Here is a 57671-nt window from a genome sequence, read left to right on the forward strand (position 1 = left end):
ATCTTCAATGGTCTCGTGTGCCATTGCTAATTCTTGTTCAAGCATAAAAAATCCCCATCAACATTGTTGATGAGGATTATCTTCTAACTGCAGGATCGTTCAAGTCTTCTTAAACGATCGGCATTACACTAGATAGTGAGCCTTTTGATATCTGCTTAACGCAAAACCGAGGTTTAACGTTGCTTGTTTTTTAAACAAATGGTTAAAAAAATAGTTTTAGAGCAGCCGTTTAGATCTGTAGTTTAGAAGAATTCGATAGAATTACGGCCGCTTTTATCATCACGTGTTGCCTTTGGCGCATCCGCTTTCTTTTTCGGTTTGTTTTCTTTCTTCTTCTCTTTTTTCTCTTTCTTTGGTTCAGCCGTTGCGCTTAGCATTTCTGCTTTGCTTTTCTTAGATTCTTTCTTCTTAGAATCCTTTTTAGACTGAGCTTTCTTCGCCTTGTTGTCTTTTTTAGGCGCTTCTTTCTTTTTCGTTTTTTCTGATTCTTCTTGTACTGGCTGATCACACACCACTACATAATACTCTTGGTTGAATTCAAAGAAGTCGCCATCGTACATTTTACGACGTTTACGAGTTTCTAATTCACCATTTACCGCAACATAACCTTCAGAAATGATGTGCTTAGCTTCACCGCCACCACTCACTAGGTTAGCAATTTTAAACACTTTGTAGAGCTCGATTGGCTGTGATGAAACATCGATACCAATTGCTTCAATCTCAATCTCTTCGCCTTCTTCTCCAAGCTCTTGGCCTTCGTAGTCAGCGTCTTCGTAATGTTCTTGGTCCATGGTGACCTCTACCTAAGTATGTACTTCTGAAATATTGGGCGCAGTGTAATCTTAAAACAACAAAATGACCATGCCCGATTAATCTATACGATTTTATATTGTAAGTGCTTTCAGTCCACCACTGATACTCAAAAACAAAAAAAGCTCATGCGCAATACCATCGGCGCATGAGCTCAAATCAGATAAAGGTCTTAATGATTCTTTAAACGTAAAACTAAGATAGACTGATAACAGGAGTAAATTTAAACATATCTTGGAAGGTACAAAATTCCACAGGGCCATGCGTCAAAGAGCCAAACGATTGAGCTAGACGCTCACCAATACGCTTCGCAGTTTGTTGTAATTCAATCTTATCTTGCTCTTCCAACTCTATAACGCGATAGCTCAAGGTAATATGAAAGTGATAGTCATCGAAATCAGGCATATTGATACCGGTGGCTGCTTTTAACGCTTCACGACACTGCTTAAGTGCTTGAGTAGAGTGCTCGTTAGCCGGTTTAATACGAATCGCAGTACCGCCAATCGGGCAGTTGTAAACGTAGTCATACATCATTTCAAAACCGCCTTGCGCACCGACTTGGCTTGCTTCAGTCGCGAACAAGTCGGTTGTTTCCGAAAGATCAGCAGCTAGGTCTAGTTTCGATGTCCACTTATGCGCTTCGCGAATTTGATCGCAAACCCCTTCAAATACCGTCATGTGCATACTTGAAATAGGCAAGAAAGAAAATTTGTCACCACAATTCATTGATTTAAGTTGGTCTTGCGCCCAACGTAATTCGTCAATCAAAGGCAACGATTGATCAAGGTGACAAATAAAAGTATTGCCAGGGAATGTTCTTACGCTTCCATCTTCATGGAACTTCACACCCACACTTGGTGCATATTTCATAACAATTATCCGATGTTTTTATTAAATACCTAGCGTGCGAAATACTGGGAACATGCATGCTCCATAGGTATTTAGCGACGATCCAATTTTTGAAGGAGAGAATTGAGCCATTGCATATGAGCGTTCAGCTTCTTCCCAAACCTTATCTAATGCGACTTCATCAATAATGGCTTGGCTGATATGTTGAGGGCAAGAACCACCAATCACTATACAATCTGGGTCGAACCAACCTAAAGTGACAACTAACATGGGCTTAAGCTGTGCTGCGGCAAAACGCACCCATTTTGATACCACAGGGTTATCTAACCCCGGAATATCTTCAGGGCCATCCACTTCCAGTCCTGATGCCGCCAGTTGATCCAATAAGCCACGAATAGTAGGCTTATTTTCTTCGCCAAGCAGGTTGAAGTATGTGCCGATTTCACCCGCATTATGCCGACTGCCTCGGTAAAGTTTGCGGTTGATGATCGCACCGCCCCCCACACCATGACCTAACTCAAACAGCACCATATTTTTTACTTCTGGCCACTGACCAGAATAAAACTCACCTACAACAGCAACATTACAGTCATTATCGATCCAGACTGGCCATTCAAATACGTCACCAAAGATGCTTGCTAAATCGACCCCTCGCCAATGTCCCATCTGAATAATAGTACGAATCGACTTACCATCACCTTCAGAAGGCCCAGGCATAGAAACACCAATCCCCAATATGCGTGCATTTTGGATTTTATGTTTATCAACCAATACGTCTATTTGAGCCTTAATGTTCTTAAGTACATCTATAATTGGCGCATCTTCGGCGTAATCGATGGTTTCAGTATCAATCACTTCACCGCAGAAGTTTGCCAAAGCGACTTCAATTCGGTGAATATGGAAAGCGATACCAAATGAAAATGCTGCGTATGGGTTCAACTGCAACGGAATGATGGGCTGGCCACGACCGACTTTTTCTCTTGGTCCTTCTTTAATCATGTTCATTGCCAGTAACTCTTTAGAAATACTGGTCACAGAGCCACTACGCAAACCTGTTTTTTCAACAATTTTTGCGCGCGATACCGAGCTATGCTGTCGACAAACCGCCAGTAATTTCTTCTGTCCTGGAGTCAATTCTAGTTGTAATGGTTTTATCGGAGTTAACATGTTCAGTTGTTCTCTATTTATGGTTCAATCAATTTATTAGGCGGTGTCGCATGATGGGTTCATCAATAACAAAGTCGGATTTAAATCGCTTCCATACCGGCTTCATGTACTAGCTCTTTCAACATATCAATATCGTCGTGGCTAATCATATCAATGAGGCCTTCGCTCAACCATTGAATAATTTCACTATGTACGTCGTAGCCATAATATTGATTAAACCATTGAGTTGGTTTCATATTTTTGTCTTTGTTTGGCAAATACAGACGTGTGGTTAAACCTGAGCTTTTATAACCTTCGAGTACACTTCGCGTTGTATAAGGGTATTCCACACACACAGCAGAAGCATTCGATTCCAATACGGCATTTAATTGATTTTGGTAGCGAGCAAGCGTCACCACTTGTAGCTGAATGCTTGGTACACACTCTTTCACAAGGTTAACTAACGTATGATCAAATCCCAACAATTGGATGTGATCTAGTGCATTCGGAGTTTGTTCAATTAATACCGTAAGCTTTTCTGCAAAGCGCTGGTGATTGCGCCGTTGCTTTACCTCAACCACCAGCCCGACACCCTGTTTAATTGCCCACTCAAGCACTTCACTAAACTTAGGAATCGAAGTCTTTTCAAATGACGCATGGAACCAACCACCGAAATCCAACACTTCTAATTCTGCTAACGTCATTTGCTCAACATAACCGCACCCATCAGAAGTGCGGTTAACGCTTGGATCATGAATTACCACCAGCTCTTCATCTGCTGTCATCGCGATATCAATTTCAATACAGCTGGTATTTCTCTCAACAGCGCTAATAAAAGCAGGCATAGTATTTTCAGGGCAACGAATGCAATCGCCTCGATGGCTATTTACTAGAACTTGTCCTTTTTTTGCCACATCAAAACTGAACATAAAACACCACCAATTAAACTACTTAAAAAAGTTTAATATAGAATAGCGAGATATTACGCTTACTGTCAATGAAGAAGTACTTACAAAGACTAAAAATAAAAAGCCTTTTGAAACAATTGTTTATTAAACTTTCCGTGATCGATGAATGATTTTTACGCGAAAAAACTCGATCGATAATAAAACTGAAATAAACTACAAATAATCTATCTGGAAATTTAAACTTTTTGAAAAAGGTTAATCATGGCAATTTTGGAACTTCGTTCTGTCACGAAAACTTATGGTGACTTTTACGCATCAAAAGAGATCTCATTCTCTGTAGAACAAGGCGAGTTTGTCACGCTACTTGGCCCAAGTGGTTGTGGTAAAACAACATTGCTGAAAATGATTGGGGGATTTCAAACACCGACATCCGGTGAAATCCTGATGAACGACCGCGTTGTGAATCAAATCCCTCCAGAGAAACGTGAAACAGCAATGTGTTTTCAATCTTATGCTTTGTTCCCACATTTAAGTGTTTCCCACAATATCTGCTTCGGTATGGTTCAGCAGAAGATCGACAAGAACGAACAAAAACGACGTTTAGCAGAGATCTTGTCTCAGGTTGGCCTAATTGAACACAAAGACAAATTGCCAGCTCAATTATCAGGTGGTCAACAACAGCGTGTCGCTCTGGCTCGTGCAATGGTGACTCGCCCTGACATCATTCTATTTGACGAGCCTTTATCCAACCTTGATGCAAAAATGCGTGAAGGTGTACGTTTCGAAATTAAGGAACTGCAACGCCAGCACAACCTAACGTCTATCTATGTCACACACGACCAAGCTGAAGCGTTAGCGATGAGTGACCGAATTGTAGTACTTAACGGCGGCAACATTGAACAAATCGGTACACCAGAAGATATCTATTACCGCCCTGCTAACCGCTTTGTCGCAGACTTCATAGGTGCTGCAAATATCCACCAAGCCTATGTGGAGCGAACTTCGGAAAACAACCAATATCGTGTGAGTTGTAACATGGGTGAATTTGTCATTGAATCATCAGAAAAACCACAAGCCAGTGAAGTTTTTGTTTGCTGGCGCCCTGAAGATGCAGAAATTTGTAAAAAGGGTGAAGCCAATAGCTTTGAAGTTAAAGTCGAATCATCAGCTTTCCAAGGCAATAACCTAGATGTGTTTGGGTGGGTTGGGGCTGAAATTCCGCAAAAAGTCCGTTTACAACTAAATGGTCGTGTTTCCACTCATAAAGGTGAAACCATTCATGTAAAACTTCCTGAATTTGGCATTCGCTTCTTAGAGGGAGTAAGCGCATGAATCTAAAACCCTACTTATTGCTGATTCCCGGAGTTGGCACCATTGCCTTACTCATGGGAAGCGCGCTCTACGTGGTGGTCGCGCAAAGCTTTGGTATGTTCAGTGTCATGGGCGAAACTAATGCAACTCTTGAATACTGGCAAACGACTCTAAGCGATCCAATTTTATGGCGCTCAGTAGCTTACTCGCTAAGAACTTCAGTGCTCGGTACATTAGGCGCTGTCATGCTGGCCTACCCGATTGCACTTTGGTTACACAAACCTATGCCGGGTAAACCTGCCATTATCGGTGTTCTCCGTGCTCCTATGTTTGTCCCGGGGCTTGTTGCTGCGTTCTTATTAATGAACGTGATTGCTTACCACGGTATTTTCAACGAGTCATTATTGGCATTAGGCATTATTGATAAGCCCATGCGTATGTCTAACGACAAATTCGGTTGGAGCATTGTCGTCCTACAAATTTGGAAAAACTTACCTTTCGCTTTGATTCTAATCAGCGGTGCCATTGCTAGCATTCGTGGAGACTTAATGGATGCAGCTTTAGATTTAGGCGCGACGCGTTGGGCAAGATTCAGTCAGGTTATTCTTCCGTTAACTATCCCTGCGTTACAGGCTTCTTCTATTCTGATTTTCATTGGTGCACTGGGCGATTTCTCATTTGCATCTGTCGCTGGCTCACGTAGCAGTTACTCTTTAGCGATGCTGATGAACATCACAGCAACTCAATATTACGAATGGGAAAACTCCGCTGTCATTGCCATGGTTATCATGCTGCTTGCCGGCTTGTCTGCCGTTGTTCTGACTTTACTTACTCAGCCATTTGTTACACGTAAAAGCGTTGTTGTAGATATGGAGAAATCATAATGAAACGCCTTCGTAACCTAACTAACACCCAATGGGTCATGTTGATCTCAATTAGCTTCTTTGTGTTAGTGAATTTGCTTTGGCTCGGTGTGCCATTTGCTATGGCTATCATTTGGTCCCTAGTCGATCCAAACCACCCGTGGAGCTACCCTGACTTATTCCCACAGGTACTGTCTTTTGGTCGTTGGATCGAAGTATGGGAAACCACTTCTCTACCAGAAGCCCTACGTAACAGTTACTCTGTTGCTCCTGCCGTTGCTATTTTAACCATCACTCTTGCGATGCCGACCGCGTACGCGTTTGGACGCATGGAATTTCGTGGTAAAAAACTGGCCGAGATGGTCTCCCTACTCCCTATGGTTATGCCATCAATGATTTTGGCGGTATTTTTTAGTGCAATGCTGTTAGAGCTTGGATTAACCGACCCATACGTCAACATTGTCATTGCACACACGGTGCTCGCACTGCCCTACGCAATCCGTATTTTGTCTGCCGGATTTAAGGCCATCCCACAAGATTTGATCGATGCTTGTGCTGATATGGGCGCGGGTAAGTTTGGTACCTTTAAGCACGCATTCTTGCCTATGCTTAAACCAAGCCTGCTTGCATCATCCATCTTTTGCTTGGTGATCAGTATTGAAGAGTTCAACATGTCTTACGTACTGGGCGCACCTGACTTTATTACCGTTCCAACCATCTTATATTCATTTTTGGGTTACTCATTTATCAGACCTGATGCTGCCGTTGTATCACTGATTCTAGTCATTCCAAATGTACTACTAATGTTACTAATTGAACGTTTATTGAAAGGAAACTACTTGTCTCAATCGACAGGTAAAGCTTAATTTCGTGAGGATACAATGAAAAAAACTCTACTAGCAGCACTACTTAGCACCACAGCATTTTCTAGTTTTGCATACGATGTAAATACAATGACGTGGGATGAAATTGAAGCTCAGGCAAAGGAAGAAGGCTCAGTGACTTTCTCGGTTTGGTACCTACAACCTGGTTGGAGAAAGTTCGTCAAAAGCTTTGAAGCAGAAACTGGCATCAAGGTTCGCATCCCAGAAGGCACTCACGATGGTAACCGCAATAAATTGCAGGCTGAAAGCCGCCGCGACAAAGGCTCTATGGATGTCGTAGCGCTTGGTCCAACAGCCTTGAACACGTTCAAACTGGAAAACACGCTGCTAAGCTTGGATAAGCTTCCAGAAATGGTCAAACTGAACCAGACAGCTGAAGGGATTAATTCTAAAGGCTATGGCGTAACGTTCTGGGGTAACCAAACGGGGCTAGCTTACGACCCTAGCCGTATTAGCGAATCTGACCTACCCCAAACATTCGAAGAGATGGAAAGCTACATCAAAGGCAATCCTATGGCATTTGGTGTCAATGATCCTAACGGTGGCGGCGCAGGTCAGCGTTTTATCGAATCCAGCATCCGTCATGTGTCGGGTGATTTTGATATGACCAACAAACTAGATAAAAAAGTCGTGAAGTCATGGGCTCAAACTTGGGATTGGTTTGAAGCTAACGAAGAAGACATGCTTATCACAGCATCCAACGCAGACAGCCTAACGCGTATTAATGACGGTGAAATAACACTGGCACCAGCATGGGAAGATCACTTAGCCGGTTTACAAAAACGCGGCGCAATCACAGATCGCATTAAGTTCTATATCCCTGAATTTGGTATGTCTGGCGGCGGTAACTTCGTCACGGTAGCGAAAAACAGCCAGCATCAAGCGGCATCACTGGTATTTATCAACTGGTTAACGTCAGCAGAGACACAAACGGCCTTGAACGCAGAGTTTGGCACGGCACCACAACACCCAGATGCAGACTCTTCTAAGGCGCTGATTTCGCAAGATATGCGAAACAACTCAACAGAACCGTTTAACTCTGAATACAGTGCTTACCTGAAGAAGCAATTCACTCGTAATGTACTGATGCGCTAAATTAGATGTTTTGATGCAATGCTTAGCCTTCATCAGTAACTAAAATCAAAAAAGAACGATACGTTAAATATCGTTCTTTTTTTTGTTCGGCATCGTAAAAATATTGAATTAAATCAGCTTATGTTAGATAGCGAAACCAACTGCTGCGTATATTCATGCTTGGGGTCACTAAACAAAGTCTCAGTATCCCCCTTCTCAACCACCTCACCGGCTTTCATGACGATGGTGTAATGACACAAGGATTTCACGACATTCAAATCATGGCTGATGAATAGATAGGTCAGACCGTACTTTTCTTGAAGTGACTTCAGCAAATCCAGAACTTGAGCTTGAACGGTTCTGTCTAGTGAGGACGTAGGTTCATCTAACAAGATAAACTCTGGCTTAAGAATCAAAGCACGAGCAATAGCAATACGTTGCCTTTGACCGCCAGAAAACTCGTTCGGATAACGATGGCGAGTCTCAGGATCGAGGTCGACCTCTTTCATTACTTCACAGATGCGTTGGTCGAGTTCATTCTCATCCAATTGTTGATGCACTAGCAAGCCCTCACCAATCACCTGGGCGACTGACATTCTTGGGTTCAGCGCAGAAAACGGATCTTGAAATACAACTTGCATGCGACTTCGAAATGGCAACATTTGTTGTCGATTTAAACCTTGAATTTGTTCATTCGCGTAAGTTATTGAACCTTCACTCTCCACCAACTTCAATATCGCCATACCGGTTGTTGATTTACCAGAGCCACTCTCTCCAACTAGGCCTATGGAGTGCCCTTTTTTCAAGGTGAACTCCATATCGGTCACTGCCTTTATATGCGAAATTGTGCGCTTAAATAAGCCCCCTGTAATGGGGAACCAAACACGAAGTTGGTCCACATCAAGCAAAGGCTTACTGTCAGGAGAAACAGGTACTGGTAACCCTTTTGGATCAGAGTTAATCAGCTTTTGCGTGTAGGGATGAGTAGGAGCATTGAATAGTGTTTGGCAATCGTTGCTTTCAACTAGCCGCCCATCTTTCATGACCGCGACTCTATCAGCAATTTTACGAACAATACTCAAATCATGGGTGATAAAAAGCATCGCCATACCCAGTTCTTGTTGAAGGTCATTCAGAAGATCGAGAATTTGCGCTTGCACCGACACGTCCAACGCAGTTGTAGGTTCATCTGCGATAAGTAGCTCTGGTTCGTTGATTAATGCCATCGCTATCATTACACGTTGACGTTCACCACCCGATAACTCATGAGGGTAAGCCGATATTTTTTGTTCCGGGTAACGAATCCCAACCTTTGATAGCCATTCTATAGCCAAGGCTTGCGCTTTGTTGGTTCGCATTCCTCGGTGAATAGATAGAGTTTCAACCAATTGCTTTCCGACTCGATGAAGCGGATTCAATGAAACCATTGGCTCCTGGAAAATCATGCCAATGCGGCCACCACGAATCCCGCGCAACTGTCTTTCTGAACAGCTCAGGATATCGGTACCAGAGAAATTGATCTTACCGTTTAAGTAATGCGACGAGCCTTTAGGTAACAGTTTTAAAATCGAGTTAGCCGTGACCGACTTACCTGATCCACTCTCTCCTACTAGTGCTAGCGTTTCACCTTTGTAGATCTCTAGAGAAACATCTTGCGTCACTTGTTCTATCGAATCTTTTCGGCCGAAACCGACAGACAGTTTATCTATGGTCAGAACTGGAGATGCGTTAGAAGCCTCTGCTGTTGACCCTGAAGTAGGAACTGTATTTGAAGTCATAACTTATCCTTACTTCTGTTGATGTGGGTCGAAGGCATCACGTACCGCTTCACCTACGAAGACGAGTAACGTAAGCATCAAAGAAAGTACGACGAAAGCAGAGATGCCAAGCCAAGGCGCTTGTAAGTTCGCTTTACCTTGCGCCAAAAGCTCACCTAACGAAGGAGAACCTGCAGGCAAACCAAAGCCCAAGAAATCTAATGAGGTTAACGTGGTGACCGAGCCAGAAAGGATAAATGGCATCATGGTTAACGACGCCACCATCGCATTTGGCAGCATGTGGCGAAGCATAATGCGTTTATCATCAACGCCCATCGCTTGCGCGGCTCGCACATAATCAAAATTTCGACAGCGTAAGAATTCCGCTCGCACGATGCCCACTAGACTCATCCAACTGAACAACACCATAATCCCGAGCAACCACCAGAAATTAGGCTCGATAAAGCTAGACAAAATAATCAGCAAGAACAAAGTCGGCATACCAGACCAGACTTCGATAAAACGCTGCCCGAGCAAATCGATCCAACCACCGTAATAACCTTGTGTCGCACCGACGACGACACCGACCACGCTAGATACAATCGTCAGAATAAAACCAAATAGAACGGAAATACGGAACCCATAAATGATACGAGCCAATACATCGCGCCCTTTGTCATCGGTTCCTAGCCAGTTCACTGAATCGGGCTCTGATGGCACCGCGCCTGAAATATCGAAGTTTATCGTGTCGTAGCTAAACGGAATGATTGGCCACACGATGTAGCCGCTGTCTTCAATGAGTTCGATAACATATGGGTCTTTGTAGTCGGCTTCGGTTTCAAATTCGCCACCAAACTCTGTTTCGGCATATTCATTGATAACAGGTACAAACCACTGATTATCATAAGAAACCAAAAGTGGTTTATCGTTGGCAATGATCTCAGCGAACAGGCTCAAGCCAAACAAGATGGTAAATATCCAAAGGGAGATAAAACCACGCTTGTTTGCTTTAAAACGTAACCAACGAGCTTCAGCTAAAGGGTTGTTAAACATTTATTATCAATACCTTGTTATTCATTCGCCATTAACGCGCTTCAAAATCAATTCGAGGATCAACCCAGGTATACGTCAGGTCGGAGATAATGCTCAGCACCAAGCCTAATAAGGTCATGATATATAGAGAGCTGAACACCACTGGGTAATCTCGCTGAATGGTCGATTCAAAACCAAGTAGACCAATGCCTTCGAGTGAAAACATCACTTCAATCAACATAGAACCCGTGAAGAAAATACTAATAAACGCGCTTGGAAAACCGGCAATAATGATCAACATAGCGTTACGAAAAACGTGCTTGTAGAGAATACTGCTCTCGTCCAAGCCTTTCGCTCGCGCGGTCACCACATATTGCTTATTGATTTCATCAAGGAAGGAGTTTTTGGTCAGCATGCTGAGTGTGGCAAAGCCGCCGATAACCATCGCAAAAATAGGCAAAGCCAAATGCCAGAAATAGTCGCCAATTTGCTGATACCAGTTGAGCTGGTCGAAGTTACTCGACACGAGTCCACGCAATGGGAACCAACTGAAGTAGTTACCACTCGCGAACAAAATAATCAGGATAATCGCAAACAAGAAGCCCGGTACGGCATAGCCAACAATGACCACAGCACTCGACCAAATATCAAAGCGAGATCCGTGATGTATCGCTTTCATGATGCCTAAGGGTATCGAAATCACATAGATGATTAACGTACTCCACAACCCTAAAGAAATGGAGACTGGCAACCGTTCGATGATTAAATCAATAACGTTGCCGCCTTTAAACAAGCTTTCGCCAAAGTTAAAGGTCGCGTAGTTTTTCAACATGTCGAAGTAGCGAACATGAATCGGCTTATCAAAACCAAACTGCTTTTTGATCTCTTCAACCACTTCAGGATCAAGCCCGCGAGAGCCTTTATAGCCACTGGCAGACGCTTGGTCACTTTCACTTAAATCAACTTCTTGTCCACCACCAGAAAAGCGTTCCATGATTCCAGAGTTATGCCCTTCTAACTGAGCAACGGCTTGTTCTACCGGACCTCCTGGGGCAATCTGGATAATGAAAAAGTTGATGGTGATGATCGCCCACAACGTGGGGATCACCAACAGTAAACGCCGAAATATATACGCGGCCATGCTAACTAACTCCTAGCGACGTTTTTCAGGAAGCAATGCCGCCTTCTCTTCTGAAATCCACCATGTATCAATGCCTAAATCGTATTTAGGTAATACATCTGGACGCTCAAACTTGTCCCACATTGCAACGCGATATTCACCAACGTGCCATTGAGGGATGTTGTAGAAATTCCACTGCAATACACGGTCAAGTGAACGACCTAGTGTAAGAAGCTTTTCAGGATGCTGTTGGTTACGCGCAATTTCTTCTGTTAACGCATCAACCACCGGATCCATCACACCTGCAGTATTGTAAGTAGAATCAATGTAGTTAGAGTTCCAAACAATCATTAAGTTCGGGCTAGGATAAGGGTTTGCAGAAAACGATGAAGACACCATGTCGAAATCACGATCACGAAGACGCTTGATGTACTGAGTCGTATCGATAGTACGAATCTTCATCTCGATGCCCATACGCTTGAGGTTCTTTTGAACCGGCGTTGCAATACGTTCCGTAGTTGGGCTGTAAATCAACAACTCAAATGACATCGGCTTGCCGGTCTTTTCATTGGTCATCACTTTGTCTTTCAGTACCCACCCTGACTCTTTCAATAACTTGAAAGCGGTGCGCATTTGGCTACGAATACGGCCGCTGCCATCGGTTACTGAAGGTTGAAATTCTTCAGTGAAGACTCTCGGTGGGATTTGATCTTTATACTGAGAAAGTAACTCGACTTCAGCTTCGCTTGGTAAGCCCTTCGCTTCATAGTCAGTGTTTTGGAAGTAACTACGAGTACGTTTGTACTGACCGTAGAACATGTTCTTGTTCATCCACTCAAAGTCCATCGCGTAGGTTAACGCTTCTCGAACTTTAGGATCAGAGAACACAGGAGATTGAATATTGAAGACAAAACCTTGAGTCGTCTCTGGCTTCTCGTGGTTGATCTCTTCTTTAATGATGTAGCCTTTGTCGAAGTTTGCGCCCGTGTAAGAGTTGGCCCAGAACTTAGCCGAGTTCTCGGTTCGAAGATCGAACTCCCCTGCTTTGAAGGCTTCCAGCATTACGGTGTCGTCACGGTAGTAATCGTACTGCACTTGCTTGAAGTTATTACGACCAACGTTGACTGGTAGGTCTGCTGCCCAGTAGTTTTCATCTAGGCCGTAGGTAACACTTTGCCCAGATTTATAGCTGATGATCTTATAGGGACCACTACCGACTGGTGGCTCGCTTAGAGGCTCAGACAGTTTTCTGTCTTTCCAGAAATGTTTCGGCAATACACGAGTGCTTTGCGCAAAGCTGAACAGTTTTTCGCGGTTTGGATGGTTCATTTCGATACGAACAACCGAATCAGAAACAGCCGTTACTGACTCGATTTCTTTGTAATACACGCGATATTGAGGCACACCTTCTTTTGAAAACTTATCAAAGGTGAAGGCAACATCGTGCGCGGTAATAGGTTCGCCATCTTGGAATTTAGCATCTGGGTTGATGTCGATTTCCATCCAAGAGAAGTCGCTTGCGTAACGAATTTTGGAAGCGATCAATGAATAGTACGCATCAATCTCGTCGCTCGGAGAAAACATCAAGGTATCGTAGATTTCCCCTGTATAGCTGGCTGCAACGCCGCGGGAACCGAATCGATTAAAGCTATCGTAGGTACCTATGCTGCCATAGGTCACTTTACCTTGCTTTGGCGCATCAGGATTAACGTAATCGAAGTGAGAAAAGTCGGCAGGATATTTTGCTTCACCAAAACCGACCAATCGAGTGGTTTCAATAACGGTAACAGCAGGAGTTGATTGGGTATCAGAAGCGTAAGTAACGGAGGGGTGTAAAACAATAAGCGGCAGCATGACTGCACAGGTCTTCAAATTAGACCTGAAAAACTGAGTGCGCTGCGAGGCTTTGCGTCGAAAAACTGTTCCCATTTGACTCTCCCTTCAAATGTCATGAATTCGATATTAAGTTAATTAATCGGCTTTGAATACATGCCGTTAAATCAAGTATAGGTTCAAATCTAACATCATGTAATAACTAATAAAACCATCAGCACCCTAACTCTTACCGTTTATTTACAATTAACTCGTCACTACTCGAATTTATTTGATGACGCAGGCTAAAACTGCGTCACAATAATCTCACTAACGTAAAGACAGAAACGTCACTGACTTTGATTGGCCTAATTAATCAAACTTAACCCCCAAATAATCAACAAACTATACTTTACTGGAGTATCCTTGCTGCCTAGGTCTAAATGGAATGACACTTTGAACAAACCAAACCACATAACATTCGCATCGTTCAACCTTTTGAACTATCTCGAACCACCGAATGCTTATTATGATTTCGAGAATATCTACAGCTTCGAAGAGTGGCAGAAGAAGCAACATTGGATGGCGGAAGCGATTGGTTCAATAGATTGCGATGTGATTGGCTTCCAGGAGATATTTAGCCCGCAGTCTTTAGAGCAATTGATGAAGGAGCTTGGTTACCCGTACTTTGCTGTCGTCGATAGCGCACATGTTGAAGATGATTACCTGTATACCTCGCCTGTCGTGGGTATCGCCTCTCGCTACCCGATTGAAAAAGTGCAGCCGGTTAAACCCGATTTAGAGTTGCTTTCAGCCTTCAATCTTAGTGACAGTTTTTCATTCAACCGAACGCCAGTACACGCCACAATTACCTTACCCCATTTGGGCTCGACTGATTGTTATGTGGTGCACTTCAAATCTCAGCGACCTACCGAACCAAAAGGGCAAACTCCAGATAACGCTGATAGCTCTAAAGACTCGGGCAAACACAAGCCGAAAAGTGACACGTTGACTAGACTTCACCAAGAGCAACTCGGTTCTTGGTTATCAAGTGTCCAGCGCGGTCTAGAAAGCCAGATGCTCCATCAATACATCACCAATCAGCGTTACCAAACCGATCAGCCTGTGGTGTTAATGGGTGACTTTAACAAACCACTGTTTCACGATGAGTTCAAAGGGCTACTAAGTTATTCAATAAACCGAGACGAAAACAGCAAGCATTGGCTTTCCCACTTTCGCTTGAAAGACAGCTGGGATCTCTATCATCAACTGCACGAAGAAGACTTACTAGAGCAACGCAAACCAACGCACTATTATGGTGCCTCTGGTTCTGTACTGGACTACATTTTGATGTCGAACGAATTTGACTGCCAAAATTCATCGAGCTTAATGGAGGTCTCTGATTACACTGTCTTAGACCATCATCTAATCAATCCAAGTTTTGAACACGACCAATTCAGTACTGACCATGCCATCGTTTCTGTGACCGCTCATATCCGTGAAGCCTAGCTGCCCAATTGATATTCGCTTTAAACAGACGTCTCACCCGCTCTCACTAAAGCAACTCTACTCTACGTAAGGCCTAACAAAACAGATAGAAAAAAGCCGCAGTTCAAAACTGCGGCTGTCCACTTTAGCTAAACGAGTTGAGCCAACCGACGCCCCATTTAGAAGCCGATTTACCATTTAGCAAAGTGTGAAACTTAGAAGTTGTAAGTTGCGCCAACATAAAATGAGTCCAATACAATGTCTCTTTCAACTTTTCTTTTTTGAGCAAACGCACCTTCGTAAGTTTCTATAGTAAAGGCATCAGCTTCGTAACCAAGTCTTAGGCTTAGCTTTGATAACTTTGGTGGTGTAAATTCAATGCCAACACCATAACGTACACCTGTACCTGTATCGTCGAAGTTAGAACTCGTCTGGCTTGAGCCGTCTGCGAATTTCATATCTAAATCTACAGAAGATAAACCAATAGTACCAAATGGACGTAAACCGTTATCAAATGTGTAACCAACGTTCGCTGCTACTGAAGCGATTTGAGGTGTCCACGTAAAGCCATCACTTTTGTCAGCACGGTTCTTTGCTACAACGTCGCCATAATCTGTGTATTGAAGCTCAAGTGATACGATTCGATTAAACTTGTATCCTACAATCAGCCGGTAAGAATTATCTTCGGCTTCAAAGGTCACTGGAGCTGTAGTTGATGAAACTAAACCACCATCATCAATACCAGAGCTACCGATTGCGCCGCCTAGGTAGAAACCACTGTCTGCTGCTATTACATTGTTTGCTGCAAATGCTGACATCATCGCGATGCTGAAAATTAGTTTGTTGTTCATTACTGATTGACCTTACTTATTGCAAATCAAGATTGTTACGCCTTCCACTGCTGCACAATCTTGTTAGAGTTATCCGACACCCCGTCGAATTGGCAAGCAGGTTAATCTCACAGAAAACAAAAAAATAAATAAAAATATAATCACTTTGTAATTTCAAACAACACAATCAGTTAAAACAAAATAAATATCTGAATAATAAGCAAATAAAAATCAATCCATTTCTAGACCAGACCTCCCCTTATTTTTCAAACTATCCGATTTTTATATTTTATTGGCAAGGACTTACGAAGGCTTACTTTCAACAGTGACGTTATTTAGCATAATCCGCGCGCTTTATCTGCTATCCCAACCCACTCCTCCACAATGAAGAATGAGAAAGATCGAAAAACAATGAATAACGAAATCCACTTTGGCGACCTAACTCTTAATGTAGATACTCGAAACATCACTAACAAACAGGGGAACAAGATCTATTTACGTCACCACTTGTTTTCCGTGCTTTGTCTACTGTCGAAAAGCGCCGGACAACCCATCCCTAGAAAAGACATCGTGAATGCATGTTGGGGAAACGAAGCGGTGCCGACACAAGCACTAACCAATGTCATTTATTGCTTAAGGAATGTTTTTGTTCGCTTGAGAGCATCTAACATCAAAATTGTTACGATTCCTCGATATGGGTATACCTTGTTCGTCATACCCAATACCAATGAAGCCGGTTATGTAGCATCAGAAAACCCTCTTAAAACATCCCCTACAGAATCTGTTCAAAATGTTCCGGTGAGTAAACCTTAGCTCCCTTTTCCTTAAGTTAACGTTACGTTGCCTTACCTTCTTAATTGCCGATGAAAGTGATTGCGATCACCAAAAAACGCCCCATCGAAACGTTTCGATGATCGTTGTCACACTCTAAAACAATCAAACGTGCAAATGATAAATCACACACTATTATCACTATCGAAACGTTTCGATGGCTTTTTCTTGAGTTGTTCTCAACCCATTAAGCGTTATTTTTCGATAGGTCGTGATATGAAAAAAAGTACCCTAATAAACTCTGAGCTCTCTTACCTAGTGGCGACTCTTGGCCATACAGATGAAATCACGATTTGTGATGCAGGGTTGCCGATTCCGGATCATGTGACTCGCATAGACCTTGCTTTGACTCACGGTGTTCCAAGTTTTCAGCAAACAGTAAAAACCATGTTAGATGAATCTCAAATTGAAGGCGTCGTGATTGCAGAAGAGTTTGCGAAAGTAAGCCCAGAACACCACGCAGCACTGATTGATTTAATCAAGACAGAAGAAGCGCGTTGCGGCAAACCGCTTTCGATTACGTACATCACTCATGAAGAATTTAAGCAGCGTACGCATGAAAGTCGCGCGGTTATTCGCACTGGTGAATGCACACCATACGCAAATGTTATTTTCCAAGCTGGCGTAACGTTTTAATTCAAGCTCAGCGTTTGAACCTAAGCGTAACGACAGCTCAGTGTCATCACTGAACCAAAAACAATGCATATACAGAACAATCAAATACAACTGGCCCCGAGTAAAGGAACCGACATGACTCAAGCCATTTTAGAACTTAGCTCAATTGAGAAAGCCTTCCCTGGTGTTAAAGCTCTGGATAAGGCAAGCCTCAACGTTTACCCAGGACGCGTAATGGCGTTAATGGGTGAAAACGGTGCAGGTAAATCAACGCTTATGAAAGTGCTTACGGGTATCTACCACTTTGACAGCGGCACTATCGCCTACCAAGGTCAACCCGCTGCGTTTAAAGGGCCTCGTGACTCACAACAAGCCGGTATTAGTATCATTCACCAAGAGTTGAACCTAATACCAGAGCTAACCATTGCAGAGAACATCTTCTTGGGTCGTGAAATCACCGGAACCATGGGCCGCATTCTTTGGAACGAAATGTACCAAGAAGCGGACAAGTTACTTAAGCGCCTTAACGTGAAACACAGCTCGAAAACACCTTTAGGCCAGTTGAGCCTTGGCGAGCAACAAATGGTAGAGATCGCAAAAGCCCTATCGTTTGAATCTAAGGTCATCATCATGGATGAGCCAACTGATGCGCTTACCGATACCGAAACTGAGTCTCTGTTTAAAGTAATTAATGAACTGCGCGCTGAAGGCTGTGGCATTGTTTACATCTCTCACCGCTTAAAAGAGATCTTTGAGATTTGCGATGACATCACGGTACTTCGTGACGGTAAGTTCATTGGACAGTGTGAAGTTAAAGACACCGACGAAGACGGCCTCATCGAAATGATGGTTGGCCGTAAGTTGGACGAGCAATATCCACGTATCGGCCAAAGCCACGGTGAAACCTGTCTTGAAGTGATTGGCCTGACTGGTTCTGGTGTTTATGACGTGAGCTTTACTCTAAAGCGCGGTGAAATCCTTGGTGTATCTGGTCTTATGGGTGCTGGCCGAACTGAACTGATGAAAGTGATTTACGGTGCCCTTCCAAGTGAGCGCGGCGTCATCAACCTAGAAAACAAAACCATTAATCCTGTAAGCCCGAAAGACGGCTTGGCCAATGGCATTGCTTACATCTCTGAAGACCGTAAAGGCGATGGCCTTGTGCTAGGACTTTCAGTGAAAGAAAACATGTCGTTATGTGCACTGGATCTGCTGACTAAGAAAGGTCAAATCCAACATAAAGATGAAGTGATTGCAGTCGATGACTTCATCAAGCTTTTCAACATCAAGACCCCGACTCGCGAGCAAATCATTGGTAACCTTTCTGGTGGTAATCAACAGAAAGTGGCCATTGCTAAAGGCTTGATGACTAAACCAAAAGTACTGATTCTCGACGAACCCACTCGTGGTGTCGATGTTGGTGCGAAAAAAGAGATTTACCAACTCATTAATAAATTTAAAGCCGATGGCATGAGCATTATTTTGGTCTCATCTGAAATGCCAGAAGTGTTAGGAATGAGTGACCGCATCATGGTGATGCATGAAGGCCGCATCAGCGGTGAATTTGATGCTAAAGAAGCAAACCAAGAATTATTACTGGCGTGTGCGGTCGGTAAAAAGATCAACGAGGACGCAGCATGAGTACTAAAACCATGAGCAAAACAACTGAAACTGAAGCTCCAAAGAAAAAACCGTTAATCAGCAAAGAGTGGCTGATTGACCAAAAGTCATTGATTGCTTTGATCTTCCTGATTGTTGTCGTTTCATTCTTAAACCCAAACTTTTTCACCGTCGATAACATCCTCAATATCCTACGCCAAACTTCGATTAACGCCATTATCGCAGTAGGCATGACGCTGGTTATCTTAACCGCAGGTATCGACTTGAGTGTCGGCTCTGTACTGGCACTTTGTGGTGCATTCGCAGCCAGCATGATTGGCATGGAAATCCCAGTGATGATCGCAGTGCCAACCGCTCTAGTAGCAGGTGCAGCATTAGGTGCTATCAGTGGTGTGATTATTGCCAAGGGTAAGGTTCAAGCCTTCATCGCAACGCTTGTAACAATGACTCTATTACGCGGCGTAACCATGGTTTACACCGACGGTCGCCCTATCTCGACTGGTTTTACTGACACAGCAGACGCGTTCGCTTGGTTCGGTACAGGCTACGCAATGGGCATCCCAGTTCCAGTATGGATCATGGCCGTGGTATTCGCTGCAGTATGGTACCTACTTAACCACACACGCTTTGGTCGCTACGTTTACGCACTGGGTGGCAACGAATCAGCAACTCGCCTATCAGGCATCGACGTAGACAAAGTAAAAATCGGCGTTTACGCAATCTGTGGTCTGTTAGCAGCAGTGGCAGGCATCATCGTGGCATCTCGTTTATCTTCTGCTCAACCTACCGCAGGTATGGGCTACGAGCTAGACGCCATCGCTGCGGTAGTACTTGGCGGCACAAGCTTAGCTGGTGGTCGTGGTCGCATCATGGGTACATTAATTGGTGCTCTGATTATCGGCTTCCTAAATAACGCCCTAAACCTACTAGACGTATCTTCTTACTACCAGATGATTGCAAAAGCAGTGGTTATTCTTCTGGCGGTATTGGTCGACAACAAAAACAAGTAACACAAATTAATTTATTCAGTAAACGCAACACCTATTAAAAACAAGACGTAACAATTAAATCAATAAATAACGTAACAACGAGCTAGGATTATCCAACCTAGCTCACCCTACATAAAGGACTTACACCATGAAAAAATTAGCGACTCTTATTTCTGCTGCTCTTCTTTCTACAACAGTATCTGTGTCTGCACAGGCGCAAGATACAATGGCAATCGTTCTATCTACATTGAACAACCCATTCTTCGTAACCATGAAAGATGGCGCAGAAGCGAAAGCGGAAGAGCTAGGCTACAAGCTTATCGTTCTTGATTCTCAAAACGACCCAAGCAAAGAGCTTTCGAACATTGAAGATCTAACCATTCGTGGTGTTAAAGCAATCCTGATTAACCCAACGGATTCAGACGCTGTGTCTAACGCTATTCGTATTGCTAACCGTTCAAACATCCCAGTATTAACACTAGACCGTGGTGCAAGCCGTGGTGACGTAGTGAGCCACATTGCTTCTGATAACGTAATCGGCGGTGAAATGGCGGGTCACTACATCATGGAAAAAGTGGGCGAAAAAGCGAAAGTAATCCAACTGGAAGGTATCGCAGGTACTTCAGCAGCTCGTGAACGTGGTGAAGGCTTCATGAACGCAGTAAACGGCAGCGACCTTGAACTTCTTGCAAGCCAACCAGCTGATTTCGACCGTACTAAAGGTCTGAACGTAATGGAAAACTTGCTTGCAGCTAACCCAGACGTACAAGCAGTATTCGCTCAGAACGATGAAATGGCACTAGGTGCACTTCGCGCAGTTCAAGCTTCAGGTAAAGACGTAATGATCGTTGGCTTTGATGGCACTGACGATGGTATTGCTGCTGTTAACCGTGGCCTACTTGGCGCAACGGTTGCACAACAACCTGACCTAATCGGTTCTTTAGGTGTTGAAATGGCAGACAAAGTACTGAAAGGCGAGACAGTAGACGAGTACGTACCAGTACCTCTAAAAATTGTTGCTAAGTAATTGAATCCAACATCGATTAAATAAAGCAAAAAATAGAGCTACACATAGGCAGGGATTCCCCTATCCCTGCCTTATTTGCCCAACCCAGATAGTGTATCGCTGTTTCTCATAAGTCGTCTAAAAAGACGTGTAATTAACGTAATGAGAAAGACCCATGCATTTTCAAATACGATATATCATAAGGCTCGTATCATGACTCAACTGATTGTTTTAGGTAGCGTTAACGCTGACCACGTACTGCAAGTTCCTTCGTTCCCTCGTCCGGGTGAAACCTTGATTGGCGGTAACTATCAGGTCATCCCTGGCGGAAAAGGCGCAAACCAAGCCGTAGCAGCAGCAAGATTAAACGCAGACATTGGCTTTATCGCCTGTGTTGGTGACGACCCATTTGGCATAAACATTCGTCAAGATTTTACTAAAGACGGCATCAATATCGATGGCGTTATTGTTGCAGAAAACACACCGACGGGCATCGCGATGATCCAAGTATCAGCAACGGGCGAAAACAGCATTTGTCTTTCTGCGGAAGCCAACAACAAGCTGACTTGCGACCAAATCGAACCGCATCTAGAGAAGATTCGCGGTGCTAAGTACCTGCTGACTCAACTTGAAACGCCAATCGAAGGCATTGAATACGCAGCGAAAATTGCAAAAGAAAATGGCACTAAAGTTATCTTAAATCCAGCCCCGGCTCGTCCACTCTCAGATGCGTTATTGGCTTGTGTTGATGTGATTACACCCAACGAAACAGAAGCGGAAGTGCTAACGGGTATTACAGTAACGGACAACGAATCGGCTCATACTGCAGCATTGGCTTTACATGCGAAAGGCATTGAAACGGTGATGATCACTCTAGGCGCCAAAGGCGTTTGGATTAGTCATGAAGGTCAAGGTGATGAAGAAAGCAAAGGCGAGCTAATCGCAGGTTTTCGCGTTGAAGCAACGGATACAACCGCAGCAGGTGACACATTCAATGGCGCATTAGTTACAGGACTGCTTGAAGATATGCCATTAGAACGCGCAATTAAATTTGCTCATGCTGCAGCTGCAATTTCTGTGACTCGCTTTGGCGCTCAAACGTCAATTCCAAGCCGAGCTGAAACGGATGCTTTTCTATCAGAACAGCTTTCTGCTTAATGTATTGTTTGGACTTTAATTAGACCGAACAAATACCCAAGCATAAGCCTCTGTTTTCAGGCAAAATATCGCGCAAAGTGGACAAGTTTCCCACAAGGATTTTTTATGGCAACAATGAAAGATGTCGCTCGGATCGCAAAGGTTTCGACTTCTACCGTGAGTCATGTGATCAACAAATCGCGTTTTGTCAGTGAAGAAATAGCTGAACGTGTTAACAGTGCAGCTAAAGAGCTCAATTACGCACCGTCTGCATTGGCACGTAGCTTGAAAATGAAGCAAACCAAAACTTTGGGTATGTTGGTTACCACGTCCACTAACCCATTCTTTGGGGAAGTAGTAAAAGGTGTTGAACGTCGTTGCTATGAAAAAGGCTACAACCTTATTTTATGTAATACCGAAGGCGACAGTGAACGCATGAAATCATCCATCGATACTTTGCTGCAAAAGCGTGTCGATGGCTTAATGTTGATGTGTTCAACCCTTGAAGGTCAACATATCGATGTCTTTGATCGATATCCTGAATTACCTGTCGTAGTAATGGACTGGGGCCCGATGTTATTTGCGAGTGATAAGATTCAAGATAACTCTCATCAAGGTGGCTACATGGCGACTAAGCACTTGATTGATAATGGACACTCTCAAATTGGTTGCATCACTGGCCCACTGCACCGCAACCAAGCTTCATCTCGTTATCAAGGTTTCAAACAGGCGATGGAAGAAGCAAACTTCGAGATCAATCCTAAATGGATTGTTGAATCAAACTTCGAATGTGATGGCGGCTTTGACTCTTACCAAACATTAAAAACCCGTGGCGAAATGCCATCAGCGCTGTTTGTAAGTAATGACATGATGGCAATGGGTGTGATTCACGCAGCGGCGCAAGATGGTACATCGATCCCTAACGATCTTTCTATCATTGGCTACGATGACATCCACTTGTCGAAATACATGACACCAGCGTTAAGTTCGATCCACCAGCCAAAACATCGCTTAGGCCAAGCCGCTGTAGATACACTTTTAAACAGACTACAAGCACCTGACTCTGACCCGCAAGTTGTCGAACTTGAACCTACATTAGTAGAACGAAGCAGTGTTAAAGCTATTTAGAGCGCTTTCTAGCAAACCCATTTCCAACAAACCTAAGCAGCCAAACAAAGCAGCAAAGCAAGCAACAAACCAAAATAACAAAGGGCAAGGTTATCTAACCTTGCCCTTTTCGATCCTATTGCATTTTACTTGGCTTGGTAACGACTCAACACAGACGATATCTGCTGTATTTCGTCTAACACATCAATACCATTGTACTGAGGCGCAATAGACAAATCTTCAACCTCTACCGTCTCAACGGCCTGATTTTCCGAGAGTTGAAGCATTACTTCACCTTTAGGGGAATAAACTCTGCTACTACCACAATACGTTGCGGTAAAGGCATCGACTACATCTTGCCCAACACGATTACAAGTGACGATATGGCACCCTTCTTCTAAGGCTCTTGCTTGGGCAATGGCAAAGCTATGATGACCACCAAAATTCGCAGGATGAAGAATAACGTCGACCGACTGATACCCTCTGATGATCTCTGGGAACCAGATATCAAAGCAAATTGCGACGCCAAACTTTAAGCCTTTATGTTCAAAAGTAAGGAGCTCGCTCCCTCTAGAAAAGTATTCTTTGTCGAACTTCGTTTGGCTGACTTTTCGATATTTGTTGCGTAAGCCACAAGCACCCACAACAACGACACTGTTGTAATACTGGCCATCATCTTTCTCTGCGATACCGGCAACGATTAATGTCTGATGTTTCGCGGCAAGCAGAGTTAACGAATCAATGGTAGGGCTGTTATTGAAGTTTTCGCACAGTTCATGAATTTCTGCAGCCTCGTTAAAGATATACCCAGTAGAGAACAGTTCAGGCAGTAACGTGATATCACCCACTGACGCCTCAGCTTCTAAAAGCTCAGAGACTCGCGAGATGTTCTTTTGTTTATTTTTGTATTCAACTTCAAGCTGAACGAGGGTGATGCTGACATTATTCACAATTGAATCCTTGCTAGGTAACACTTCGAACTGTATTACTTCAAACTAGAGACTGAGAACGACAGAGTAAGACAATCCCCTATCGCTTTCTTATTAACACGCCAAAGGTTGAAGCGAGTGCACACTCAAAAAAGCATTTTCGCTCGGTTATTCCACTATTTAGGTTCTACTTCTAACACTGGCTCTGGCAAGACAGGAGGAGTGCTGTCCATATAGGTTAAGAAGTTTTCCCACACCTCATGCGTTCTTTGTTTAGTCAGTTTAGTTTTGCAAGAAAGCGCCATGAGGCCTCGAATCGAACCATCACGCCATTGCGTATATACAGAATCACAATGCGCTGATTGGTAAGTTTGCCAACTCTCCTGAGCCACCTTGATTGAACTGACCAACTCCGCATCATAAGCATTGTGCTCAAAACTCGCGGTAAGGTATTTATCGAGTTCCATTTGTGCCGATTCCAACTTAATAGACGCACAATGATTAATCTCTATTGTTGTCATCGCATTTTCGCAGTCTATAACGTGTTCGCCCGCCAATGTAGAACAAGAAAAATAGGCCAATATTAATGCTGGTATAAGTCTTTTCATAAACGTCCTAACTACTGTCATCAGTGAATTTCTTGATTAATTAAAGCACGGCTCAATATTTAAACTCCCTTCAATACTTAGCCATGCAACAACAAAATTTATAGGGTTATAAGCAATTTTTATACGTGTAAAAGTACAAAATAGCACCGATCTAACTAAGAAAAAACGAGATAACACCAAGATTTAACTGGTAAAAATAGAAAACACATTCTTTAAATAAATAACTCATGCGTTCATTCACACTATTTATGCATAAACTTGCGCTACTATCGTTAAGTTTATAAATTAAATTGAATGTTCACCATAATCGGCAACGTTACTCCAACTATGGATATCAAGTACCAACATTTTGCTAAAACATCTTTCTACTTTGCCATTTCGTTCTTTTTTTCGATGGCATTGCTTATTCCTTTTACGCCGTCTCATTACCAAACTTTAACCGAAGATTCATCGAGGTTAGTTGAAACGAGGCTTGAAGGAATCCAATCGAGGTTTGACCATTTTCTCTCAGAAATCACGCCTGACCAGCCTTGCAATTCGATTGTTAGACAGCTTCGCCAAAACGTTTTTGATGCCGACTGGGTAAAAGAAGCCGCGGTATTCAATAAGGACAACCTATTTTACTGTTCAACCACCGATGGTGAGGTTTCGTTCCGCCTATTTAGCACCATCAGACAGCGACTCAATGACGCCCCGAATTTAACAACGCTATCGTATTCAAACTCAGCCATCACTCAAGTTCAATCCATCATGCTCATCTTCTCAAACAAAGAGGATATAGGCGTGAGTCTGATGATACCGCCGCATTTCATCTATGACCTCGTAGAAAAAAACCTTAGCAGCCATGGCATTCAAACCAAAGTTGAAGTGATAAAAAGAGATATTTACCCATCGGATACTGACGCGCACATAGCCAAGGTACGAATACAATCGGATGCCTACCCATTTACCATCACGTCATACGTGGGATATCAATATTATATTAACTTCCTGTTGAGTTACTCATGGTTTGGCTTTCTTATGGCTGGAATCATTACCATTAGTCTTCTTTCCATCAAACATAAACAACAGAGCCAACGTAGCTTGGAGTATTCGCTTTCTAGTGCTTTAAAGAACAACCACCTGCATGTACACATGCAACCTATCGTCAACCAAAATACAACTGAAATAGTAGGCTGTGAGTCACTCCTTAGGTGGAACGACCCCATTGAAGGTAACGTCTCCCCAGCCATATTCATTCCGCTTGCAGAAAGCTTGGGGCTGATAGAAGACCTTACTTACTTTGTGTTGCGTGAAGTGTTGAACACGATCAAACATAATCAAACGCTATTTGAGTCAAAGTACATTAGCGTCAATATAAGCCGGAATGTTGTCTCCAACAGTAACTTCGCAAACAAAGTCATTAGTATTTATAAGAAGAACCCTGACATTCTCAAGCAGGTGGTTTTTGAAGTCACAGAGGATGGTGAATGTTCTGATGCTGATATGATCAAGATTAGAGACAACCTGACTAAGCTGTCGAATATGGGCGTAAGAGTTGCGATTGATGACTTTGGTACTGGCTATGCTGGCTTAGATTTTGTGAGACAATTTCCATTTAGCATTCTAAAAATTGATCGCGTGTTTGTGAAAAACATTTCAGACGAATCAAGCCTTGGCATTCCACTATTAGAATCCATGCTCCAGCTATCACGCACATTAGGCATGCAAGTGATCGTTGAAGGGGTCGAGTATGAGTCACAAGTGAAAATCTTGTCTAAATTAGGCGTCGATTACATCCAAGGCTTCTATTTTTATAAGCCGATGCCGATAAGCCTAACCATCAGCTTGCTCAAGCAACAACATATCGAATCTAGTCATGAATATCAGGAATCTGAACCCTCTTCACCAGAACTAGATCATTCCTAAATCAAACTAATACGCTTTTGTCACACCGTGTTATGTCACCATTCGTAACGCAAAGGTTGTTAGAGCTCTACTTTTAGAGCTTTAGCCATCTTTTCAGGGTCAAAACCTACCCAACCACACACTATGCATTTGTACACCTAACAATCTAACCTACAATAACAATAGGTTTCGATTGTGTGGAATACGCGTTTTTATGTTTGCGAGTTGGTTTGATGATATTTCTCTACAGAGAAAACTATTAGTTAGCTTTTCCATCCCTATTGCATTAATGGTTCTTGTCTCATTCTCTGTCCATCAAAACACCCAATCAATAGTCGAAGACAACCACTGGGTTGTTCACACTCATAAGGCGATTGCTCGCGCTCAGGAGCTTCTAAACCTAGCCATTGATATGGAAACGGGTCAAAGGGGCTACCTCATCACAGGTGACCCTGTATTCCTTGAGCCTTATCACCTTGCACTTGATGTATGGAACCAAAAAGTTCATACCCTTTGTGAACAAGTAAGCGATAGCCCCAGCCAAGTAGAACGCCTCCGAAAGATCGATGCACTTCATAAGCAATGGCTTAAGGAAGCAGGTGAAAAAGAAATCGCCCAGCGTAGCTTGGTCGGCAATGGCACAACTACGATGCAAAATGTGATTGCTTTAACTCAGAAACAAACGGGCAAACAACTTATCGATAAAATTCGTAACGAGATAGCCGAGTTTATTTCAATCGAACAAAAGCTTATTCAAATTCGAGTAAAAGAATCCGATCACTCCGCCAACCAAACCAGTTATGTGCTGTTTCTAGGAACACTTTTTTCAACGTTTATTTCTCTGCTCGTCGCAGCATGGTCATCAAACCGCATTAAGAAACGTATTCACCTACTCCTTAACGCGGCCAATCAAGTGGCGGCTGGTCATTTAAAGCAAGTCGCTTCCATGCTTGACCGAAGCCCCTCAATGAGCGGTAACGATGAGGTTGCTCAACTCACCCACAGTTTCCAGAAAATGGCGACGACTCTGGTTAAAAGTAACAACCAAATGCACGCCTCAAACCGTGATCTCATTGCTGAACGTAAAAAAGCCGAAGCCGCCGTTAAAGCGAAAAGTGAATTTCTTTCAACGATGAGTCATGAAATACGCACCCCTATGAATGGCGTGCTTGGCATTTCGCAGATCATAGCTTCCCAGACTAAAGAACCGGCCACCAAAGAGAACATCGAAGTCATCCTCGATTCAGGCCAACACCTGATGACAATACTCAATGACATCCTAGATTTCTCTAAAGTGGAGGAAAACAAACTCGAACTGGATATTGCTCCCTTTAACTTTGAACAAGTTATTCGACCTGTCTGCAGTGCAATTAAACCGATGGCAGATGAAAAGAGTATCCGTTTAATCGTCGATAACGAGGTGCCCAATAACATAGACCTTATTGGTGACTGCGCGAGGTTACGCCAAATCTTGTTTAATTTAGGGGGCAACGCGATAAAGTTTACCAATGAAGGCCACGTGCTGATTCAATTAGCCCTTAATCATCAAGACAATAAGCTCCTTTTATCAATAACGGATACTGGCGTCGGGATCCCGAAAGATAAGCACCTGCATATATTCAACCCGTTCGAACAAGCGGATGCATCCACAACAAGAAAATTTGGTGGTACAGGGCTTGGGTTAGCTATCGTTAAAAAGCTCGTGGAGTTGATGAGAGGTGAGATAACTCTAAACAGTGCCGTTGGTCTCGGGACCAAGTTCCAAGTTTCATTACCTATCACCTGGCAAGAGCACAAATCGACAGAGACCAACCCAGTTCTCATTAGCACTGACGAGCCATTCCATAATCCGTTGAATGTGTTGTTAGTAGAAGACAACCGCATTAACGCCATTGTTGCTAAAGGTTTTTGTGAAAACCTCGGATACCATGTTGAACAGGCAGAAAATGGAAGAATCGCGACGGAATATCTGAAGACAGCAGAATATGACCTCATCTTAATGGACAATCACATGCCTGAAATGAACGGAGTTGAGGCAACGCAATTTATTAGACAACAGCTTGGCTTAAACACTCTGATATTTGCTTACACTGCCGATGTGTTTCGCGAGGCTCATGACAGCTTTATTGAAGCGGGTGCAGACCACGTTTTAACAAAGCCGTTGCAGCAAGAGAGTTTCTTCGATGCCCTACAACAGTTTTCTTCACGCCTTCCTAAGCACGCTAACGACGAATCCACGACTGATATAACAAGTAATGTTATCGAACTTCACAGAGAGCCCATTGATAAGCTCAGCCTAACAGAAGAAGAGATCAGTCAATCAGAGGTTATTCAATCGTTTAAAGAAAACCACCACGACTTGATCGTGCTTTTGAAATCAACATCGAAAGAGCTTGAAGAGTCCATCGATCAACTCATCGAGGCCTACATTCAGCAAGATCTAAAATCTATAAGGAAGACTTTACACTCAGTAAAAGGGATGGCTTTGAACCTCGGGCTAAACATGTTGGCACACCAAGTGATCGCTCTAGAAAAGCAAATAAAGCATCAGCAGTTGCCCGAAATAGAGCAACTTCAAAAACTCATCAACCGCATCTTAGTCAATGAACATCAGGCTCAACGAATGATAATGGCTTATGCTGCGCCAATAACTTATATACACGGCCAAGTACGCTAAAATCAAGAATCTAAGCCTGACTTCTCGTAGCATACAAACTCTACCTACGTCTCCATTAACGCTACCCACCATCAAACCCACTAAACAGACACTCCTTGTTACATAAGGCACTCAAAAACAACGAAAGAAAACGCGAATACGATGGGTCTTCTTTGAATAACATTTAATTTCATCGCATCGTTGAGCGCATCACAAGGGATATCATGGAAAAGAAACTTCAAACGAAATTGGCGACAAGCCTACTGCTGCTGAGAATTGGCATTTTTATCGTCTTCTTGTTCTGGGGCTTGGATAAGATTCTGGTGCCAGAGCACGCTACAAAGGTACTGTCTGGCTTTTACGGAATCAACATCTCGGATAATGCGATAATGGCTATGGGTGTCGCGCAGCTAGGGTTCTTAGGCGCGTTTGTTGTAGGCATGTGGAAAAAGTATACCTATGGCGCAATTTTAATCTTGCACGCAGGTTCCACCTTCGCTTCTTTCGCAAAGTACATGGACCCGTTCAACAACCTACTGTTCTTTGCCTCTTGGCCAATGCTCGCAGCTTGTGTCGCACTCTTCTTATTGCGTGACTATGACTCGTACAGCGTTTCCAACTAACACAAAGGGCGCCGTTATTGGCGCCCTCTTTGGTTATCTTGATTCTTAAACGTTTGTAATAGCCCTTTATCTGCGGGTGAAAGCTTTAAGAATGTTATCTGCTACAGAGTTACTTTCTAAGTAGTACTCTAACGAAACGTATGGGGAGCTTTCATAAACTGAACATGAAGCACCAACTCGCAAATCTCCAACGGTTTTCGAGTAGCTTGATTTACCAACTTCAAATTGGAATTCTGGATAATACTCCTGAAACTTGTCAACCAAATAGCCTAAAGCTGAAATACATTCGCTCTTACTGATAAAACCTCGCTCGATTTTAACTCGCCCCACCAATCCAGAGCCATTATCTATTGTAACTTCGTAATCTGATATAAAACTAAGCTTTGAGTCAGTATCTAGATCTAGAGGCACTCGAAAATTAGTAATTGGACTATCAGTGGTAATATTGAAGTTTTTCAAAGGTTCGACTGGGAAAGGTTTAGCTACTTCAACTGCAAATAAAGAGAGTCCCTCACCTTGAAACGTTGTGTGTTGTTCCATTGAGCTAAAGTCACTACCCATCATATAACCAAGGGCGGTCATGCAGGCCATGACTAAACCTATTTGCATTTTATGCATCTAAATCCTTAGACTATCGATGAGCTATAACGAATGACAGGGATCCCCTTTCCAAGGATCTGCCACACTTGTGTGGTAGCTAATTGCACCGAAGCTATCATTTGAACAAAATTTAAAGTCTTGTTAGATGACGATTACTCCGAACTTTTGAGCTCTTGCGGATTAAACTTGTAGTTGTAACTATTCCACTTTGAAGCAATACCAATATCATAACCGTAGGTAAGAGTTACTTTAATCAAGTTTTTATTTAGCGACTCTGGGTAAGTATAAACTATAGTTTGGACTAGTTGCTTTGCGATCTCTGAATCTCGAACACTATCTTTATAAAGAAAAGCTTGAGCTTTCACATATGTCGTTGTTTTACTGCCAGAGTTTGATGAAGTAAAAGTTGTTGAACCTTCTGTGACCCCTGCATATTTTACTGACTCATTATTATTGATTGCTTTCTGTGTTACTAACAGTCCCTTGAACGATTCTGATTCAGTTAAGTCAGAAGTAAGAACGGGGACAAGGACCGCTGTAACAAATAAGCCGGTAACCACCACTAAGTGAGGTCTCCAGACTGATGGCAACTTTTCAGAACTAGCCTCTGCATTTACGACATAAGTGCCTACGGCAAGATCATGCAATGACTGTCGAGTTACGCGATTAAAAATATATAAGTAAGTAATTGAACATAAGCCACCAAATACGATAAACGATAACAGGTACATTAAATATGGAATTACTGCTTCGTTAGTAATTTGTGCTCCATTCAGAGAAAATGGAACGGCAAGGAAGCTATACCTCAAAAAGGACTTCGGTAGGCTGATAGTTGAATTGCATGAGTCAACAACTCTTATATTTAGAAGCTTTTTTCCTATTGTCTGACCATTTAATAAAGAGCTATTCATTACACCAAAATATGTAATTGACACAACAAAGCCAATCAACCTTCCCCACTCACCAAGCTGGACGAAAACATCTTCTAGAAATAAGCCGACAACATACCCCAATACACCTAAAAATATTGTGTCAATAAACAAGGCTCCGATTCTCGTCCAAAAACCACAAATCCATTTTTGTTGTACTTCTTCCAAAATATAATCCTTACTATGATGCTTGAAAGTAATTTAGCAAATGACATGGATTCCAGCTTTCGAGGATCTACCATACGTATGTAGTTCCTAATTTCACCGTAGGTACCATATCTGATCATTCTTATTTCTACACAATCGAGCTAGTTAAATACCATCTCAATCTTCATGTTGTAGGCCAAAATGTTAAGGTCATTCTTCATAAGTCAGCAATAGAGCTAAGCTACTGACTACAATAGCAAATATACCACTCATGCGTATAGCCGTTGAAGCGTGTGATGGTGCACATTATTGGGTAAGGAATACTTGGCATAGTGTCTGATATCCAATGTAACCCAATTTTTAAGGCTACTTATGAACCATTACTTACGACAGGAAAATCTACAAAGTAGCGATAATTGCCTGCATGAGCAAGATAGGTGTAATACTTAATTCAATGCTAAGAGACGGTGTAATGTGGGATAAAAATAGCGTCAAAAATTAGCTATTGACGCTATAGCCTTTTGCTATGGCGCTGAACTTAACGTTAGTTCTTGTATATCAATTAGATCGACTCCCTACCCAATATTCGCTTGTACTCGATTAATTGTTGAACTGGGATTACTGGCAACACGATGCCTTGATACTCTTTTTCAACTGACGCTGAATAATCGATTTCAAGCTGATACCAAGAACCGTCTAAAGCCGATTGTATCCTCGTATTTTGAGATAATCCGATTTCAATTTTTTGGTTTTGATAAACCAACTGGAAGGTGTGAGGCACGCAATACCTAAGCCACCGCATAACACATTAACCACTGAAACCAACGCATAGTAAAAATGCCACGCGTGCCAAATCACTCTTGAACAATTTGTTATGTGGTTATCCCACGTAGTCCTATTAAGTTTCCAAACGGGTCTTCAACTTGGCACATCGACAGCCCATCTTCAATTTCCATTGGCCCACGATAAAGATACGCACCTAGAGCTTCAAAATGACCTAAAGCAGCAGATAAATTATCTACTGACCAGTAAACAACAGTGCCACTTTTACCAGTACCAACTTTTTCGTCAGCTTGGACTATTTCTAGCGAAAAACCATTTAGGTCGAGTACCGTGAAATCAAAGTCAGGGTGGTAAACAGAAACCGATTCAGGAAAAGCTTTCTTGTACCATTCAAGTCCTTTAGCTACATCTGGGACATGAATAAGAACCGCTGATGGATTCATAATTTTTCTCCAACCACATAACTCCAGCTAAAGTGGTGAGCAACGAAATACGATGTTTCCGCATACCACCTTAACCACTAAAACCAACGCATAGTAAAAATGCCACGTGATGCGAATGATCTTCACCCGATAAAATGGACACCCTATCTTCTGTAACCCGTCATGACTTCATATTCATGCGGGCTTCGATATCCAAGACTTGAGTGCAGTCTATAACGGTTATAAAAATGCTGGATATAACCGACAAGTTTATCTCTAAGCTGCTTCTCGCTTTTAAAGCTATTTTTCCTAATTATGTCGCCTTTGAGCGTATGGAAGAACGACTCCACCTCTGCATTATCAGTACAATGACCTGGGCGATTCATGCTTGGGACAATTCCATTTTTTGATAGTAAAGCTTGAACTTCGTGGGCTCGATATTCAGAGCCTCTGTCAGTATGAAATAACAGGCGCTCTTGTGGCTTTCGATTTCTAATGGCCATTCTCAGCGAACTCATCGTTAGTTGTGTACTCTTCTTACTACCAAGCGACCAACCGACGACTTTGCGCGAGTAAAGATCAATAACGACCGCTAGATACATCCAACGTTTGCCTTGCCTAATATACGTTAGATCTCCAGACCACTGTTGATTAACTGCCGTTGGTTTTGGTGTGTCTTTTTTAATATTCTTAATCGATTGATAGAACCGATGTAGCTTGGCCATTTTCATGTAAATGCGATAACTTCGTGCTCTTAGCCCTTGCTCTCTCATGATCCGAGCCACACGCTTTCGGCTAACCAAAACTCCTTGGCGCCTCAGTTCCGCATGAACTCGCGGGCTGCCGTAAGTCTCTCGACTCTGGGTAAACACTTTAATTATACGCTTCTTCAAAGACTGCTCTTCTTGAGCATAGCGACTTGGCTCTCTGCTAAGCCATGCGTAGTAACCCGACTTAGAAACAGATAGAAAACGGCACATCAATACAATGGAATAACGTGTTTTGTAATGGGCTATGAATCGGAATTTTGTCGATTTTCTTGGGCAACGAATCGTTGCCACTTTTTTAGCAAGTCATTCTCGAGCTTAAGTTGTTCGTTCTGACGTTCGAGCTCTGCAATCCGACTAGACTCAGTTTTCTGGCTCGGGATCTGAGTCCTTTTCTTACGTTTATCTTCCATAATAACCCCTTCTCTATAGTCCTTTCGCCATTTAGAAAGCATATAAGGGTGAATATCTAATGATAGCGCCACGCTTTTAACTGTAGCTCCTTCTCGAAGCGAAAGTCGGACAGCAGTTACCTTAAATTCCGTAAGATATTGTTGAGTTTTTTTACCTGATTTATAAGCTGGCATAATCACCTCCAATTACAATTGAAGGTGTCCATTAGATCGGGTCAACTACAGAATCCCTCTTAAAGCGATTGTTAGAAATCAAACTCGTCGATGAGATGACGAGACTTACGACTACGAGCACCTATATATCTAATTGCTTTTTCAAATGAACGGATTGAATCAATAACTCTGCTTAACTCTGGATGAGATTCAAGTTCTGGGTCCAACTCCGACATTAATTCTTTTGTTTGATAATACCCTGCAACAACGTCTGCTATAGCAGGATGGTTGAATTGGGATTTTCTATCCGACGTAGCATTAGATCTTTCTAATGCATGATTTATATAATCTACTGGCAAAATTTCTTCTGGACTACGCAGGATCATTTGATTACTTCGCGATAATTGGAGAATTTCCTCTAATATTTTTTCTGTCGGATTTTCCGGTTCATCTTTTTTAGCAACTTTACCGGTTGAAGCTTGAGGTATCTTGTTTAACTCATCTTCGAGTGATGGCCACCAAACTGAAAAGCCTTTTTCAAGACGAGCTTCATCTATACTGTCTTTTCCACATGCATCATTAATAGATTTTAGAAGCTTAAATACATCTTCTCTTTCAATAACCGTGGATTGAAATTGTAGGATAGGACCCGAAATCTCTGAACGCTTAATTCTAAAAAGAACGGGGCAGACCTTACTCTTATCAACACTTTTTCCAAGAGCCCCCGCTTCAAAATTAAGCCATGGCGCATCTAGGTTCTGTTTTGTAACACACAATATTCCGAAAGCAGATTCATCCAATTCACCAGCAATGTCTGACGCCCACCGAGTACCTTTATCAATATCTTCTGATGACACATACGGGTCTATGGACTGCACCACCGAAGGTAGCCACTCACGAAGAGCCAAAGCTACCTTATGACTCTCATCTCCTGACCAACTAATAAAAACTTTCAATATTTACTCCTATTATAATTTTGATTTCTAACGCCGCATTAAGTGGTGAACAACGCGACCACCCAAGCTTAAACGTTGCCATATTTAGCACTGAAGCTGACCTAAGCTGAAATTGCCAAGCGTTGATAATCCGTCTTAAATGCTTTGTATGGCAGATTTTTTGATTAACCTATGCTCAAGTTTTCCATAAGCTCCTATTAGTATCTGTTCCGGAATACCTTCACCGATATTATCAAAGAAAGAATATCCCTCGAGTTCTAGTTCACTAGCCAACTCAATTGCATATTGTTTTTCTTGAACTGTTAAATAGTTTGATATCGCCATAAACAACTGCTCTTGTGGAACTAGAGTTCCAAAGTCAGAAGCAGAAGAAATACTATGCCGCCTCAACACATCTGTGATTTTTGTATTATTTATTAGGCTATTATGTAAACCAAAAGAGATGCCTGAGAATCGATGGATAGTCGACACAACAGAATCCTGATTTTCGGGATGTGGCGAAATTGTGTCTCTAATTGATAACTCAATTGATTCTAATCGCATGTTGAATTCTTGACTCATAGACTCATACTTATCAATTTTAACAGGCTCATTGGATTTTCTATTAAGATAGTTAGAATAGTACGAATCTTCTTGGAGCTCAGGTCTAAACCTAGTTTGCAACAAGAAAACAGCACCTAAAAATATAGGTACATTTAGAACAGCAGCGATAACAAGAATCACCGATTGCCAAGATTCACTTGGAAACGTTGATGCCGCAGCTAAGAAGCTACCATTTATCGAAAACAACCCAACCAACCATGCGCCAAGCAATTGAATTGGCTTGGTAATTTTTTCTGGGTTAATACTTTTTTCTTTCAATTTATCCACCAATGTTAATAAAAGATGCCTAACGCCCTGTTGAGGTGTGAGCAACGCAATACCGATGCCGCAGCAGACCACCTTAATCACTTAAACCAACGCATACTAAAAATGCCACGCGTTGCGAATCATTCTTAAACAACTTGTTATGACTTAGGACTTGATAGGTACTCTGAAGCAACCCAGCCTTTTACACCATTGCCTTCCACTAATGCCCAACTACTATTAGTTTTCAAGACCACAACCTCATCACCAGCTACTAATTGGTTGATAACCTTTGAGTTTAGGGTTGCCTCTGCACGCACACGTAAACTTTTGGCCTCTACCGTACTCACAGATACAGTAGGTTCCGAGGGAGAACTAAAAAAGTTCACCGCTAAGAAGAATGTAACGATAACGGCTAACACCTTACCGAAGAGGGAACCTCCATTTTCGGTTTGTGAGCTGCGCTCATTAAAACTGTTACTCTCGGATAAATTCTGACTATATGAAAGCCCAGAACCTGGAAGTCCGACTGTTGCTTTCACACCCTTTTTACCAATATTTACAGTAGCGCCTGACTTGCCGATAGAGGTACTAACACCGCTTTTGCTAAGATTGACATGAAGTCCTGGTGCAATTTTTATACGTTTACGAAATTTAAATCCCATGATTTTCCTAGACTACCTAACCAGAAATATTGTGTGAGTCATAACAGCTATATTAGACAGAATAATTCTGCATTTTGTCGCTGAAACAATTCTGTCTAGTAATCTAAACTGTTCGAGCTCAGTCTAACAACCGCATTAATAACAGAACTTTACCTGCTTACTTCTGTATCAAACATGACAAAAAGCAGAAAAATTCCATATAGTCTCCGCAAAATGTAGAAAGTGACTCAATGTGTGAGTTAGTCGTCATCTTCTTCGTTGATTTCTTCGCCACAGCCTAGGCATTTGGGTTCAATATCTGTAGGCAGCATGATGATTAAACCGCAGTGTGGACAGAGGTCGCCTTGGTTATACATGGTCACTCCTAAGCAGCGCTGAATTCGCCAGCGTATGATACAAGACCGGTTTTCTTGCGTTGGCTAACTTAGACATCAACTTACCTCTACCTAAAAATTACAGAACGACATACCAGATCGTGAGATGATATGTGAAACTTGTCGTTTAATCAATCGGTATCGCACACTTAAAAATAAAAACGCCGACGTGATTGTCGGCGCTTAACTTTAGGTATTAATAGGTTGGAGGTAGTCAGTTACTTCGCCATGGTACTCAAAAACTCGGCTTCGAACTCTTCATCGGCTTCTCGGGTTAGACATTCCACCAGCCAATCGATGCTTTGATGGTCGAGCTTACCGTTCACCACGAAGGCCTGCTTTACACCTGACTGACCCAGCTTGGCAGAACCGTAGTTCTTGAATGATTTATTGCCGTGGTAATGGAGTGATTTGATCGCCTCCGTGTTAGGTTCTGGTAAAGCATCGAGGGTGTTGGCAAGCTGAATCACCAGCTCCATTGGGTTCTTCGATGATGAAATACGATACAGAAAACCGCCCTCCACTCTTTGGCGAACCCAGTAATCAAAGCCGCTGCAATCCATCACCTTGTCGCTGACCAGTGCGGCTTCACTGCGATAACCACACGGCTCTACCACCACAGGGGTGTGTTTGAATTCTGGCTGTCCAGAGGCCGCATCGGTATGAGGCAAGATCAGGTCGCATGGTTTACTGTCTTTAGCAGTCGGAGCATTCCAGTGGATAGGCATGAAGACTTGCTCGCGGCGCATCTCTTTGGTCACCACTAAGCGGGCTTGGCATTCGCCTTGTGCACTGCGCACTTTCACCACTGGATTAATAGTGGAGTGGTTGAAGGCATCTAGCCCAAACTCATCTAAGCCAAGCTCTGCAACCGTATCTGGGTGCATGGCGACAAACGGTTCTGGGGTGTGCTCACCTAAACCTGCGGCCAAGCCTGTGCGGCTCATGGTGTGCCATTGGTCTCGGATTCGACCTGTGTTCATGATAAGTGGGAATTCAAGGCTGGTGTCGGCAATGGGTTTGTCGTGTTCGACTGCAATAAACTGCGCTTTGCCAGATTCAGTAAAGAACTCGCCATCGGTGAACATGCGCTGCTCAATGATCTCTGGTTGATACTCAAGCACTGGCCATTGCTGTGGAGTAAGTTCGCCATAGCCTTTCTCATCCAGTTGCGTGAGTCCAATTAAGCATAAGTCACGCGCTTTGCCTGTTTCATTGCCGAGCACTGTCATCTCACAATACTCTTTGAAGATCTCGCCTTCGTGACGGTAATCAAACTGCTCTTTGAATCCCATTTTTTGCGCGACTTCTTTTAATATCCACCAATCAGGTTTGGCTTCCCCTGGGCTTGGTAATATACGGCGTTGGCGTGAGATTCGACGCTCAGAGTTAGTGACGGTGCCGGACTTTTCACTCCACCCTTGCGCAGGCAGCACCACATCAGCCAAGCGTGTGGTTTCAGTATCGGCAATACAATCCGACACCACCACAAACGGGCACTTCTCTAATGCGGTTTTGATTTTTTCGCTATCAGGCAAACTCACGACTGGGTTGGTTGCCATGATCCATACCGCTTTGATTTTTCCCTCATTCATCGCATCAAACAGGTCGATCGCTTTTAATCCCGCATGTGTGGCTAAGCTGTCGGTTTGCCAGAACTCGCTCACCGTTTGGTGTGATTGCGGATCACCAAACTCGAAGTGCGCTGCTAAGGTATTGGCTAGGCCGCCCACCTCTCGGCCGCCCATCGCGTTCGGCTGACCCGTTACAGAGAATGGCCCCATGCCCGGTTTACCAATTTTTCCGGTGGCTAAATGGCAGTTAATAATGGCATTCACCTTGTCACACCCTTGTGTGGATTGGTTTACACCTTGGGAATAGATGGTGAGCACCTTCTCGTTCGAAGCAAACAGTTTGTAGAACTGTTCAAGTTGTTGCTCAGTAAGCCCTGTTAGCTCGGGAACACTTTTATCGCCCCAGCCAGACTCGGTATAACGGTAATGAGTTGCAGAACGAATGGCTTCAGTAAAACCTTGGGTGTGATGTTCAATGTAGTCAGCATCGAGCTGGTCGTTATCATCTAAATAGGCGAGCAAACCATTGAACAGTGCCACATCTGAGCCGGATTCCAACGCCAAGTGGATATCTGCAATTTCACAAGTGTCGGTATAACGCGGGTCAATGACAATCACTTTTAATGCAGGGTTGGCTTGTTTGGCGGCTCTTAACCTTTGGAATAACACAGGGTGACACCAAGCGAGGTTTGAGCCAGTAATCACGACTAGATCGGCTTGCTCGAGGTCTTCATAACAGACAGGTACTGTGTCTGCGCCAAATGCTCGCTTATGCCCGACCACGGTTGAAGCCATACACAGACGAGAGTTACTGTCGATGTTACCGCTGCCGATAAAGCCTTTCGTCAGTTTGTTGGCAACGTAGTAGTCTTCCGTTAACAGTTGGCCAGAGACATAAAACGCCACGGAGTCAGGGCCAAACTCTTCTATGGTTTGATTGAATTTGTCTGCAACCAACTGAGTGGCACTGTTCCAATCCAGCTCTTGTTTTTGCTCATTCTGAATATGAGCAGGCTGTGTTAGGCGTCCTAAAGGCGTAACGGTATCACCAAGCGCAACCCCTTTAGTACATAGCTTTCCATAGTTTGATGGATGATCTTTATCACCACGCACTTCTAGTTTTCCTAACGATGTCGGTCTCGCTTCTATTCCACACCCTACACCACAATAAGCACAGGTTGATTTTATCCAGCCGCTGTTTGAATCGGTCATCCGTTTCTCGCTCAATTATCCATAATTGTAATAACTCAAACCAAGCAAATAGCACGCCACTTAACACCACTCGACAAAATTGAAATATTTTTATTTAAAAACAACAGCTTAATTAAATGCAAAATATCAACGCTGAACAAAATTGAACTTAACCAAGATAGAAACTTAATTTTTGCACCATCTTGCAGAAAGTTGCACCACAAACGCTCATTTATATAAATCTAACAAAAATTTTACATACCACTTTAGGGGTAATTACGTGCCACCCTAAATTTTTAAAACATTGAAATATATAAGTTAAATTTTATTTGAATGAACAACTCGCAATCTGGCACCCTCCTTGCTCCACTAAAAACCAAGACTTAGAAAAAACATTTTTGTTTTTCTTGATGATTATGAATTGAGTGGAATCTCAACCCGGTATTCATCTGCTAACGACTAGAAATTAGATGCTAGTGATGGTGACGCCGAGAATAAGGAATGGATTATGAGCAAGAAGAAAATCGTCGTTGTTGGTAACGGCATGGTTGGACACAAATTTATCGACAACATCCTGCAATCAGATAGTGATGAGTTTGATGTTATTACTTTCAGTGAAGAGCCAAGGTTGGCATACGACCGTGTTCAGTTGACCGCTTACTTCAAGCGCGGAAATGCTGATGATTTAGCATTAACCAGCGAAGAGTATTACCAAAGCAATGGCGTCAATTACCTTCTCAACGCGAGAGTCGCTCAACTGGATACTGAAAATAAGTGCGTTGTGACGGAATCGGGACATACCGAGAGTTATGACACATTGATTCTAGCGACCGGTTCATTCCCTTTTGTTCCCCCTATTCCCGGTAACGACCAAGAACACTGCCACGTTTATCGCACCATCGAAGATTTAGACGCCATTGAATTATCAAGCAAAGGCAGCAAATCTGGCGTGGTGATTGGTGGCGGCCTGCTTGGCTTAGAAGCCGCAAACGCAGTCAAAAACCTTGGCTTAGAAACCCATGTGGTTGAATTCGCGCCTCGCTTAATGGCCGTTCAATTAGATGACGGTGGCGGTGCGCTTTTACGCAGAAAAATTGAAGACCTTGGTGTGCAAGTTCACACCGAGAAGGCAACCTCTGAGATAGTTGCGGGTGAAAACGCTCGCTACAGAATGAACTTTGCAGACGGCACCCACCTTGAAACCGATATGATTGTGTTCTCTGCGGGTATTCGTCCTCAAGATGCCCTAGCTCGTAGCTCTGATATTGCCATTGGTGAACGTGGCGGCATCGTGATTAACGATCATTGCCAAACCAACATCGACAATGTGTATGCGATTGGTGAATGTGCCCTTTGGGACAACAAGATCTTCGGCTTAGTGGCGCCTGGCTATTCAATGGCGAAAGTCGCCGCAGCGCATATCATCTCTGATGGAGCGAGCGACACTTCGTTTACTGGTGCCGACATGAGCACCAAGCTCAAACTACTTGGTGTTGATGTAGCAAGTATTGGTGAAGTACACGGCCAAACAGAAGGCGCTCAATCGTATACTTATAACGACGAAATTGAGCAAGTTTATAAGCGCCTTATCATCTCAGCGGACGGTAAAAAGATTGTCGGTGCGGTATTGGTGGGTGACGCCGAAGCTTACGGGTCACTACTTCAAATCAAACAAAATGATATGCCTCTTCCTGAAAATCCATCCGTGCTTATTCTGCCAAACCTCGCGGACGATTCTGGCTCAGCAATGGGCGTTGAAGCTCTGCCTGATAGCGCCGTGATTTGTTCATGTTTTGATGTGACCAAAGGCGATATCAAGGACGCCGTATCTGCTGGCTGCACCACCATGGCTGCATTAAAAGAAACAACCAATGCTTCAACAGGTTGTGGTGGTTGTTCTGCGCTTGCTAAACAAGTTTTAGACAGTGAACTAAGCAACCTTGGTGTGGAAGTCTCTAACGATATCTGTGAGCACTTTGCGTATTCTCGTCAAGAACTTACCGACATTATCCGCGTCAACAAAATCAAGACATTCGATGAGCTATTGGATTCTCATGGCAATGGATTGGGCTGTACCGTGTGTAAACCGGCTGTTGGTTCTATTCTGGCTTCTTACTGGAATGATTACATCCTCGAAGATCAACACATCGAACTGCAAGACACCAACGATATCTACCTCGGCAACATGCAAAAAGACGGCACTTATTCAGTTGTGCCACGTATTGCAGGCGGGGAAATCACCCCTGACAAATTGATCGTGCTTGGCGAAGTCGCGAAAGAGTTCGACCTTTACACCAAAATCACCGGTGGTCAGCGTGTCGATTTGTTTGGTGCACAGCTTAACGAACTGCCTATCATCTGGAAAAAGCTGATTGACGCAGGTTTCGAAACAGGCCACGCCTACGGTAAGTCGGTTCGTACTGTTAAGTCGTGTGTGGGTAGCACTTGGTGCCGATACGGTATCGACGACAGCGTAGGCTTAGCGATTCGACTAGAGAACCGCTACAAAGGGCTGCGCTCGCCACATAAAACCAAGTTTGCAGTTTCTGGCTGTACTCGTGAATGTGCAGAAGCGCAATCGAAAGACTTCGGCATTATCGCAAGCGACAAAGGTTGGAACCTCTACATCTGTGGTAACGGCGGTATGCGCCCTCGCCATGGTGACCTTTTCGCTACCGACCTTGATGAAACCACCCTTCTGCAATACATAGACCGCATTCTGATGTTCTACACACGTACCGCAGATCGCCTACAACGTACATCAGTATGGATGGAAAACCTTGAAGGCGGCATTGAATACCTCAAACAAGTCGTGATTGAAGACAAGCTCAATGTTGTTGAAGAACTTGAAGCAGATATCGCCCTCAATATCGAAAAATATCAGTGTGAGTGGAAAACCACCATCGAAAACCCTGAAAAGATGAAACGCTTCCAGCACTACATCAACAGCGAAGAGATGGACACTAGCCTTTCATTCATCAAAGAACGAGAGCAGCGTTTCCCTAAGCCGAGCTTGAGCGATTCATCTGAGAAAGTTCGAAATGAAGCCCTCACCAATTCTGAACAAATTGAAGTTACCGAAGTGTCGTAGATGCCTTTCGTCTGTCATCGCAACTACGCCACTTAACCGAATAATGATTATAAAGCTCATCTTTTGACTAGGAGAAAGTCATGAAAAATTGGACAACCGTATGCAGCACTAGAGATTTAACCCCAAATGGTGGCATTTGCGCCAAAGTTGAAGATAACCAAGTGGCTATCTTTTACTGCAAGCGCAGCGACACGCTTTATGGGCTCTCTAATTACGACCCTATCGGCAAAGCGAATGTGATGTCACGTGGTATCATTGGTTCATTAAGCGGTGAGCCTTACGTAGCTTCGCCCTTATACAAGCAGCATTACCACTTAGAAACTGGCGCATGCCTTGAACAACCCGAACTCAAGCTCGTTAAATTTGAAGTTCGCAAGCAAGGTGAACACGTACAAGTTCTCGCACCGCTTGCTATCGCCAGTTAACTAATCGCCGACATCATCATATAAACGCTTTATCAGCGTAAGCAATTTCGGTACAGGGTTTAGCCACATTAATGCGTTCGAATTTCGGAAGTAACGCACGAGCTAAAGCCGGGTAATTTTCCAGATTTAAAGGATTTAAACCATGGATAACACAAAATTTTCGCTGCTTTCATTTAAGGGTAAGATGAAAACCTTACACCTAAGCTGGATGGCCTTTTTTATCACCTTTGTTGTGTGGTTCAACTTTGCCCCACTACTGCAAATGGTAAAAACTTCGCTCGGTCTTTCTACTGAAGAGATCAAAACACTGCTTATTCTCAACGTTGCATTGACCATTCCGGCGCGTGTCGCAGTGGGTATGTTAACCGACAGATACGGCCCAAGATTGGTCTACTCTTCGCTACTCGCAATCTGTTCAATCCCTTGTTTTATGTTTGCGATGGCAGACTCTTTCATTCAAGCGGCTATTGCACGTTTCCTATTAGGTTTCATTGGCGCAGGCTTTGTTGTTGGTATTCGCCTTGTGTCTGAGTGGTTCCCACACAATGAACTGGGTACAGCAGAAGGTATTTACGGCGGTTGGGGTAACTTCGGTTCAGCAGCGGCAGCATTCACGCTTCCAACTCTCGCTCTAGCATTTGGTGGCGAAGATGGTTGGCGTTATGCGGTCGGTATTACTGGCCTTATGAGCTTAGCGTTCTCGTTTGTCTTCTACAAAAACGTAACGGATACACCAAAAGGTTCTACTTACTTCAAGCCTGCTCAAGTAACAGCAATGGAAGTGACATCAAAGGGTGACTTTTTCTTCCTACTTATTATGAAGATCCCGATGTATGCCGCTCTTGCACTACTGACATGGAAACTATCGCCAACCAACATCAACATGCTGTCTGACATGGCGGTTTACTCTGTGTATGCAGGTTTAGCTGCGCTTTACGTGTACGAAGTGTCGCAAGTTTGGAAAGTGAACAAAAACGTATTTAAAGAAGAGGTGCCAGAGATTCACAGATACAAATTCAAGCAAGTTGCTGTGTTGAACGTATTGTACTTCGCGACATTTGGTTCTGAACTGGCTGTTGTTTCTATGCTGCCACTGTTCTTCTCTGATACCTTTGAATTAACACCGGTTCTTGCAGGTATGGTTGCATCGGCTTATGCCTTTATGAACCTAATGTCTCGCCCAGGTGGTGGTTGGATTTCAGACAAATTCGGTCGTAAACCAACACTGCTTATTCTAACGATTGGTCTTGCTGTAGGTTACTTCGCAATGGGTCAAGTCGACAGCACATGGCCTGTATGGCTAGCGGTTGTCGCAGCGATGGCGTGTTCTTTCTTCGTGCAAGCGGGTGAAGGTGCAGTATTCGCAACAGTTCCTCTAATCAAGCGTCGTATGACAGGTCAAATTGCAGGTATGACTGGCGCTTACGGTAACGTGGGTGCTGTGGTTTACCTAACTGTGCTTTCATTCGTAAGTTACCAAACGTTCTTCTTAGTGATTGCTGCAACAGCGGTACTTGGCTTTGTAACTCTACTGTTCATGGAAGAGCCTAACGGTCAAATCGCCGAAGTGAACGACGATGGCAGTGTCACGCTGATTAATGTTTCAAACTAGTCTCAGTACTATGAAGCATTGATATTATTGAATCGGGAGAAGCACCTTAGCAGATACATCAAAGCTAGGTGCTTCGTTCAAAGGCTCTAAGTTCACTAGAGCTTTTGTTCTTTCTCAGATGTGCTCTCAAGCAGATGAGAAAACGGCCAGTTAAGAAGACGACAGTTAAGAAGAAGACCAGTTATGACAATTTCATTCAGCCAAGGACAAGTCACCACGCCAGAGTCAAACAACCAAATGACGCTGAAGTTTGGTGGTTACTCAAATAAAGGCATTCGTGATGAAAACCAAGATGCCATAATTGTAAAACACCCAAAAACTCGCGCTGAGCAAGAGTTAAAAGGCAGTGTTGCCTGCATAGCCGATGGTGCCAGTTGCAGTGAACATGGCCAAAAAGCCAGCCACACCAGCGTGATGCAGTTTATTGATGACTACTACGCCACTCCAAAAAGCTGGAGCATTCAGCGCTCGGCGCAAAAGGTCTTAACCTCGCTCAATTCTTGGCTCTTCAACACGTCTGTTTCTAATATTCACCCCGCACAACAAGTGAACCACAATGCCCTAGTTTCGACTTTTAGCAGCGTCATTCTAAAATCCAACACCGCGCATATATTCCACGTTGGCGACAGTCGCATTTACTTACTAAGAGATGGAGAATTACGCCAACTGACCCGCGACCACACCCGTAAAAATATGGGGCAAAAGCATTATCTAACACGCGCCTTAGGCATGGATAACCAACTCAACGTTGACTATCAAACGCTTCCTATTAAGAAAGACGACTGCTTCATCCTAACATCTGACGGCGTACACGAGTTTGTCTCGCCTAACACATTCAAGGATCACATCGACAAACCCGGAGCGGATTTTGAATACGCTGCACAAACGATCTGCAATGCCGCTTTAGGCTACAATAGTTCCGATAACGTGAGCTGCTTGATTGTGCAAGTCAGTCACCTTCCTAAACCATCACTTATTGAATTCCATGAAAAGCTTGCCAAGCGCGCTATCCCACCCGCTTTAAAGCTTGGGCAAAGCATCGACAACTATATGGTACTCGAGGTGTTGTATGCAGGGTCAAGAAGCCATGTATACCGTGTGATGCAGAAAGAGACACAAACCGAATTCGTCTTGAAAGTACCGTCGGTTCAATACCACGATAACCTAGCACAATTGAGCACCTTTTTTAACGAACAATGGGCAGGGATCCTGCTGAACAACAAGAAAGTAATGAAGGTCTACCCGACGCCAGAACACTCGCAATTCCTATATCAAATCTGCGAATGGGTAGAAGGCATCACGCTGAGACAGTGGATGTACGACAATCCAAAACCTTCACTCAAACAGGTGCGCGATATACTCGATAAAATCACACAAGGTATCCGAGTGCTACAACGTGCAGATATGGTACACAGAGACTTAAAACCTGAAAACATCATGATTCAACGCGATGGCGAGATTAAAATCATCGACCTTGGGGCTGTGTTAGTAAGAGGTATTGAAGAAGGAAGTAAATCAGAGCAAGACTCGGTGCCGTTGGGGGCCGTTAATTACATTGCACCGGAAACCATAAAGCACAATACCGCGACCACAAGTTCGGATCTGTTCTCTATCGCGGTCATCGGGTATGAAATGCTCACAGGCGAACTGCCCTATCCTGAGATGTCTGCACAATCGCTCAAGCAATCTCGTCACCATCAATGGGAATACCAATCGCTGACACAAAAACGTACTGACATACCAGCTTGGGTCGATTTGGTTTTGCAAAAAGCCTGTGCCGAATCGCCAAACGAACGTCATCAAGTATTGGGAGATTTTGTGGCCGACCTTTACACACCTAACCAAAGCTTGGTGAAAAGCAAAGCCAACCAACCTTTGATAAACCGAAATCCAATCCAGTTTTGGAAAGTGTTGGCTTTGTTGCTCGGCATTGTTGCGGTCGTAGAACTGGGTTTATTGTTAAACCCAAGCTAGATACGTTTACGAATTAGCCTAATCTAACCTAGCTTAATCTAAACAAAACGAGTCTAGTCTCGTATAAACTAATGGCACTTAGCCTCGTCTAACTAAGCTTCTTGGCACTAACTCAATACCCGCTTGGTAACGTTTAGCTGAAGCATTCAAAGCAAGAGCAAAGGCACTATCCGCAATCACTTCAAACTGTTGCGGAAGTGAATGGACCTTAAAAGGCAAGAAATCGAGCAGTCGGTTATCACCAAAAGTCGCCAACTTCACTTGATTAACTAATTCTGGTTTTTCAACCATCACATCCAGTACACCTTCTAGCAAGGTGTAAGACATAGTGACAATCGCATCAGGAACCGTGCCTTTAGCAATCCACTCTTCAAAAACCGCACGCCCAGACTCTCTGTCAAAGTGTTCACCATAGCCCACAATTGTAGGTTTGCTTTCTGAGAGTCCAACCTGCTGAGCATACGCTTTGTTGGCTGCTTCAAAACCCAGTTGGCGTTCACGTGAGATATTTAGGTCTGGCAATGCACCTATCAAGCCAACGCTATGAATACTTTCATCGAGAATCGAATGGGTCAGCTCAAACGCAGCTTCGAAGTCTTCACTGATCACGCAAGCAAAGTGTTCGTCATCCAACGGACGGTCAATCGCGATCACAGGTGTACCTGAATTTTGCAGCTTCAAGTAGAACTCGTTGGCGTCTGGCATTGAACTGGCAACCAGCAAGGCATCTATACGACGGCTCACCAAAGCTTCAGCCACCTTTCGCTCAGTTTCAGCATCATCATCAGAACAACCAATCAGTATTTGATAGCCCACTTTACGTGAGTTCTGCTCTATCAATTTTGCTAAACGCGCGTAACTGCTGTTTTCCAGATCAGGAATAATCAAACCAAATGAACGGCTATTGCCAGCACGCAATGACGAAGCAGCATGGTCTGGTCGGTAGTTATACTCTTCCACCACTGCCATGACTTTCTGCTGAGTCTTTTCACTGATTCTGTATTTCTGCGCCTTGCCGTTGATGACATAACTGGCTGTGGTTTTCGATACTCCAGCCAGTTTAGCAATTTCATCAAGTGTCATATGGGTAACCTGTATTTTGTGCGTAGGATCATATAACCAATGATCTGATCCTCGGATTAGTTGAATTATATGCTGAATCGATTCAGTATAAAAGCTGAAAGGATTCAGCAAAATCTGAAAAGTGACATCAATCATCCTTTTGAATGGATTGAGCGTCATTTGTTGTGATTCAACTTCTCGTTATTAACGAAACTGAAATTACGACACGCAGCAAAACTATTTTGAAAACCAAAATCGGCTTTGCTGAATTTTTTTACACTAAATGCTGAACCGATTCAGCCAAGGTAAAACAAAGAGCAAAGCAACGAGTTAAACTCCATAAATCTTGCTCTAGACTGAATCGTAGCGATACACAAATTCTCAAGCGATACGCTAAAGAGGCACCATGCTTAAATTATCAAAATCTGACATCACTCTTGGTCAAACGGCCGATGACAAATTCAAAGCTATCCAGAACATTGCTGGCGACCTAACCGCGAAAGGCTTAGTGGATTCTGGCTACGTTGAAGGAATGCTGAACCGTGAAAACCAGAACTCTACGTTCCTAGGTAACGGCATCGCGATTCCTCACGGTACCACTGACACACGTGGCCTAGTAAAAGAGACAGGCGTAGCTGTTCACCACTTCCCTGAAGGCATTGATTGGGCAGACGGCAACCGTGTTTACGTAGCAATTGGTATTGCAGCTAAATCTGACGAGCACTTAGGCATTCTTAAGCAGCTAACGAAAGTGCTAGCGGCTGACGGTGTTGAAGAGAAATTAAAGCAAGCGAAATCAGAAGACGAAATCATCGCCCTACTCAATGGCGAAGTTCAACTAGAAGCCGACCTAGACGCTTCTTTAGTTCAACTGCTGTTCCCTGCGAGCGACATGGTTCAAATGTCTGCCGTTGCGGGCGGCCTACTTAAGAACACAGGTTGCACAGACAACGCATTCGTTGCTGACCTAGTAACAAAAACACCGACTCACCTAGGCCAAGGCCTGTGGTTGTTGGGTAGCGACAAAGGCGTAACTCGCACTGGCGTATCGTTCGTTTCAACGGCAAACCACTGTGAGTACGAAGGCACGCCAGTGAAAGCATTAGTCGCATTCGCCGCTTGTAACAGCGCGCACCAATCTATTTTAGCGAACCTAAGCAAAATGGTTTTCGAAGGTAAACAGCAACAACTGTTAACGGCTGATATTGCGCAAGTGATTGGTCTTCTAAAAGGTGAAGCGGTTTCTGCAGCTTCTCAAGATGATGACAACTGCGCAGTATTCAAAATCAAAAACGCACACGGCCTACACGCTCGTCCAGGTGCAATGCTGGTTGCTGAAGCGAAGAAATTCGAATCAACGATCCGCGTTTCAAACCTAGATGGTGACGGAAAAGAAGTGAACGCGAAAAGCTTGATGAAAGTAATCGCGCTTGGCGTTAAACACGGCCACCAGCTTCAGTTTGTTGCTGAAGGTGATGACGCAGCACAAGCACTTGAATCGATTGGCAAAGCTATCGCTTCAGGCCTTGGCGAAGGTTAAGGAATCGATATGTCTGATAAACAAATCAAAGCCGTTACCGTTACGCTAAACCCTGCTCTCGACCTAACTGGCGCTATCGACGCACTTAACGTGGGTTCAGTGAGCCTAGTTAACAAAGGCTCTCTACATGCGGCAGGCAAAGGCGTAAACGTAGCAAAAGTACTTTCAGAGCTTGGCGCTAAAGTGACCGTGACAGGCTTCCTTGGTCGCAATAACGAAGAAGCATTCTGCCAACTGTTCGAACAGATGGGCGCAACTGACCGCTTCATTCGTGTCGACGGCGCGACTCGTATCAACGTAAAACTGGTAGAGAACTCAGGCCAAGTTAGCGACATCAACTTCCCAGGTGTTCCTGTTGATGCTGACGTAGTTAAAGCTTTTGAAGAAACCTTATTAGAGCTTGCTGAAACACACGATTACTTCGTGATTGCAGGCAGCTTGCCACAAGGCGTATCGCCAGAGCTTTGCGCTTCTTGGGTACAACGCTTGCGTGACCTAGGTAAAAAGGTGTTGTTCGACAGCAGCCGTGACGCACTAAAAGCCGGTATCAATGCACAACCTTGGTTGATTAAACCAAACGATGAAGAGCTTTCTCAGCTATTCAACGCAGAACTGACAACACGTGACCAATGCCAACACGCAGGCCAAGCCCTGAGTGAAAAAGGCATCGATAACATCGTGGTATCACTTGGCGCAGAAGGCGTGATGTGGCTAAACCAAGGTGAATGGCTACATGCTCAACCGCCGCGTATGCAAGTGGTGAGCACGGTAGGCGCAGGTGACACATTGGTTGCTGGCCTATGTTGGGGTCACATGCAACAGATGCCAAAACCAGAACTTATTAAATTCGCAACCGCCCTATCTGCTCTAGCAGTTTCACAGGTAGGTGTGGGCATCACCAGCCAACAAGAGCTGGATTCAGTACTACAAAATATCCAATTACAGTCGCTTAGTGCTCCAACTAGCCAGTTAGACACAAGCAAATAGGACAAAAGGTTTATTATGAATATTACCATTATCACAGCTTGCCCGAGTGGCGTAGCAAACAGCATCATCGCCGCAGGCTTGTTAGAGCAAGCGACGAAAGCACTGGGTTGGAACGCCGCTATTGAATGTCAATCAAGCGTGCTACCTGACTCAACCGTATCGCAAGACACTATCGACAGCAGCGACGTTGTGGTTATCGCAGCCAACACAAACGTTGATAAAGCGCGCTTTGTCGGCAAAAAAGTGTACCAAGCGGCTATCTCTGAATGCACTGCAGATGCAAAAGCATTTCTAGAGAAAGCGGTAGCAGAAGCAACAGTATTAGACGCTTCTCAAGTTGAAAGCACTGTTGAAGTGACCGGTACCTCTCCAAACTCTTCTACAACAGCAAGTACAGGCAGCAAAAAGATCGTAGCGATTACAGCTTGTCCGACTGGTGTTGCACACACCTTTATGGCAGCTGAAGCGCTTGAAGCAGAAGGCAAACGCCTAGGTCACCAAATTAAAGTGGAAACTCGCGGCTCTGTAGGTGCGAAGAACCAACTGACAGACCAAGAAATCGCCGATGCTGATCTTGTTATCATCGCGGCAGACATCGACGTTCCTCTTGATCGTTTTAACGGCAAAGCGCTATACAAAACGACAACGGGTCCTGCGCTTAAGAAAACAAAGCAAGAGATGGAAAAAGCGTTCGCAGAAGCTAAACCATACCAACACACAGCATCTTCTAATTCAGCGCCTGCTGACGAGAAGAAAGGCGTGTACAAGCACCTAATGACTGGTGTTTCTCACATGCTTCCAGTAGTTGTTGCAGGTGGTTTGATCATCGCACTCTCTTTCGTATTCGGTATCGAAGCGTTTAAAGAAGAAGGCACACTAGCAGCAGCACTGATGACTATCGGTGGTGGTTCTGCATTCGCTCTAATGATTCCTGTTCTTGCTGGTTTCATTGCATTCTCAATTGCTGACCGTCCGGGTCTGGCTCCAGGTCTAATCGGTGGTATGTTGGCTAGCTCAACGGGTGCAGGTTTCCTAGGTGGTATCGCAGCGGGTTTCATTGCCGGTTACGCAGCGAAATTCATTGCCGACAAGGTTCAACTTCCACAATCCATGGAAGCCCTCAAGCCAATCCTGATCATTCCGTTTATCGCGAGTTTGTTCACTGGTCTTGTGATGGTTTACATCGTAGGTGGCCCTGTTTCTGGCGTGATGAGCGCAATGACCACTTTCCTAAACAACATGGGAACGTCTAACGCGATTCTTCTGGGTGTGATTCTAGGCGCTATGATGTGTTTCGACCTTGGTGGTCCAGTAAACAAAGCCGCTTACACATTTGGTGTTGGTCTACTGGCTTCGCAAACTTACGCACCAATGGCAGCAATCATGGCAGCAGGTATGGTTCCAGCTCTAGGTATGGGCCTTGCAACTTTCCTAGTGAAAGACAAGTTTGAAGCAGGCGAGCGTGAAGCAGGTAAAGCATCATTCGTTCTTGGCCTATGTTTCATCTCTGAAGGTGCAATCCCATTCGCAGCGAAAGATCCGATGCGTGTTATCCCAGCTTGTATGGCAGGTGGTGCACTAACTGGCGCACTATCAATGATGTTTGGCGCACAACTAATGGCTCCACACGGCGGCTTGTTCGTACTACTGATTCCTGGTGCTATCTCTCCAGTGCTTATGTACCTAGTGGCAATTGCAGCAGGTACGGCAGTAACAGGCTTTGGTTACGCAGCTCTTAAAAAGATGAGCAGCGATAAAGTGGAAGCCCAAGCTTAATCCCCCAAGCTCTTTAATTTAGAGCGCTTCTGATGCACTGATAATTTCAATGCAACAAATAAAACAAAGGCTCCTCATTTGAGGAGCCTTTTTTAATGAATCACCAATACTCTCTGACCAAAACAATCCCCACGGTTACCTTTTGTTTACCTCAACTCCTTTACTGTCGCTGATAAGAAAAATGACACACAAGGAATGAGCATGAAATTACTCGCTTCACTACTCACAACAGTCGGCATTACTGGCGCTGTCTGGGGGGCACTCCATATTCAGCCTGCGATTGCGTATGCATCAACTGAGCAACCAATCACTGAGTTAACAACGAACAAGTCCTCAATAAGTAAACCGCCAACAAATAAGTCCGTAGAGGTCAAACAACAGGCGACTGCAAACACGACTTATCTGCAGGGTTTAAGCAAGACAATTGCATTAGAGGATGTTCCAGAGTTGTGGGTGGACTTCTATCAGAACCTCGAATCCAATGACAAAGCAGTAACTAAACACCAGAAACAGCAACAGAAAGTCATCGTGATCTATCAAGACATCAGATCTGATTTCAGCGAAGCAACAATCACGATTGGCTTCCCTACTCAGCAATCAAAATCAAATAAAAACAAACCCTTAATTAAGGTTCCAAGCAAAGCCAAAGGCACCCTTCTGCTAGGTAAAGGCGAGCATGCTGAACAGGTACTAGCACATGCTTGGGAAGGTATCGCGATTCTAAAAGAAGTGGATATGGTTATAGAACATCACCAGCTGAATCAGCATGGGTTGCCAGATTCTAGTGAGTTATACGTCTATTATAAGAACAACCAGTAAAGGATTTAGTTATGGATTTCACTATGGATAGCATTGGGAATTTTCTCTCTCAAACATTCACAGAAACGAGCATCATCCTTACCGAGACTTGGGTAGATGACAACTTTCTATTGCTTGCTCTGGCTCTATTTATCTTTGAGCTTATCCGCTATGCCTTTAAGAAAAAGCTCAGCTGGAATATGCTGGGGGACAGCGCGACCAACTTAGTCACCTTGTTCTTCTTATTGGTTACCGTTTTCTTTGTCGGGTTAGCCTATGTTGGCGCGTTTGTTTACGCTTACGAGAACTTCAGCCTGACTCAATTACCAATATCTGGTTGGACAATTCTTGGTTGCTTGATCTTGGCCGATCTCGCGTACTACTGGGAGCATAGGTTCTTGCACAGCAACGGGTTAGCATGGGGAACGCACTCGGTTCACCATAGCTCGCCTTACTTCAATATCTCGGTCGCTTACCGCTTTGGGCCTTTAGATTGGTTCTTCCCGTTCTTCTTTCACTTACCGTTAATTCTGCTCGGCTTTAATCCGTTTGTGGTGCTGATGTGTGAAACCTTTGTGCAGCTTTATCAAACACTGCTGCACACTGAAACCGTTAAGCGCCTACCCCGCCCTGTTGAAGCGGTGTTTAACACACCTTCACACCATAGAGTGCATCACGCGACCAACAAGCAGTATCTTGACAAGAACTATGCAGGCATCTTTATCATTTGGGATCGTATGTTCGGCACCTTCGCCAAAGAAGAGGAAGAAGTCAGATATGGCGTGTTCCCGAGAATCAACTCTGTGAATCCATTTAAGGTATATTTCCACGGCTACGTTAAACTGTGCCAACAGTTATGGCACGCGCCAAATTGGAACTACCGACTACAACTTCTTATTCAACCGCCTATCTGGGCTTGGAAAAGAGAACGAGAAACAAAGTAAGGACACTTATGAGTATTAACGCCCTGCTGATTGAAGACGACAGTGACTTGGCAGAAGCCATTGCAGACTATATGGAACTCGACGGTTTCGAATTCGATTTTGCTTACAATGGCAGTACTGGGCTCAATCTTGCGCTAGAGGGGAGTTATGACATCATCTTAACGGACATCAACATGCCTAAAATGGATGGGCTTGATGTCTGTCAATCTCTTCGCCAGCAAGGTGTCACGACACCTATCCTTATGTTAACGGCAAGGGACACATTACAAGACAAAATCGCCGGGTTCGAGGTAGGTTCAGATGATTATCTAGTGAAGCCTTTTGCAATGGAAGAGCTAAAAGTAAGGCTCATGGCGCTAGTGCGTCGTTCCCAAGGCTCGGTGACTTCTCTGTCGGTGGCGGATCTCAAACTGGACTTGGACAAGCACCAAGCTGTTAGAGGCGACAAGCTATTGAAGCTCTCCCCGGTATGCTGGCGAATGCTCGTAATGTTAGTGCGAAACAGCCCTAATGTGGTGAACAAAGCCAAGCTTGAAGAAGCATGGGAAGATGAAATGCCAAGTTCTGATAGCGTTAAAGCACATTTATTTAAACTTCGCCAAGTAGTTGATGCGCCCTTTAATTCAAAGCTAATTCATACTGTACACGGCATCGGTGTCGTATTGCACGAGGAGCCATAATGAAACAGACGACGATGAATCGGGTCAGCATTAAACGTGATATCTACCTCTACTTATTTGGCATCGTCGTGTTGCTCACCGCCATCTACAGTTTGATGGTGTCTCAAAGCTACCAAATTGGCCTCAATGAATCGGCAAAGTATGGATTTCTGTATGAATTAGAAGTCGCAGAGCAACGTTACATCGAAACCGGGCAATTACCAGACTATCAAAACCCGACATTCCAAGCTTTTCTAAGCTATTCGGAACTGCCCACTAAGTTTCAACAAGCCTTTGATTGGGAAGCATTTGATAACGACGCTATTTATGACCATTGCCAGCCTTCACCTGACAATGAATCAGGGCAATACCTCTATGCCGCAAAGCATCAAGTTTCTGGTAAAGACGAAGCCTTGTACATCATTTCTGAGTACGATGAAGCCATCTACTTGAATCTGTTCGAGCTCAACCCACCCGATTCCGTGAACCAAATTAACAATGCCTTCATTGCCATCGGGGCACTCTTGCTCTTGGTGTTCTTGATCATTCGCCTTTTGATACACCGAGTCACCAAACCGATTATTACGCTATCAAAATGGTCTGAATCTCTGGATGTGGACAACACTGAAGGGCTGACTCAGTTTCGGTACAAAGAGATCGATAAGTTGGCTTCGCAACTGGTTAAAAGCGTTCAAGGCGAACGACAGGCCAATGAGCGCGAGAACTTTTTCTTAAGAGCAGCCAGCCACGAGCTAAGAACACCGATTGCGACCATTTCAGCCAGTGGCGATATGCTGGTGCGGTTGTCTGAAAGTATTCCTAACAGTGGCCAACGAGCGGTCGCGCGAATCCAACGTTCAGCCACCAACATGAAAACCTTAGTAACAACTCTGCTATGGATGAGTCGCAATAGCGAGATGGAAACCAACTACGAGCAAATCAAGCTAGAACCTTTGATCGATAACATCATCGAAAGCCAACGTTACCTTTTGAAAAATAAAGAAGTAGATATCCAAATCAAGGTTGATCAAGAAGAACATTCCCTGCCGCGCGAGTTAACTGAGGTTGTGCTCACCAACTTAGTCCGAAATGCATTCCAACACGGCGGTAGCGGAGATATTAGCATCACGCTATCAGACACTCTGTTTGAGGTAATCAACCGTTTAGAAGATGAAAACCTAGCAAACGACTCTGAACAGCAAACCTCTTTTGGTATCGGCTTAGAGCTCATTGATCGTGTTTGTCTGAACCAAGGTTGGCAGTTTACTCATGAAACTCACAACAATGAGTTCAAAGTAAAAGTTATTCTGTAGCGATTTGCCCAAACGGTTATTTGATGGTGACCAAAAGTTTACCCTTGCTTGGTTATGCTGGTCGCACAATCTAGTTAGGAGTAATGTTATGGGCACCTGGATTTTAGAAACATTGTTGTGGGCTGTAGTAACCGTGGCGGTTTGTGTCGCGATTTGGGGACTGTACTTACCTAATATATTAATCGCATTAGGCGTGTCGGTAGCGGTATCGCTGTTACTAGGGAATAGCTGGAGAAGCTAGTTATTTAAAGAAGAATATAGTTCAAAAAATTAGTGAATCTGGCACACCCGACAGCAGCGATATTTACTAAGTACGTTGATTAGGTACGTACTGTCGGGCGCGAATTAAATTAGCTACTTAGCGTGTCTTCAAATACACCCAACTCACGACCAAGCCATGTCGCTCTTACTGTGTGATCCAAAGTTTCTTCGCCACCAGTTACCGGGTGAATAAGCACCGACATATCACCGCGTTCTTGCTCAAGCCATTCAACAATACCCGACTCTTTGTTTGCAAAGTGAATCTCAAACATTGGCATCTTATGTGGGCCAACCAAACGCTGTATTAATGGGAAAGTCTCTAACACATCTTTACGTTCTGATAGAATTTTCTGACGCAGTGTTTCTGCCTGCTCTGCAAAGCGCAGAGGGAAATAGATATGACCGTGGTACATGGCACCATCCTTTAGAATTATGATGTCGCGATTTTATACCTAAACCGCCTTTAATAGCTAAATCTAAATAAGTGGACTTACTATGGAAAAAACCCGTAGGAACAAAAAACTAGAGTTTGAGTTAACGTTGGCCGCTAAAACAAACTCTAGATATACTGGTGCCGACTATCGTTTTAAAATCACTACGGGCGTAGCTTTAAAACTCGGTCAATGTCTTCCGCGGAATGGCGCTCTGGTACTTGCTCCCACTCTTCGCCAAATGAACGGTTCACTACTCGACCGCGCTGAAAACCTTCACGCGCTTCAAGTTGCTTCGCCCAACGACCAACATTGGTGTAAGACTCAACTTGTAAAAACTCTGCTGCGTCGTAAATTTTGCCAAGTACTAAGTTACCGTACCAAGGCCAAATTGCGATATCTGCAATAGTCAGCTCTTCTCCCGCAACAAAAGTGTTATTCGCTAACTGTTTGTCTAACACGTCTAGCTGGCGCTTCGCTTCCATCGCAAAACGGTTAATTGGGTACTCTTGCTTTTCATCAGCGTAAGCGTAGAAGTGACCAAAACCACCACCAAGAAAAGGTGCGGAGCCTTGCGCCCAGAATAACCAGTTAATGGTTTGCGTTCTTGCCGCTCCTTCTTTCGGTAAGAAGTGACCAAATTTTTCAGCCAAATGCATCAAGATGGATGCCGATTCAAAGACATTCACATCTTCGTCACCAGACTTATCAACAAGCGCTGGTATTTTCGAATTCGGGTTTACACCAACAAAGCCAGAAGAGAACTGTTCAGCTTCACCAATGTTGATCAAGTACGCATCATATTCAGCTTCTTTAACACCCGCAGCTAACAACTCTTCCAGCAAGATGGTGACTTTTTGACCGTTAGGTGTACCAAGGGAATACAATTGAAAAGCATGGTCACCAACAGGAAGCTCTTTATCAAAGCGAGCGCCAGATTCAGGACTATTGATATTTGCCCACTTGTTACCACCATCAGCATCGTTAACCCAAACTTTTGGCGGTGTGTATTGTTCTGACATGATATTTCCTTATTAATATAGGGTAGCTTTAACTGATATTAGGTCACGCTCCCTTGGTTAAAAC

At 43.8% G+C, this 57671-nt stretch carries 49 protein-coding genes and 3 pseudogenes; 29 read left to right on the forward strand and 23 right to left on the reverse strand.

The genetic code is table 11. The features are described 5' to 3' along the window. Window positions 1-242: 242 nt before the first annotated feature. The 4 genes from L3V35_RS21165 to L3V35_RS21180 form a co-directional block, all read right to left on the reverse strand. A complete protein-coding gene (locus L3V35_RS21165) occupies window positions 243-791 on the reverse strand; it encodes an RNA-binding S4 domain-containing protein (protein ID WP_237289003.1) in 549 nt (182 codons plus the stop codon). Window positions 792-1005: 214 nt separating this feature from the next. Next, the gene (locus L3V35_RS21170) at window positions 1006-1680 is read right to left on the reverse strand and encodes a DUF1868 domain-containing protein (RefSeq protein ID WP_017111901.1); all 675 of its coding nucleotides are present in this window, start codon (window positions 1678-1680) and stop codon (window positions 1006-1008) included. A gap of 21 nt (window positions 1681-1701) precedes the next feature. Further along, the gene (locus L3V35_RS21175; RefSeq protein ID WP_065205985.1) at window positions 1702-2826 is read right to left on the reverse strand and encodes an ROK family transcriptional regulator; all 1125 of its coding nucleotides are present in this window, start codon (window positions 2824-2826) and stop codon (window positions 1702-1704) included. An 80-nt stretch (window positions 2827-2906) separates the two neighbouring features. After that, window positions 2907-3734, reverse strand: coding sequence for a glycerophosphodiester phosphodiesterase family protein (locus L3V35_RS21180; protein WP_237300586.1), 828 nt, complete (start codon window positions 3732-3734; stop codon window positions 2907-2909). 240 nt (window positions 3735-3974) lie between these two features. Between L3V35_RS21180 and L3V35_RS21185 the strand changes: the two genes are divergently transcribed. The 4 genes from L3V35_RS21185 to L3V35_RS21200 are packed head-to-tail and all read left to right on the forward strand — an operon-like array spanning window position 3975 to window position 7866. Continuing rightward, the gene (locus L3V35_RS21185) at window positions 3975-5045 is read left to right on the forward strand and encodes an ABC transporter ATP-binding protein (protein ID WP_237300587.1); all 1071 of its coding nucleotides are present in this window, start codon (window positions 3975-3977) and stop codon (window positions 5043-5045) included. Continuing rightward, window positions 5042-5908 (forward strand): ABC transporter permease, encoded by an 867-nt coding sequence (locus tag L3V35_RS21190; RefSeq protein WP_237300588.1) that lies wholly within the window; start codon window positions 5042-5044, stop codon window positions 5906-5908. The genes L3V35_RS21185 and L3V35_RS21190 overlap by 4 nt, the downstream gene beginning before the upstream one ends. Continuing rightward, window positions 5908-6753, forward strand: a complete 846-nt coding sequence (locus tag L3V35_RS21195) for an ABC transporter permease (protein WP_237300589.1) — start codon at window positions 5908-5910, stop codon at window positions 6751-6753. Before L3V35_RS21190 ends, L3V35_RS21195 begins: the two co-directional genes overlap by 1 nt. 15 nt (window positions 6754-6768) lie before the next feature. Then, on the forward strand, window positions 6769-7866 hold the full coding sequence (locus L3V35_RS21200) for an extracellular solute-binding protein (RefSeq protein WP_065205980.1): 1098 nt from the start codon (window positions 6769-6771) through the stop codon (window positions 7864-7866). Between the two features lie 113 nt (window positions 7867-7979). Here the strand turns inward: L3V35_RS21200 and yejF are convergent, their stop codons facing one another. The 4 genes from yejF to L3V35_RS21220 are packed head-to-tail and all read right to left on the reverse strand — an operon-like array spanning window position 7980 to window position 13683. Next, a complete protein-coding gene (gene yejF, locus L3V35_RS21205; RefSeq protein WP_237300590.1) occupies window positions 7980-9623 on the reverse strand; it encodes a microcin C ABC transporter ATP-binding protein YejF in 1644 nt (547 codons plus the stop codon). A 9-nt stretch (window positions 9624-9632) separates the two neighbouring features. After that, the gene (locus L3V35_RS21210; protein ID WP_054547001.1) at window positions 9633-10655 is read right to left on the reverse strand and encodes an ABC transporter permease; all 1023 of its coding nucleotides are present in this window, start codon (window positions 10653-10655) and stop codon (window positions 9633-9635) included. 31 nt (window positions 10656-10686) lie between these two features. Continuing rightward, complete coding sequence (locus tag L3V35_RS21215; protein ID WP_004730359.1) at window positions 10687-11775, reverse strand: microcin C ABC transporter permease YejB; 1089 nt, start codon at window positions 11773-11775, stop codon at window positions 10687-10689. 12 nt (window positions 11776-11787) lie between these two features. After that, complete coding sequence (locus L3V35_RS21220) at window positions 11788-13683, reverse strand: extracellular solute-binding protein (protein ID WP_237300591.1); 1896 nt, start codon at window positions 13681-13683, stop codon at window positions 11788-11790. A 339-nt stretch (window positions 13684-14022) separates the two neighbouring features. On the opposite strand from L3V35_RS21220, the gene L3V35_RS21225 reads away from it, so the two are divergent. Then, window positions 14023-15075 (forward strand): endonuclease/exonuclease/phosphatase family protein, encoded by a 1053-nt coding sequence (locus L3V35_RS21225; protein ID WP_237300592.1) that lies wholly within the window; start codon window positions 14023-14025, stop codon window positions 15073-15075. A gap of 194 nt (window positions 15076-15269) precedes the next feature. On the opposite strand, the gene L3V35_RS21230 is transcribed toward L3V35_RS21225, so the two are convergent. After that, the gene (locus tag L3V35_RS21230) at window positions 15270-15905 is read right to left on the reverse strand and encodes a porin family protein (RefSeq protein ID WP_237300593.1); all 636 of its coding nucleotides are present in this window, start codon (window positions 15903-15905) and stop codon (window positions 15270-15272) included. 390 nt (window positions 15906-16295) lie between these two features. Here L3V35_RS21230 and L3V35_RS21235 point away from each other — a divergent pair, with 390 nt between their 5' ends. From L3V35_RS21235 to L3V35_RS21265, 7 genes are all read left to right on the forward strand, one after another. Then, entirely contained in the window at window positions 16296-16697 is a 402-nt protein-coding gene (locus L3V35_RS21235) for a winged helix-turn-helix domain-containing protein (RefSeq protein WP_237300594.1), read from the forward strand. Window positions 16698-16931: 234 nt separating this feature from the next. Then, entirely contained in the window at window positions 16932-17351 is a 420-nt protein-coding gene (gene rbsD / locus L3V35_RS21240; RefSeq protein WP_029224920.1) for a D-ribose pyranase, read from the forward strand. 114 nt (window positions 17352-17465) lie between these two features. After that, window positions 17466-18971 carry a ribose ABC transporter ATP-binding protein RbsA gene (rbsA, locus tag L3V35_RS21245; protein WP_237300595.1) on the forward strand — a complete coding sequence of 502 codons (1506 nt, stop codon included), beginning with the start codon at window positions 17466-17468 and terminating at the stop codon, window positions 18969-18971. Next, the gene (gene rbsC / locus L3V35_RS21250) at window positions 18968-19960 is read left to right on the forward strand and encodes a ribose ABC transporter permease (protein WP_171315814.1); all 993 of its coding nucleotides are present in this window, start codon (window positions 18968-18970) and stop codon (window positions 19958-19960) included. The genes rbsA and rbsC overlap by 4 nt, the downstream gene beginning before the upstream one ends. A gap of 127 nt (window positions 19961-20087) precedes the next feature. After that, complete coding sequence (rbsB, locus tag L3V35_RS21255; protein ID WP_237300596.1) at window positions 20088-20966, forward strand: ribose ABC transporter substrate-binding protein RbsB; 879 nt, start codon at window positions 20088-20090, stop codon at window positions 20964-20966. A gap of 192 nt (window positions 20967-21158) precedes the next feature. Further along, window positions 21159-22103 (forward strand): ribokinase, encoded by a 945-nt coding sequence (rbsK, locus tag L3V35_RS21260; RefSeq protein WP_237300597.1) that lies wholly within the window; start codon window positions 21159-21161, stop codon window positions 22101-22103. Window positions 22104-22208: 105 nt separating this feature from the next. Then, window positions 22209-23210: a substrate-binding domain-containing protein gene (locus L3V35_RS21265; RefSeq protein ID WP_237300598.1), complete on the forward strand. Its 1002-nt coding sequence runs from the start codon at window positions 22209-22211 to the stop codon at window positions 23208-23210. A 125-nt stretch (window positions 23211-23335) separates the two neighbouring features. Here L3V35_RS21265 and L3V35_RS21270 read toward each other — a convergent pair whose 3' ends face one another. Together L3V35_RS21270 and L3V35_RS21275 are read right to left on the reverse strand one after the other, a co-directional pair. Beyond that, window positions 23336-24139 carry a carbon-nitrogen hydrolase family protein gene (locus L3V35_RS21270; RefSeq protein WP_114635464.1) on the reverse strand — a complete coding sequence of 268 codons (804 nt, stop codon included), beginning with the start codon at window positions 24137-24139 and terminating at the stop codon, window positions 23336-23338. A 155-nt stretch (window positions 24140-24294) separates the two neighbouring features. Then, entirely contained in the window at window positions 24295-24726 is a 432-nt protein-coding gene (locus L3V35_RS21275; protein ID WP_171310633.1) for a lysozyme inhibitor LprI family protein, read from the reverse strand. A gap of 327 nt (window positions 24727-25053) precedes the next feature. On the opposite strand from L3V35_RS21275, the gene L3V35_RS21280 reads away from it, so the two are divergent. The 3 genes from L3V35_RS21280 (at window position 25054) to L3V35_RS21290 (ending at window position 29892) form a co-directional block, all read left to right on the forward strand. Beyond that, window positions 25054-26634 carry an EAL domain-containing protein gene (locus L3V35_RS21280; RefSeq protein WP_029224922.1) on the forward strand — a complete coding sequence of 527 codons (1581 nt, stop codon included), beginning with the start codon at window positions 25054-25056 and terminating at the stop codon, window positions 26632-26634. Between the two features lie 193 nt (window positions 26635-26827). After that, on the forward strand, window positions 26828-29290 hold the full coding sequence (locus L3V35_RS21285) for a CHASE3 domain-containing protein (protein WP_237300599.1): 2463 nt from the start codon (window positions 26828-26830) through the stop codon (window positions 29288-29290). Window positions 29291-29493: 203 nt separating this feature from the next. After that, a complete protein-coding gene (locus L3V35_RS21290) occupies window positions 29494-29892 on the forward strand; it encodes a hypothetical protein (RefSeq protein ID WP_237300600.1) in 399 nt (132 codons plus the stop codon). A 66-nt stretch (window positions 29893-29958) separates the two neighbouring features. Here the strand turns inward: L3V35_RS21290 and L3V35_RS21295 are convergent, their stop codons facing one another. Together L3V35_RS21295 and L3V35_RS21300 are read right to left on the reverse strand one after the other, a co-directional pair. Then, window positions 29959-30510 (reverse strand): hypothetical protein, encoded by a 552-nt coding sequence (locus tag L3V35_RS21295; RefSeq protein ID WP_114635469.1) that lies wholly within the window; start codon window positions 30508-30510, stop codon window positions 29959-29961. A gap of 134 nt (window positions 30511-30644) precedes the next feature. Then, window positions 30645-31589 (reverse strand): RDD family protein, encoded by a 945-nt coding sequence (locus L3V35_RS21300; RefSeq protein ID WP_237300601.1) that lies wholly within the window; start codon window positions 31587-31589, stop codon window positions 30645-30647. Window positions 31590-31696: 107 nt separating this feature from the next. Between L3V35_RS21300 and L3V35_RS21305 the strand changes: the two are divergent. Continuing rightward, window positions 31697-31887: pseudogene (locus tag L3V35_RS21305) on the forward strand (IS110 family transposase); the annotation flags it as partial. A gap of 4 nt (window positions 31888-31891) precedes the next feature. Then, window positions 31892-32070, forward strand: a pseudogene (locus L3V35_RS21310) (IS110 family transposase); the annotation flags it as partial. 22 nt (window positions 32071-32092) lie between these two features. Here the strand turns inward: L3V35_RS21310 and L3V35_RS21315 are convergent. The 7 genes and pseudogenes from L3V35_RS21315 to L3V35_RS21355 all read right to left on the reverse strand — a co-directional run. Then, a pseudogene (locus L3V35_RS21315) lies at window positions 32093-32337 on the reverse strand (MazG-related protein); the annotation flags it as partial. A gap of 103 nt (window positions 32338-32440) precedes the next feature. Then, window positions 32441-32794: a VOC family protein gene (locus L3V35_RS21325; RefSeq protein ID WP_054547017.1), complete on the reverse strand. Its 354-nt coding sequence runs from the start codon at window positions 32792-32794 to the stop codon at window positions 32441-32443. A 143-nt stretch (window positions 32795-32937) separates the two neighbouring features. Then, a protein-coding gene (locus tag L3V35_RS21335) for an IS3 family transposase (RefSeq protein WP_237300602.1) occupies window positions 32938-34127 on the reverse strand; the annotation gives its coding sequence in 2 pieces (ribosomal slippage) (window positions 32938-33842 and window positions 33842-34127; 1191 coding nt in all). A 71-nt stretch (window positions 34128-34198) separates the two neighbouring features. Further along, complete coding sequence (locus tag L3V35_RS21340) at window positions 34199-35062, reverse strand: TIR domain-containing protein (protein WP_237300603.1); 864 nt, start codon at window positions 35060-35062, stop codon at window positions 34199-34201. Between the two features lie 135 nt (window positions 35063-35197). After that, complete coding sequence (locus L3V35_RS21345; RefSeq protein WP_237300662.1) at window positions 35198-36013, reverse strand: hypothetical protein; 816 nt, start codon at window positions 36011-36013, stop codon at window positions 35198-35200. A 56-nt stretch (window positions 36014-36069) separates the two neighbouring features. Further along, entirely contained in the window at window positions 36070-36573 is a 504-nt protein-coding gene (locus tag L3V35_RS21350; protein WP_065607984.1) for a DUF4236 domain-containing protein, read from the reverse strand. A 592-nt stretch (window positions 36574-37165) separates the two neighbouring features. Continuing rightward, window positions 37166-39748 carry a nitrate reductase gene (locus L3V35_RS21355; RefSeq protein ID WP_237300604.1) on the reverse strand — a complete coding sequence of 861 codons (2583 nt, stop codon included), beginning with the start codon at window positions 39746-39748 and terminating at the stop codon, window positions 37166-37168. Window positions 39749-40220: 472 nt separating this feature from the next. Here L3V35_RS21355 and nirB point away from each other — a divergent pair, with 472 nt between their 5' ends. From nirB to L3V35_RS21375, 4 genes are all read left to right on the forward strand, one after another. Next, window positions 40221-42803, forward strand: a complete 2583-nt coding sequence (gene nirB / locus L3V35_RS21360; RefSeq protein ID WP_237300605.1) for a nitrite reductase large subunit NirB — start codon at window positions 40221-40223, stop codon at window positions 42801-42803. A gap of 80 nt (window positions 42804-42883) precedes the next feature. Next, entirely contained in the window at window positions 42884-43228 is a 345-nt protein-coding gene (gene nirD / locus L3V35_RS21365) for a nitrite reductase small subunit NirD (RefSeq protein WP_171307911.1), read from the forward strand. A gap of 142 nt (window positions 43229-43370) precedes the next feature. After that, entirely contained in the window at window positions 43371-44840 is a 1470-nt protein-coding gene (locus L3V35_RS21370; RefSeq protein WP_237300606.1) for a NarK family nitrate/nitrite MFS transporter, read from the forward strand. 183 nt (window positions 44841-45023) lie between these two features. Continuing rightward, entirely contained in the window at window positions 45024-46814 is a 1791-nt protein-coding gene (locus L3V35_RS21375) for a bifunctional protein-serine/threonine kinase/phosphatase (RefSeq protein WP_237300607.1), read from the forward strand. Between the two features lie 78 nt (window positions 46815-46892). Here L3V35_RS21375 and cra read toward each other — a convergent pair whose 3' ends face one another. Then, window positions 46893-47897: a catabolite repressor/activator gene (gene cra, locus L3V35_RS21380; RefSeq protein WP_029224924.1), complete on the reverse strand. Its 1005-nt coding sequence runs from the start codon at window positions 47895-47897 to the stop codon at window positions 46893-46895. A gap of 385 nt (window positions 47898-48282) precedes the next feature. Between cra and fruB the strand changes: the two genes are divergently transcribed. The 8 genes from fruB to L3V35_RS21420 all read left to right on the forward strand — a co-directional run bounded on the left by fruB (window position 48283) and on the right by L3V35_RS21420 (window position 56134). After that, complete coding sequence (gene fruB / locus L3V35_RS21385) at window positions 48283-49416, forward strand: fused PTS fructose transporter subunit IIA/HPr protein (protein WP_237300608.1); 1134 nt, start codon at window positions 48283-48285, stop codon at window positions 49414-49416. A gap of 9 nt (window positions 49417-49425) precedes the next feature. Beyond that, window positions 49426-50403 carry a 1-phosphofructokinase gene (gene pfkB, locus L3V35_RS21390; RefSeq protein WP_108092533.1) on the forward strand — a complete coding sequence of 326 codons (978 nt, stop codon included), beginning with the start codon at window positions 49426-49428 and terminating at the stop codon, window positions 50401-50403. A gap of 15 nt (window positions 50404-50418) precedes the next feature. Next, window positions 50419-52179, forward strand: a complete 1761-nt coding sequence (gene fruA, locus L3V35_RS21395; protein ID WP_237300609.1) for a PTS fructose transporter subunit IIBC — start codon at window positions 50419-50421, stop codon at window positions 52177-52179. 201 nt (window positions 52180-52380) lie between these two features. Continuing rightward, on the forward strand, window positions 52381-52998 hold the full coding sequence (locus L3V35_RS21400; RefSeq protein WP_237300610.1) for a hypothetical protein: 618 nt from the start codon (window positions 52381-52383) through the stop codon (window positions 52996-52998). An 11-nt stretch (window positions 52999-53009) separates the two neighbouring features. Beyond that, window positions 53010-53921, forward strand: coding sequence for a sterol desaturase family protein (locus L3V35_RS21405; protein ID WP_237300611.1), 912 nt, complete (start codon window positions 53010-53012; stop codon window positions 53919-53921). A gap of 8 nt (window positions 53922-53929) precedes the next feature. Next, on the forward strand, window positions 53930-54601 hold the full coding sequence (locus L3V35_RS21410; protein ID WP_237300612.1) for a response regulator transcription factor: 672 nt from the start codon (window positions 53930-53932) through the stop codon (window positions 54599-54601). After that, complete coding sequence (locus L3V35_RS21415; RefSeq protein WP_237300613.1) at window positions 54601-55893, forward strand: HAMP domain-containing sensor histidine kinase; 1293 nt, start codon at window positions 54601-54603, stop codon at window positions 55891-55893. Before L3V35_RS21410 ends, L3V35_RS21415 begins: the two co-directional genes overlap by 1 nt. 88 nt (window positions 55894-55981) lie before the next feature. Next, window positions 55982-56134 carry a hypothetical protein gene (locus L3V35_RS21420; protein ID WP_009844874.1) on the forward strand — a complete coding sequence of 51 codons (153 nt, stop codon included), beginning with the start codon at window positions 55982-55984 and terminating at the stop codon, window positions 56132-56134. 109 nt (window positions 56135-56243) lie between these two features. On the opposite strand, the gene L3V35_RS21425 is transcribed toward L3V35_RS21420, so the two are convergent. Next, window positions 56244-56567, reverse strand: coding sequence for a DOPA 4,5-dioxygenase family protein (locus L3V35_RS21425; protein WP_123302337.1), 324 nt, complete (start codon window positions 56565-56567; stop codon window positions 56244-56246). 182 nt (window positions 56568-56749) lie between these two features. Continuing rightward, window positions 56750-57607 (reverse strand): glutathione-dependent disulfide-bond oxidoreductase, encoded by an 858-nt coding sequence (gene yghU / locus L3V35_RS21430; protein ID WP_237300614.1) that lies wholly within the window; start codon window positions 57605-57607, stop codon window positions 56750-56752. Window positions 57608-57671: the final 64 nt, after the last annotated feature.

The organism is Vibrio sp. L5-1, from assembly GCF_021728315.1.
Classification (GTDB): Bacteria; Pseudomonadota; Gammaproteobacteria; order Enterobacterales; family Vibrionaceae; genus Vibrio; species Vibrio splendidus_K.

Coding starts and splice junctions, on each gene's coding strand:
- L3V35_RS21175 (WP_065205985.1), bottom strand. CDS start 2,826: ATGTTAACTCCGATAAAACCATTACAACTAGAATTGACTCCAGGACAG.
- L3V35_RS21215 (WP_004730359.1), bottom strand. CDS start 11,775: ATGGCCGCGTATATATTTCGGCGTTTACTGTTGGTGATCCCCACGTTG.
- L3V35_RS21200 (WP_065205980.1), top strand. CDS start 6,769: ATGAAAAAAACTCTACTAGCAGCACTACTTAGCACCACAGCATTTTCT.
- L3V35_RS21415 (WP_237300613.1), top strand. CDS start 54,601: ATGAAACAGACGACGATGAATCGGGTCAGCATTAAACGTGATATCTAC.
- L3V35_RS21350 (WP_065607984.1), bottom strand. CDS start 36,573: ATGGGATTTAAATTTCGTAAACGTATAAAAATTGCACCAGGACTTCAT.
- L3V35_RS21185 (WP_237300587.1), top strand. CDS start 3,975: ATGGCAATTTTGGAACTTCGTTCTGTCACGAAAACTTATGGTGACTTT.
- L3V35_RS21230 (WP_237300593.1), bottom strand. CDS start 15,905: ATGAACAACAAACTAATTTTCAGCATCGCGATGATGTCAGCATTTGCA.
- L3V35_RS21265 (WP_237300598.1), top strand. CDS start 22,209: ATGGCAACAATGAAAGATGTCGCTCGGATCGCAAAGGTTTCGACTTCT.
- L3V35_RS21375 (WP_237300607.1), top strand. CDS start 45,024: ATGACAATTTCATTCAGCCAAGGACAAGTCACCACGCCAGAGTCAAAC.
- L3V35_RS21190 (WP_237300588.1), top strand. CDS start 5,042: ATGAATCTAAAACCCTACTTATTGCTGATTCCCGGAGTTGGCACCATT.
- L3V35_RS21235 (WP_237300594.1), top strand. CDS start 16,296: ATGAATAACGAAATCCACTTTGGCGACCTAACTCTTAATGTAGATACT.
- rbsK (WP_237300597.1), top strand. CDS start 21,159: ATGACTCAACTGATTGTTTTAGGTAGCGTTAACGCTGACCACGTACTG.
- L3V35_RS21170 (WP_017111901.1), bottom strand. CDS start 1,680: ATGAAATATGCACCAAGTGTGGGTGTGAAGTTCCATGAAGATGGAAGC.
- yghU (WP_237300614.1), bottom strand. CDS start 57,607: ATGTCAGAACAATACACACCGCCAAAAGTTTGGGTTAACGATGCTGAT.
- L3V35_RS21285 (WP_237300599.1), top strand. CDS start 26,828: ATGTTTGCGAGTTGGTTTGATGATATTTCTCTACAGAGAAAACTATTA.
- L3V35_RS21295 (WP_114635469.1), bottom strand. CDS start 30,510: ATGCATAAAATGCAAATAGGTTTAGTCATGGCCTGCATGACCGCCCTT.
- nirB (WP_237300605.1), top strand. CDS start 40,221: ATGAGCAAGAAGAAAATCGTCGTTGTTGGTAACGGCATGGTTGGACAC.
- L3V35_RS21220 (WP_237300591.1), bottom strand. CDS start 13,683: ATGGGAACAGTTTTTCGACGCAAAGCCTCGCAGCGCACTCAGTTTTTC.
- yejF (WP_237300590.1), bottom strand. CDS start 9,623: ATGACTTCAAATACAGTTCCTACTTCAGGGTCAACAGCAGAGGCTTCT.
- L3V35_RS21370 (WP_237300606.1), top strand. CDS start 43,371: ATGGATAACACAAAATTTTCGCTGCTTTCATTTAAGGGTAAGATGAAA.
- L3V35_RS21210 (WP_054547001.1), bottom strand. CDS start 10,655: ATGTTTAACAACCCTTTAGCTGAAGCTCGTTGGTTACGTTTTAAAGCA.
- fruA (WP_237300609.1), top strand. CDS start 50,419: ATGAATATTACCATTATCACAGCTTGCCCGAGTGGCGTAGCAAACAGC.
- L3V35_RS21325 (WP_054547017.1), bottom strand. CDS start 32,794: ATGAATCCATCAGCGGTTCTTATTCATGTCCCAGATGTAGCTAAAGGA.
- L3V35_RS21275 (WP_171310633.1), bottom strand. CDS start 24,726: ATGAAAAGACTTATACCAGCATTAATATTGGCCTATTTTTCTTGTTCT.
- nirD (WP_171307911.1), top strand. CDS start 42,884: ATGAAAAATTGGACAACCGTATGCAGCACTAGAGATTTAACCCCAAAT.
- L3V35_RS21425 (WP_123302337.1), bottom strand. CDS start 56,567: ATGTACCACGGTCATATCTATTTCCCTCTGCGCTTTGCAGAGCAGGCA.
- rbsD (WP_029224920.1), top strand. CDS start 16,932: ATGAAAAAAAGTACCCTAATAAACTCTGAGCTCTCTTACCTAGTGGCG.
- L3V35_RS21420 (WP_009844874.1), top strand. CDS start 55,982: ATGGGCACCTGGATTTTAGAAACATTGTTGTGGGCTGTAGTAACCGTG.
- rbsA (WP_237300595.1), top strand. CDS start 17,466: ATGACTCAAGCCATTTTAGAACTTAGCTCAATTGAGAAAGCCTTCCCT.
- L3V35_RS21195 (WP_237300589.1), top strand. CDS start 5,908: ATGAAACGCCTTCGTAACCTAACTAACACCCAATGGGTCATGTTGATC.
- rbsC (WP_171315814.1), top strand. CDS start 18,968: ATGAGTACTAAAACCATGAGCAAAACAACTGAAACTGAAGCTCCAAAG.
- L3V35_RS21405 (WP_237300611.1), top strand. CDS start 53,010: ATGGATTTCACTATGGATAGCATTGGGAATTTTCTCTCTCAAACATTC.
- L3V35_RS21410 (WP_237300612.1), top strand. CDS start 53,930: ATGAGTATTAACGCCCTGCTGATTGAAGACGACAGTGACTTGGCAGAA.
- L3V35_RS21165 (WP_237289003.1), bottom strand. CDS start 791: ATGGACCAAGAACATTACGAAGACGCTGACTACGAAGGCCAAGAGCTT.
- cra (WP_029224924.1), bottom strand. CDS start 47,897: ATGACACTTGATGAAATTGCTAAACTGGCTGGAGTATCGAAAACCACA.
- rbsB (WP_237300596.1), top strand. CDS start 20,088: ATGAAAAAATTAGCGACTCTTATTTCTGCTGCTCTTCTTTCTACAACA.
- L3V35_RS21400 (WP_237300610.1), top strand. CDS start 52,381: ATGAAATTACTCGCTTCACTACTCACAACAGTCGGCATTACTGGCGCT.
- L3V35_RS21280 (WP_029224922.1), top strand. CDS start 25,054: ATGGATATCAAGTACCAACATTTTGCTAAAACATCTTTCTACTTTGCC.
- pfkB (WP_108092533.1), top strand. CDS start 49,426: ATGTCTGATAAACAAATCAAAGCCGTTACCGTTACGCTAAACCCTGCT.
- L3V35_RS21290 (WP_237300600.1), top strand. CDS start 29,494: ATGGAAAAGAAACTTCAAACGAAATTGGCGACAAGCCTACTGCTGCTG.
- L3V35_RS21180 (WP_237300586.1), bottom strand. CDS start 3,734: ATGTTCAGTTTTGATGTGGCAAAAAAAGGACAAGTTCTAGTAAATAGC.
- fruB (WP_237300608.1), top strand. CDS start 48,283: ATGCTTAAATTATCAAAATCTGACATCACTCTTGGTCAAACGGCCGAT.